This is a genomic window from Rouxiella sp. WC2420, from assembly GCF_041200025.1.
Classification (GTDB): domain Bacteria; phylum Pseudomonadota; class Gammaproteobacteria; order Enterobacterales; family Enterobacteriaceae; genus Rouxiella.
Genome location: NZ_CP165628.1, coordinates 2,991,284 through 3,048,954, shown reverse-complemented (window position 1 = coordinate 3,048,954; position 57,671 = coordinate 2,991,284). Strand labels below are relative to the sequence as shown.

49 protein-coding genes and 1 pseudogene (2 of these 50 running past the window's edge) are annotated in these 57,671 nt (G+C 48.9%); 27 read left to right on the top strand and 23 right to left on the bottom strand.

Translation table 11 applies throughout. The annotated features are described in order from the left end of the window. The 6 genes and pseudogenes from AB3G37_RS13890 to fimA form a co-directional block, all read right to left on the bottom strand. Positions 1–364, bottom strand: the 5' portion of a protein-coding gene (locus AB3G37_RS13890; RefSeq protein WP_369788160.1) for a GNAT family N-acetyltransferase. It extends 227 nt beyond the left edge of the window; only the first 364 of its 591 coding nucleotides appear in the window; its start codon is at positions 362–364; its stop codon lies beyond the left edge, outside the window. Positions 365–1,298: 934 nt separating this feature from the next. Then, positions 1,299–1,826, bottom strand: a complete 528-nt coding sequence (locus AB3G37_RS13885) for a fimbrial protein (RefSeq protein WP_369788159.1) — start codon at positions 1,824–1,826, stop codon at positions 1,299–1,301. Between the two features lie 10 nt (positions 1,827–1,836). Next, positions 1,837–2,859 carry a fimbrial protein gene (locus AB3G37_RS13880; RefSeq protein ID WP_369788158.1) on the bottom strand — a complete coding sequence of 341 codons (1,023 nt, stop codon included), beginning with the start codon at positions 2,857–2,859 and terminating at the stop codon, positions 1,837–1,839. A gap of 44 nt (positions 2,860–2,903) precedes the next feature. Then, positions 2,904–5,519, bottom strand: a pseudogene (fimD, locus tag AB3G37_RS13875) (outer membrane usher protein FimD). 21 nt (positions 5,520–5,540) lie between these two features. After that, positions 5,541–6,227 (bottom strand): fimbria/pilus periplasmic chaperone, encoded by a 687-nt coding sequence (locus AB3G37_RS13870; RefSeq protein WP_369788157.1) that lies wholly within the window; start codon positions 6,225–6,227, stop codon positions 5,541–5,543. Between the two features lie 98 nt (positions 6,228–6,325). Then, positions 6,326–6,895, bottom strand: a complete 570-nt coding sequence (fimA, locus tag AB3G37_RS13865) for a type 1 fimbrial major subunit FimA (RefSeq protein WP_009635458.1) — start codon at positions 6,893–6,895, stop codon at positions 6,326–6,328. 991 nt (positions 6,896–7,886) lie between these two features. Between fimA and AB3G37_RS13860 the strand changes: the two genes are divergently transcribed. Together AB3G37_RS13860 and AB3G37_RS13855 are read left to right on the top strand one after the other, a co-directional pair. Then, entirely contained in the window at positions 7,887–8,525 is a 639-nt protein-coding gene (locus AB3G37_RS13860) for an NAD(P)H-dependent oxidoreductase (RefSeq protein WP_009635459.1), read from the top strand. Positions 8,526–8,623: 98 nt separating this feature from the next. Then, positions 8,624–9,076, top strand: coding sequence for a GNAT family N-acetyltransferase (locus AB3G37_RS13855; protein WP_369788156.1), 453 nt, complete (start codon positions 8,624–8,626; stop codon positions 9,074–9,076). Between the two features lie 13 nt (positions 9,077–9,089). Here the strand turns inward: AB3G37_RS13855 and AB3G37_RS13850 are convergent, their stop codons facing one another. Then, on the bottom strand, positions 9,090–9,956 hold the full coding sequence (locus AB3G37_RS13850; RefSeq protein ID WP_369788155.1) for an NmrA family NAD(P)-binding protein: 867 nt from the start codon (positions 9,954–9,956) through the stop codon (positions 9,090–9,092). Between the two features lie 164 nt (positions 9,957–10,120). Here AB3G37_RS13850 and AB3G37_RS13845 point away from each other — a divergent pair, with 164 nt between their 5' ends. Further along, on the top strand, positions 10,121–11,065 hold the full coding sequence (locus tag AB3G37_RS13845) for a LysR family transcriptional regulator (RefSeq protein WP_369788154.1): 945 nt from the start codon (positions 10,121–10,123) through the stop codon (positions 11,063–11,065). A 138-nt stretch (positions 11,066–11,203) separates the two neighbouring features. On the opposite strand, the gene AB3G37_RS13840 is transcribed toward AB3G37_RS13845, so the two are convergent. Then, positions 11,204–11,890, bottom strand: coding sequence for a S24 family peptidase (locus tag AB3G37_RS13840; RefSeq protein WP_009635463.1), 687 nt, complete (start codon positions 11,888–11,890; stop codon positions 11,204–11,206). A gap of 468 nt (positions 11,891–12,358) precedes the next feature. Continuing rightward, positions 12,359–12,661 carry a hypothetical protein gene (locus AB3G37_RS13835; RefSeq protein ID WP_369788153.1) on the bottom strand — a complete coding sequence of 101 codons (303 nt, stop codon included), beginning with the start codon at positions 12,659–12,661 and terminating at the stop codon, positions 12,359–12,361. A 366-nt stretch (positions 12,662–13,027) separates the two neighbouring features. On the opposite strand from AB3G37_RS13835, the gene AB3G37_RS13830 reads away from it, so the two are divergent. The 3 genes from AB3G37_RS13830 (at position 13,028) to treY (ending at position 17,877) form a co-directional block, all read left to right on the top strand. Further along, complete coding sequence (locus tag AB3G37_RS13830; protein WP_369788152.1) at positions 13,028–13,246, top strand: hypothetical protein; 219 nt, start codon at positions 13,028–13,030, stop codon at positions 13,244–13,246. 312 nt (positions 13,247–13,558) lie between these two features. Next, positions 13,559–15,346, top strand: a complete 1,788-nt coding sequence (treZ, locus tag AB3G37_RS13825) for a malto-oligosyltrehalose trehalohydrolase (RefSeq protein ID WP_369788151.1) — start codon at positions 13,559–13,561, stop codon at positions 15,344–15,346. Next, positions 15,343–17,877 (top strand): malto-oligosyltrehalose synthase, encoded by a 2,535-nt coding sequence (gene treY / locus AB3G37_RS13820; RefSeq protein ID WP_369788150.1) that lies wholly within the window; start codon positions 15,343–15,345, stop codon positions 17,875–17,877. Before treZ ends, treY begins: the two co-directional genes overlap by 4 nt. A 6-nt stretch (positions 17,878–17,883) precedes the next feature. Here treY and AB3G37_RS13815 read toward each other — a convergent pair whose 3' ends face one another. The 9 genes from AB3G37_RS13815 to AB3G37_RS13775 all read right to left on the bottom strand — a co-directional run bounded on the left by AB3G37_RS13815 (position 17,884) and on the right by AB3G37_RS13775 (position 29,437). Further along, on the bottom strand, positions 17,884–20,955 hold the full coding sequence (locus AB3G37_RS13815; RefSeq protein ID WP_369788149.1) for an efflux RND transporter permease subunit: 3,072 nt from the start codon (positions 20,953–20,955) through the stop codon (positions 17,884–17,886). After that, a complete protein-coding gene (locus AB3G37_RS13810; RefSeq protein WP_369788148.1) occupies positions 20,952–22,103 on the bottom strand; it encodes an efflux RND transporter periplasmic adaptor subunit in 1,152 nt (383 codons plus the stop codon). The genes AB3G37_RS13815 and AB3G37_RS13810 overlap by 4 nt, the downstream gene beginning before the upstream one ends. A 3-nt stretch (positions 22,104–22,106) precedes the next feature. Then, a complete protein-coding gene (locus AB3G37_RS13805; RefSeq protein ID WP_369788147.1) occupies positions 22,107–23,537 on the bottom strand; it encodes an efflux transporter outer membrane subunit in 1,431 nt (476 codons plus the stop codon). A gap of 352 nt (positions 23,538–23,889) precedes the next feature. After that, on the bottom strand, positions 23,890–24,138 hold the full coding sequence (locus tag AB3G37_RS13800; RefSeq protein ID WP_009635471.1) for a YqjD family protein: 249 nt from the start codon (positions 24,136–24,138) through the stop codon (positions 23,890–23,892). A gap of 93 nt (positions 24,139–24,231) precedes the next feature. Further along, entirely contained in the window at positions 24,232–25,662 is a 1,431-nt protein-coding gene (locus AB3G37_RS13795) for a PhoPQ-activated protein PqaA family protein (RefSeq protein WP_369790960.1), read from the bottom strand. A gap of 446 nt (positions 25,663–26,108) precedes the next feature. Beyond that, a complete protein-coding gene (gene cmoB / locus AB3G37_RS13790; protein WP_369788146.1) occupies positions 26,109–27,080 on the bottom strand; it encodes a tRNA 5-methoxyuridine(34)/uridine 5-oxyacetic acid(34) synthase CmoB in 972 nt (323 codons plus the stop codon). Next, entirely contained in the window at positions 27,073–27,831 is a 759-nt protein-coding gene (cmoA, locus tag AB3G37_RS13785) for a carboxy-S-adenosyl-L-methionine synthase CmoA (RefSeq protein ID WP_369788145.1), read from the bottom strand. Before cmoA ends, cmoB begins: the two co-directional genes overlap by 8 nt. 138 nt (positions 27,832–27,969) lie before the next feature. After that, on the bottom strand, positions 27,970–28,788 hold the full coding sequence (locus AB3G37_RS13780) for a DUF72 domain-containing protein (RefSeq protein ID WP_009635475.1): 819 nt from the start codon (positions 28,786–28,788) through the stop codon (positions 27,970–27,972). 73 nt (positions 28,789–28,861) lie between these two features. Beyond that, a complete protein-coding gene (locus AB3G37_RS13775) occupies positions 28,862–29,437 on the bottom strand; it encodes a hydrolase (RefSeq protein ID WP_369788144.1) in 576 nt (191 codons plus the stop codon). 288 nt (positions 29,438–29,725) lie between these two features. Here AB3G37_RS13775 and aspS point away from each other — a divergent pair, with 288 nt between their 5' ends. From aspS to lpxM, 9 genes are all read left to right on the top strand, one after another. Next, positions 29,726–31,525 carry an aspartate--tRNA ligase gene (gene aspS, locus AB3G37_RS13770; protein ID WP_369788143.1) on the top strand — a complete coding sequence of 600 codons (1,800 nt, stop codon included), beginning with the start codon at positions 29,726–29,728 and terminating at the stop codon, positions 31,523–31,525. Continuing rightward, the gene (gene nudB / locus AB3G37_RS13765; RefSeq protein WP_369788142.1) at positions 31,525–31,965 is read left to right on the top strand and encodes a dihydroneopterin triphosphate diphosphatase; all 441 of its coding nucleotides are present in this window, start codon (positions 31,525–31,527) and stop codon (positions 31,963–31,965) included. Before aspS ends, nudB begins: the two co-directional genes overlap by 1 nt. A gap of 42 nt (positions 31,966–32,007) precedes the next feature. Continuing rightward, complete coding sequence (locus AB3G37_RS13760) at positions 32,008–32,751, top strand: YebC/PmpR family DNA-binding transcriptional regulator (protein WP_009635479.1); 744 nt, start codon at positions 32,008–32,010, stop codon at positions 32,749–32,751. A 187-nt stretch (positions 32,752–32,938) separates the two neighbouring features. Beyond that, entirely contained in the window at positions 32,939–33,460 is a 522-nt protein-coding gene (gene ruvC / locus AB3G37_RS13755) for a crossover junction endodeoxyribonuclease RuvC (RefSeq protein ID WP_009635480.1), read from the top strand. 105 nt (positions 33,461–33,565) lie between these two features. Beyond that, complete coding sequence (ruvA, locus tag AB3G37_RS13750; protein WP_369788141.1) at positions 33,566–34,180, top strand: Holliday junction branch migration protein RuvA; 615 nt, start codon at positions 33,566–33,568, stop codon at positions 34,178–34,180. A gap of 8 nt (positions 34,181–34,188) precedes the next feature. Further along, positions 34,189–35,193, top strand: coding sequence for a Holliday junction branch migration DNA helicase RuvB (ruvB, locus tag AB3G37_RS13745; protein WP_009635482.1), 1,005 nt, complete (start codon positions 34,189–34,191; stop codon positions 35,191–35,193). Between the two features lie 175 nt (positions 35,194–35,368). Then, the gene (gene znuA / locus AB3G37_RS13740) at positions 35,369–36,301 is read left to right on the top strand and encodes a zinc ABC transporter substrate-binding protein ZnuA (protein WP_369790959.1); all 933 of its coding nucleotides are present in this window, start codon (positions 35,369–35,371) and stop codon (positions 36,299–36,301) included. Positions 36,302–36,320: 19 nt separating this feature from the next. Further along, entirely contained in the window at positions 36,321–37,652 is a 1,332-nt protein-coding gene (mepM, locus tag AB3G37_RS13735) for a murein DD-endopeptidase MepM (protein WP_009635484.1), read from the top strand. Positions 37,653–37,781: 129 nt separating this feature from the next. Beyond that, positions 37,782–38,759, top strand: coding sequence for a lauroyl-Kdo(2)-lipid IV(A) myristoyltransferase (gene lpxM / locus AB3G37_RS13730; RefSeq protein ID WP_009635486.1), 978 nt, complete (start codon positions 37,782–37,784; stop codon positions 38,757–38,759). Positions 38,760–38,870: 111 nt separating this feature from the next. Here the strand turns inward: lpxM and pyk are convergent, their stop codons facing one another. Both pyk and AB3G37_RS13720 read right to left on the bottom strand, forming a co-directional pair. After that, a complete protein-coding gene (gene pyk, locus AB3G37_RS13725) occupies positions 38,871–40,313 on the bottom strand; it encodes a pyruvate kinase (protein ID WP_009635487.1) in 1,443 nt (480 codons plus the stop codon). Between the two features lie 249 nt (positions 40,314–40,562). Further along, positions 40,563–41,432, bottom strand: coding sequence for a MurR/RpiR family transcriptional regulator (locus AB3G37_RS13720; RefSeq protein WP_009635488.1), 870 nt, complete (start codon positions 41,430–41,432; stop codon positions 40,563–40,565). Positions 41,433–41,488: 56 nt separating this feature from the next. Here AB3G37_RS13720 and AB3G37_RS13715 point away from each other — a divergent pair, with 56 nt between their 5' ends. From AB3G37_RS13715 to AB3G37_RS13695, 5 genes are all read left to right on the top strand, one after another. Beyond that, a complete protein-coding gene (locus AB3G37_RS13715) occupies positions 41,489–41,830 on the top strand; it encodes a hypothetical protein (RefSeq protein ID WP_369788140.1) in 342 nt (113 codons plus the stop codon). Further along, positions 41,821–43,296, top strand: a complete 1,476-nt coding sequence (gene zwf / locus AB3G37_RS13710) for a glucose-6-phosphate dehydrogenase (RefSeq protein WP_009635490.1) — start codon at positions 41,821–41,823, stop codon at positions 43,294–43,296. Before AB3G37_RS13715 ends, zwf begins: the two co-directional genes overlap by 10 nt. A 42-nt stretch (positions 43,297–43,338) precedes the next feature. Continuing rightward, complete coding sequence (gene pgl, locus AB3G37_RS13705) at positions 43,339–44,031, top strand: 6-phosphogluconolactonase (protein ID WP_369788139.1); 693 nt, start codon at positions 43,339–43,341, stop codon at positions 44,029–44,031. 21 nt (positions 44,032–44,052) lie between these two features. Further along, entirely contained in the window at positions 44,053–44,694 is a 642-nt protein-coding gene (locus AB3G37_RS13700; protein ID WP_009635492.1) for a bifunctional 4-hydroxy-2-oxoglutarate aldolase/2-dehydro-3-deoxy-phosphogluconate aldolase, read from the top strand. A 989-nt stretch (positions 44,695–45,683) separates the two neighbouring features. After that, positions 45,684–46,721 carry a hypothetical protein gene (locus AB3G37_RS13695; protein ID WP_369788138.1) on the top strand — a complete coding sequence of 346 codons (1,038 nt, stop codon included), beginning with the start codon at positions 45,684–45,686 and terminating at the stop codon, positions 46,719–46,721. 112 nt (positions 46,722–46,833) lie between these two features. Here AB3G37_RS13695 and AB3G37_RS13690 read toward each other — a convergent pair whose 3' ends face one another. Then, positions 46,834–47,178, bottom strand: a complete 345-nt coding sequence (locus AB3G37_RS13690) for a RidA family protein (protein ID WP_369788137.1) — start codon at positions 47,176–47,178, stop codon at positions 46,834–46,836. A 143-nt stretch (positions 47,179–47,321) separates the two neighbouring features. On the opposite strand from AB3G37_RS13690, the gene AB3G37_RS13685 reads away from it, so the two are divergent. From AB3G37_RS13685 to AB3G37_RS13665, 5 genes are all read left to right on the top strand, one after another. Next, on the top strand, positions 47,322–49,223 hold the full coding sequence (locus tag AB3G37_RS13685) for an ATP-dependent DNA helicase (protein WP_369788136.1): 1,902 nt from the start codon (positions 47,322–47,324) through the stop codon (positions 49,221–49,223). Between the two features lie 62 nt (positions 49,224–49,285). Further along, positions 49,286–50,002, top strand: a complete 717-nt coding sequence (gene tsaB / locus AB3G37_RS13680; protein ID WP_369788135.1) for a tRNA (adenosine(37)-N6)-threonylcarbamoyltransferase complex dimerization subunit type 1 TsaB — start codon at positions 49,286–49,288, stop codon at positions 50,000–50,002. 61 nt (positions 50,003–50,063) lie between these two features. Beyond that, a complete protein-coding gene (locus AB3G37_RS13675) occupies positions 50,064–50,957 on the top strand; it encodes a Slp family lipoprotein (protein WP_369788134.1) in 894 nt (297 codons plus the stop codon). Positions 50,958–51,150: 193 nt separating this feature from the next. Continuing rightward, complete coding sequence (locus tag AB3G37_RS13670; RefSeq protein WP_009635497.1) at positions 51,151–51,744, top strand: Slp family lipoprotein; 594 nt, start codon at positions 51,151–51,153, stop codon at positions 51,742–51,744. 217 nt (positions 51,745–51,961) lie between these two features. Next, positions 51,962–52,231: a hypothetical protein gene (locus tag AB3G37_RS13665; protein ID WP_369788133.1), complete on the top strand. Its 270-nt coding sequence runs from the start codon at positions 51,962–51,964 to the stop codon at positions 52,229–52,231. 308 nt (positions 52,232–52,539) lie between these two features. Here the strand turns inward: AB3G37_RS13665 and AB3G37_RS13660 are convergent, their stop codons facing one another. Continuing rightward, positions 52,540–52,626, bottom strand: a complete 87-nt coding sequence (locus AB3G37_RS13660) for a Hok/Gef family protein (RefSeq protein ID WP_369790958.1) — start codon at positions 52,624–52,626, stop codon at positions 52,540–52,542. Between the two features lie 770 nt (positions 52,627–53,396). Between AB3G37_RS13660 and fadD the strand changes: the two genes are divergently transcribed. Beyond that, complete coding sequence (gene fadD / locus AB3G37_RS13655; RefSeq protein WP_369788132.1) at positions 53,397–55,094, top strand: long-chain-fatty-acid--CoA ligase FadD; 1,698 nt, start codon at positions 53,397–53,399, stop codon at positions 55,092–55,094. A 172-nt stretch (positions 55,095–55,266) separates the two neighbouring features. Next, positions 55,267–56,388 carry a ribonuclease D gene (gene rnd / locus AB3G37_RS13650; RefSeq protein WP_369788131.1) on the top strand — a complete coding sequence of 374 codons (1,122 nt, stop codon included), beginning with the start codon at positions 55,267–55,269 and terminating at the stop codon, positions 56,386–56,388. 123 nt (positions 56,389–56,511) lie between these two features. Here the strand turns inward: rnd and AB3G37_RS13645 are convergent, their stop codons facing one another. Continuing rightward, positions 56,512–57,671: the 3' portion of a hydantoinase B/oxoprolinase family protein gene (locus AB3G37_RS13645; RefSeq protein WP_369788130.1), read on the bottom strand. Its footprint extends 853 nt past the window's final position; only the last 1,160 of its 2,013 coding nucleotides appear in the window; the start codon falls outside the window, past its right edge — the gene reads right to left on this strand; it ends in the stop codon at positions 56,512–56,514.

The window sequence follows — 57,671 nt, the reverse complement described above, 5'->3', positions numbered from 1 at the left end:
CCAATTTTAAAACATCAAAGGCATAAGTTAATGCAAGATGACCGGCAATAAAGGGCCAGGGAGTTCCCCACCAAGGTTCGTCATAACGCATTCCAAAGTTGATGCCGTGTTCTTTTTTTTCAAATCCAGCAAAGCCGATAAAACGTTTATCTTCGCCAAGAGTGGCGGCCCAGCGAGAATAACCATACTGTTCCTGAGAGGCTCTAAAACGGGCAATCTCTTTCTCAACGACATCTTTAGGACGTGACTGACCTGATGAGATAAACTTCATGACTTGTTGGTTCGCCGCCATTGCCGAATAGCCTTCAACATCTTCAGGCTCCCACATTCTCAATGTAACATTATAGGCTTGGATAATGTCCATGCGCACTCCTTAATTGTGGTGACTTCAAGTAACAGTAACTTCAAGTAATAATAAGTTTATTAATTAAAGTGTATTTCCGACTAATAACAAATCTATCTAAAGAGTGACGTTATCAGATCTGGAGTGTGACGATTCCGTGTCAACTTTTTCCAGAACTCTGGAGAAGACAGTGACTACGCTATTTATTAATATAAATTTTTTCCGTTAAGCAATATTCCATCAAAGAATAGATTGATTTCGGAATAACAAAAAAGAGTAGCTGGTAAATGGCTCGGAATGAGCTCATCAGCGTTTAATTCAAACTCAGCGTGTTCTTTAACCTGGGTGGCCAGAGTTTAATGCGAGTTAGTTTCAGCGCTTGGTATCCAGTTGATCATTCTTGTGACCCTAATCGTTTAATTTTCAATCAAAATCACTTTCATACTCCGTAGCAATGACCCTTTCTACGACGACCTAGCACCACTTGGATCTGAGAACTAGTTTAGTGTTACATAAGCTCCGTTAAACCAATACTAGATGATATGGAGTTTTTTTTCACATACTCAATTGTGTTACCAAAGAGATTCACTTGTAATTTTATGTAAGCCCTATCACTAAAAACTATAAAAAACATTGATTTAAATCAAGTAAATTTTTTTTATTTTTTTACAAAAGTGTTTGTATGCAAATTATGACTGCTTAATATTGTTCCATTTAGCTATGGATTTTTAATATAAAACTGCGTTTTTTCTAAATCACTTCATTTTTATTAATGTTTTATTAAATCCTCTGCAGAAAAGCTTTAGATCAGGATTAAATTCTGAAGATCAGTATGTCGAGTCTTAAAGTTCATCCAGTGCGGTGAGCATTGGCTATGTATCTTATTGTTTTATAATGAGTGTATTTAATGAGCGTATCGTCACGCTTTTGATTTTATGCGTTTTAAATCAACCTGTTAGCGATAATTAATGACAAAGGTAGCCTGAGCATCGGCAGTGCCTGCCTGAACAGCTTTTGCGGTGGTTATGTAGCGGGCATAAAAACCAAGAGTTGCGTTTCCAGAGCTGCCAACAATCACGGCATGCGATTCTTTATTTAAAGGCAGCTCGGTTTTGTCACTGTCCAGAAGCTCAATGGCTACGTTTTCGACTGTTGAGGTTGAATCAAGAGCCAGATATTGGTCATTGGTAGGGTCACTCTTACCACTAAAGGTGGTGGTGACTGATGAATTAGCACAGTTATTAAGAGAGATTGAAAAATAGGTAGGGATTGTAGTTATTCCAGAGGATTTATAGGAGCGGGTATTCCATTGCCCTAGATTGACAGTAATGTTTTGGCTTGCAGAGCTGATGGTGCAGCTCCAGGTCACTATGTTGGCCGAGAATCGAACATTGCTCATTCCTAAGCTGTCTGCCTGGCAGTCGAAGCTAAGGCTGGAAGTTAAAGCAATGATTATTAAGCTAAATAATGCTGGCCTGTTCATTGTCCCCTCTCTATTGGAAATCAATACGCAAGTAACCGATTGCCGTAACAGGCCCTGCGGCAGGCTGATTGCCCGTCACGCTTATTGGCCAGGATTCAAGCGAGATATTGGCTCGACTGTTGTCATCTAAACGGAAAGGAATAACGCTGTGGGTATTATTCGGCGTGAGTGGCGTACCCGCAGAATTTGCCAAAATAAAGCCAACATCAGGATTATTAGACACTACCGCGTTGCCGCTGACATTACTGGCCTCGAGCCGTAAAGTCATCGTAGTTTGTGCCGATATATCATTGCAGGCGATACCAATACTTTTCTCCAGTGTATTAGCATTACTGGGCTTTTGGCCCGCTCCGGCAACTGCAAAAGACTGGGCGCTTATATTACCGAAATTAAACTCAACAACTGTTCCAGCATTAATCGTGCAACTTTGGGGTACGGTCATTGTGGCATTTAAATTAATCTGTGCCAGCGGTTGGCCTGGGCCTAATCCGGGACCGCCTTGATTGCCATATACATAGGCGATAGGCTCGTTGACAATAAAACTTGGCCCAACAAACTTTTTCTTGATTCTCAGCTTTATATTCACTCTCGATCCAGATGAGGTAATTGAAGACCAGGGGCAAAATTGGCTGCAATTATCTGAAACATCTATGAAAGGGACATTGTTGAATGGATTTGAGCCGCTGAATCTATTGAAAACTCCAATTTGCACTGCTACCTGAAGATAATCATTATCTGCCAGGTTGTACCAGTTCGTGCCGTCACCTTCTCTGGATGATAAAGTCATGGAGCCTGAAGGAAGCCCTGAATAATAGGTGGTCTGGTTCGTACAACCTCCGGCCAGTCTATATCTTCCACCAGAATAATGAGTGATCCACGGTGTGCTAAAACCTATTGTATTCGCTGAGGACATAATTGAAGTGGTATAGTCATAAATATAAGTTCCAACATCAGCAGTACAGTGCATAGCAAATGCGTTCATAGAAAATAGTGTTGAAATTAAAAAAATAATATTGTGCAAGAAGTTTTTCATCTGGTCTCTCAGTAACAGAGGTCTTTTTGCCAATGAATATAAAATTAACGGCAAAGCTCGGTAAGGTTATAAATTGGAGTTTTTTTACTTAGTTGGGGAATATCATAGCTTGCAGTACAGCTCTCATTATCTGTTGGTCCCCACTGCACCTTTAATTTTCCGCTTTGCGGCATCCCGCTTATATATGCCTGCCCATCATCTCCAACAATACTTGATGAGTCAGAACCGACTTCCTGAACCGAGGCTCCGAAGGGAATGGGATGATTATTATGATTCAGGGTAATTAATGCGCGCACCCCGATATGAGTGTCAAAGCTGGACAACACCAATGCTCCTCGGGTTGGTACCACATTTTTTACATTGTCTGTGATATCGGTCTGCGAATTCATGGTATCGGTATCCAACGCGATACGATTCAGGCGGTAAATGTCAGCGTAAGGAACAACGGTATAACCACGAAAATCCGTAGCGACGCCAGTTTTATTCTCCACGCTGACTCCGGCTGCGCCAGGAGCTTTGACAAGAATATTGGTTTCGCCCAGTGGTTGGCTGAGAGTAATGCCATTCTGGTGTGCAACCATTCCGCCAGAAAGCTGCAAGGTGTAATCATGTGTACCTGGCGCATAGCTGTATCCCAAAGCTCCAGTGCCATAGGCACCTTGAAGCTGGGCGTTGGCATTGCCAGATTCGCCATTAGTGGAGCTTTGTCCCTGCATCAGGCTGTAACTTAAATTGCTGTCCCGAAGCAGGGTTCCGCTAACGCCTGACTGTAAGGAATCGGTACCATCTGAATTATGCGAAGCATTGCTGGTGATGTACATTCTGTCCGCGACGCGGGTGCTGCCTGAATATTGATGTCCCAGAAGAGCACTGACAGGAATCGACAAATTAACCGAAGCAACATGATCGGTATCAGATATCCCCACCGATTCGGTAGAAGACAGGCTCAAAGTATAATTAATACTGTGCCAGGAATTGGAATAACCAAGTTGGTAGGTTTTGTTTTCCGCGCTCATTCCCCAGTAGCTCTGTTCACTAATTGAGGCATACATTGAGCCATACTGACCAAGGCTCTGGTTAATATTAATCTGTAGACGGTTTTTTTTCGCATAACCTAGATTGTGGTAAGAGGTGGCGGTATAGACCTCGTTGCCGTAGCCATCATCTTTTAAGCCGTATTGATAGCCTTCGGTATCTTTATAAGCCACATCGTCAAGGGTATAAAAACCTTGGTTAGAATAGCGATAGCCTGCAAACTGAAAAGTCGTGCCTGACTAGATATGTGACTTGGCGTAGGCAACATGCGCGGACTGACCGCGATAATGACTGCCGTCTGACAAGGTGCTTGCTGCCTGGGTTACGTCCAGTGAAATCGCGCCAAGATCCCCCAAGTTTTTACCGACTCCACCGGTAAATGCCTGATATTTTGCAGCCAGCTGTGTTCCGCCATAAACTGTCATTCCTTGACCAAGGCCATAAATAGCCGTGCCTTGAGCAAAAAACGGATCGTTCTGATCGTCGCTGCCGCTGCGAAAATTACCGACAATTAAGTCGTATTTTATGCGGCCGGTGCGCTGTAGCACAGGAAGGGTGGAATAAGGAATAACAAAAGTCTGAGAGGAGCCGTTGGTTCCCTGTACCGAAACGGTGAGATCGCCACTGGAAGATGTCGGGTTCAGGTCATTAATGGTAAAAGGGCCTGATGAGACATAGGTTTGATAAATAACATAGCCGTTTTGCCTGATGACAACTTTTGAACGGCTATTGGCAATGCCATGTATTGTTGGCGCAAATCCTTGAAGACTATCTGGATACATGGATTCGTCACTGTATAAACGAATGCCTTGAAAACCGACGCTGTCATAAATATCGTTACTGGTATTGCTTTCACCTAACACCAGCTCACTTTTCAAAGCAATGACTGCCCGCTCCAGATAAGTATCAATATTTGACCATTGATTACTGGTGTAACCTTTGTAACTGTCATAGGTCCAGGAGCTATTATTACGCAAACGCCAGGCTCCAAGATTTAAACCGCTGCCCAACGAAAGAAAATTACTTTGACCTGTAGTGCCTTTATCTGCCGATAAGCTGTAATTGATCAGCAATGCAGGGATCCCGTTATCCCACTGAGAAGGTGGAATGTATCCACGGGCGCGATTAGCCAACCATGCTTGCGGAAAACTCAGCTTTAGTTTTTGATCAGCAAAATCGTAATCAATGTTAGTCGCAGGGATGAGCTTTTGCACTGGCAAACACTCTCCAGTTGAATATTTATTCAGCTGTGGGATTGCCGAGGTATTAACTCCCAAGGTGTTAAGCCAATCTTTATCGAGACAGGGAGTTAAACCTCCTGCCTGTCCTGACGATTCAGTCGAATCACTCCCCGCATCTATAAACTTCATATTCTTGGTGGCTACAAACTGGTTATTTACCGAGATGTCTACCTGATAAATCCCCGCTTGCTGTTTTCCTTGTTCAAATCGTGCCAGGTCGGCAACCGAGGCGGAGTCAGCTGATAGGAAAGCAGGGTTAAAATAGCTATCGGCATAAGCCGAGCGTATACAAAGTAATAAGCAGGCAATATGACTTAAGGCGAAAAAATACCCGGGATATATTTTCCTTATTCGGCAATACTTGGTTTTATTTGAAACGTGCATAGCTTCCCGACCTGACTTTTGCTATTTAATCACGCGAGTTTGCGGCGGTGTTAATGCGCCATAGTCATTAATTGACTGAAAAGTAATCTGGCCTCCAGCAATATCCAGGTTTGCTGAGTTCATTGGCGCGACCATCACGTTTTGAGGTTTTTTACCGACAGAAGTGATATTCACCAAGGTAATGTAATACGGGGTAGGGTTAGAGATCTGAACCGAATTTCCCGTGCGGTTAAACTTTAGCTTTTGTGGTGCGTCAGTGGGCTGCGTTGGCAGATTATCCGGACGGACAAACAGCTTGATACGTGACAGGATGGCAAGTTGCAGAATGTTTTTCCCTGCGGTCTCATTTTTGTCCAGTGACGGAATCGCTTTTACATTCAAATAAAACAAAGTTTCTCTATCTTTGGGCAGCGCGGCCCCTGCATAGATGATACGCAATGTATTTTCGGTTTTCGCTTCCGAGACAAATAGCGGCGGCGTAACAACAAAATTGCTATCTTTTTTACCGTTTGCATTTTCTATCCAGCTGTTGATAAGGAAGCGCTGTGTTGTGCTGCTGTTGGAAATGGGTAATGAAGTCTGAGATGCGCCCTGAGGGTAGATAACTCGCGTTGCGCCCAAGGCAATGCCGCCGTCGGCGAACGATTGTAAAGGGGCTAATAAGAGTCCGACAGCCAGAAGGAGGGCTGATTTAAATCTGTTGTGCATTGGAATACCCAATTAACTTTTGATGCATTGGCCTAGTGGGAAATAGGCCTCTTCCCTGAGGCCGTCATAGTCCATTATTTATTATTTGTGCTTATAAACTACTGATATTGAATCACGAAGGTCGCATCGGCATCTGCCTGACCCGCAGTCACTGTCGCTGCTGTGGATTTGTAGCGTGCGGTGAACGGGATGGTGTTGTCGCCATCGGTCAGCGTTTTGGCAACAGAGTAAGTGGTGCCATCAGGCGGCAAATCGTTTGAGGCGCTGTCTAACAGCTGTATACCCACGCCAGATGCTGCAGTGGAATTGGTTCCACCGGCATTTACAGCAAACAGCGTTGAGTTGTCTTCATCCGGAGTGCCGGTGAATGCGATTGAAGCAGCAGTTGCTACGGTAGTATCACAGTTAACCAATTTGATGTTAAAAGGAATATTGGTAGTAGTTTGGCCCGCTGCGGTAATCGAGGCAGTTCTGTATTGCCCTAAATTGATGGTTTGATCTGCGGTATCGGTACTCACGGCACAGGCTGCGTTAACAAACTGACCTGTGAAATGGACAGTACCACCGTTAACGGTATTTGTTGTTGTAGTGCCTGCTGTCGCGTTTGCACAAACTGCAACCAGACTAAGGGAAGCAACAACAGAAAGTGCAATAGTTTTGTATTTCATCTTAAAGAATCCTAGCTGTGATATATACAAATTGACCTGGTCTATCCCTTACCTAGTCATATAAACGAAAAAGATCACCGGAGATAGTTGGGCATCCAGGCTTATTATTTTCCGGAAATTTTCTTCCCAAAATTACGCATGTTGCCGAATCAGACTCTGCAACAAAATAATTAAAAATCTTACGATGAATGCTCGATGGCTATTGATCATAAGCGGGAAAGAAATCTTAAAAAAATGAAAATTATAGTAATCGCTAGCACTATGACTAGCCGATAATTTGTAGTGCTTACCTAGCAATATTTAATGACGCGACAGCAACAAAAATTCTCTGTGAGGACTCAGTTTTATTTCATCACTGTTTAGCGGATTTCAGCTTCAAAATATGACAATTTAACTTAGTTACGGGTCTATCAAAAAGCAGGCGGCAATTTAATATAAAACTGATCATTTTAATAACAATCTTTGGAATAAAAGCACAAATTGTCAAAGATCGTCAGTTTACTAAAATAATTAATTTCGGATACTAACAGGTCAGCTGTATTATAAATAATCACGATTGATTGAATTTTGATCGATTTAATTTCGCGGCAAAATAGTAAATCAGGTTATAGTTTTTACTTATGTAGCAGTTAAAATAAATCAGCCTTCATGCTAGGTAATATTTAACAAGCGGTAATATTAGAGGTCATTAATAATTGGTTACTAATAGGGCTGGGGGCATTATTTATCATGCTGAAAATAATGAGGGTAATAAACGTAAAGAGTGTCGCCTTGGAAACTTCAATTTAACCTGCATGGATATGCATAAATATTAAATTATTATACCTGTGGCTTCACTATTTTAGCACCATTTTGCCCCCTCAAAGCAGTAATTGCTAAATCACAAATGCTACAAACAATGCTGGCGAGGTTACTATAGGTCGGGGTGATATGGCCTAAGCCAACATTGCACCCGACAAAACTTCTTTATTTTGCAATATGGAAACAAATAATGACCCAAATTATCGATTTGCTTAACTGGCGTTATGCCACCAAAAAGTACAATTCATCCAGGAAAGTGCCAGTGGATAAGTTGGAACGCATTCTTGAGGCTGTGCGCCTGACGGCCACAACCAGTGGTTTACAGCCGTTTGAATTGCTGGTGGTCACCAACGACGAAATTCGCGAAAAGATGAAAGCGGTAAGTTGGAATCAGGCGCAAATCACTGATTGTTCGCACTTGTTAGTGTTTGCCGCCTGGGACAATATTACTCCAGAACGCGTCAATATGATGTTTGATCTCACTAACGAGGTGCGCGGTACTGTCAATGAAGGTTGGGAAAACTATCGCAAAATGCTGCTCGGCATCGTAGCCGAACGTGGTCAGGAAGCTAACTATCAGGCCTCTGCACGACAGGCCTATATCGGCCTCGGTTCGGCAATGATTGCTGCTGCGGCGGAAGGGGTGGATGCCACGCCGATGGAAGGTTTTGACCCCGCTGCAATCGATGAAATCCTGGGTCTTTCAGCGAAAAACTTGCGTAGCGTAATTATATTACCGCTGGGCTATCGCTCAGAAGAGGGGGACTGGCTGGTTAATCTGAAGAAGGTGCGCCGCGCACGCGAAAACTTTATTACTGAAATCAAATAATCGGTTAATAAATTCGCTATCCCCTTAAAATAATGGCAATACTCCTCTCAGATGAGTTCTCTAGAGGGAGTATTGCCTTACTAAATCAGGATATTGATATGCAAATCCGCAGCGTTGAAAAACATGACTTACCCCAGTTGATGGCGCTATATCGCCATCTTAATCCCAACGATGCAGACACCGAACTGCATGATGCTGAATTAAAATTGGAACGGCTGCGAGCTTATCCAGGTAGTGACATTTTCATCGGCTGTCTGGATAAAGAGATCGTTGCGTCCTGTACGCTGGTGGTTATTCCTAATCTTACTCGCGGCGGCGCTCCTTACGCTTTGATCGAGAACGTGGTGACTCAGGCTAATTACCGTAACCGTGGGTATGGTAAGTTGCTTCTGAGCGCTGCGGTTGAGGCAGCATGGCGTGCAGATTGCTATAAAGTCATGCTACTGACAGGATCGCAGTCTGAATCGGTACATAATTTTTATCTTGCCGCTGGGTTCGAGCAAAACAAAACGGGTTTCCAAATCAGAAACTATTCCCGGTTAGATAACTAGCAGGCCGCTTCCATTAATGCTGTGGGTTAACTATTTCACTTAAAACGGTTATCAATGCGACTTCGCCAATAATTCTTTCTGCCGGTGCGCCTTGATAGGTTATCCATTCCTCATTGAAGCCATCAATCATTCGCATGCGCGGCTGAGGATTTTTTGCTCCTTGCGAACGAAATAAAGACTCCCAATTCTCCCTCGGCACTGCCTCGGCAATAACTGTTCGCCCGAGAATTTTGCTGAAAGCATTGGCAAGATTGTGTGGGGAAATTCGCTCTGGCCCTTCGAGTTCGACAATACGTTTTCCCGTCCACTTTTCCTGTAACAAATTAGCCGCGACGCGGCCAACATCCGCAGTGGCCACCATTGGAACGGTTTTATCCAACGGTTGCAGGAAGCTGTGGATCACGCCATTACTGCGCGCGGAATCGAGGTCAAAGGCTGAATTTTCGATAAACCAGCCCGGGCGCAGGAACGCAATCGGCAGATCCAGGGCGGATAAAGCTTGTTCCATGAGAGTGCGTTGAGTCAGCAAATTGCTCTGCGTAGCCTGTGCCCCAATGGTTGACAGGCATACGACCTTTTGCGGCCTCGCGGCTTTGAGGGCATCACAAACGGCAAGGATAACTTTTGTGGCCTCTGGGAAATCGGGTTCAGGGTCAAAATCTGAAGGTGGGAGAATAAACACGGCGGTTGCTCCCAGGAAAGCCGCCTCTAGCGCTTTTGCATCAGCCATATCCGCCAAGGCAATCTCACATCCAAGCTTTTGCCAGAATGGCGCTTTTGTAGCATCGCGGATCACCGCACGAACGGGTTTGCCTGCTTTAAGCAATTGACGCGCAACTACGCCGCCGACTTTCCCGGTAATACCAGTTATTACATACATTTATTTCTTCCTTACTTTCTAATATTAGAATGGATAGGGTGTAAAGCTGTTGCTTTCTGTAAGCCGTGATGGGAAGTATAAAGAGGATCATTAGTTGACAGAATGCACATCGGGTCATAACTTTAATGACGTTTACGCATCAATACCTTTTACAGGAATAAATCATGAGCTTTGACGGGCGACTGCTTTCTAACATCAATGTATTAGCCGCGATAGTCCACAGCGGGAGCTTTGCACGCGCGGCCGAAGCACTAAGCCTGTCGCCTTCCGGAGTAAGTCGAGCAGTGAGTCGTCTTGAGTCGAGCATCGGTATTCGGCTGTTCGACCGCACCACGCGGGCTGTGACCTTAACGGACGAAGGCAGGAGGCTGTATGAAGAAATTAGTCCATTATTGGCGGGGATTAGCGACGCGGTAAGTCTGGCATCGGGGGCATCGACCGCGGTGCATGGCCGGCTGCGTGTCAACGTCGATCCTTATTTTTCGCGGCGAATACTGGCTCCGCACCTTAACGAGTTTCTGAATAAATACCCGGGCATCTCATTAGAGATAATGGTGCGAGATCAATTAGGTGACATCGTTGCGGAAGGTTTTGATATCGCGGTGCGATTTGGGCAGCCACCATCTTCTTCACTGATTGCCCGCAAACTATTTGAAACTCAAACGGTTACCGTGGCGTCCGCCGACTATGTTCGGCGGCATGGTGCTCCACAAAGCCCGGCCGATTTAATTCACCATGCTTGTATACAGATGCGGAGTTCAATGACCGGCATGCCGCTGGAATGGGTCTATTCAGCTAAAGGTGACAATGTAACGGCTGATATTTCAAGTCGATTATTGGTCAATGAATCTGAAACTCTGCTGGCGGCCTGCCTTGCGGGTGCCGGGATTGCCAGGATGAAGGCCGAAGGAGTGAAAGAGTTACTGGCGCAAGGAGATTTGGTCGAGCTGATGACCGATTGGACGGGGGAGAAGTTTCAACTTTTCGCCCTGTATCCGTCACGACACCTGCCCGCGGCAAAAGTACGGGCGTTTATAGATTTCATCATCGGGTTGCTGGTGGCCAAACCTGATAAATTGATTGTATTTCAACCTGTTGAACAGCAGTAAGACCTGAGGTCAACACTCAGGCCGAATCAAAAGTAAACAGAGCTTTATGCCAGAAACCAGTGCCCGTTGTTAGAGTACTGAATGCTTTGATATCACGTGCTAATCATCAAAGCGTAGTGCAACAGCAGCGGCAAATACTCAAACCAGTCGAAGTTTGGTCTCTACGGCGACACCAATAATTTCATAGTCATCCTTGATGACAAACATCGGCCAGGCAGGGTTTAAGCCTTTCAAGTATTTTTCCCCGGCATCCACAACATACTTTTTAAACGTTGCTTCGTTTGCGCCGCTTAACTTTGCAATCACCAGGTCACCGCTCACTGCTTCGCGGCAAGTGTCAAACAGTGCATAGGTTCCTTCAGGAATGCTGAGCCCCAGAGGTGCCGTCATCGAGTCATTATTCACACGAGTCCAGAATCCGTCGCCAAGCAGCGGAGCATCAGACTCAAACCATAAATCAATGTTTTTCAATGCGTTAACATCCAGAGGCTTTTCAAGATTTGCAGCCTGAGCATGAGTTAACACCGGATATCTGATGCACAGCGTATTCGGTTGAATTTCTGAATCAACCTTATCAAAATCAATACCATACATTAAATGTGTTGGAGAACAGTTCAAGGCAAAACTCAGCGAGATAAGGTTGCCTCCTTTGGGCTCGCTTTCCGAATTTTCCCACTGAGATATGGTGACATGAGAAACACGTAGCAGCTTAGCAAGATCCCTTTGGGTGAGTTGAAGCTCTTTCCTTAGTGCTTGAATACGATCGCCAATTGACCCGTCAATAATAAAACGCCCCGCCATAATGTCTCGTTGTTTCTTATCCATCTTCCAATCTCACGTAGTTTAACTATTCTGAAAACCATTTTAGTCTTGCGGCAATAAAAATAATAAGACGAAATATAGTTATATCAAATTTACTTAGCAAAAAGTGAGTTTGAAAATCTTTTTTTCACTAATGTAAAATTTCTTGAAGAATAGCTTAGCAACATTGCTGAATGTGAGAGGTGCAAGAGGCATGCAATCCTACAGTTAAAGATAAAATGTTAATTATTTCAATCAGATAGTTAATTTCTGCGTCCATTTTATAACTTGTTGGCATCATAAATTTTAATTAACTGATCCTTTTTTTTAACATTATTCCGAATGTGTTCTATCCATAAGCAAGCTTAGGTGTTCTCGTTCCAGGAACAATAAGTTTTTAAATTAAAGTCAGCAAAAAAACAATTCGCTTAATGGTCTAGTCAACACTGAAATAGCGTACCCTAATCAACAAGTCATCATTCTAATAGGTCATTAGTCGTCTAGGCTAGAAACTGAATGTATTGGGGGCAAACTATTACTCTCCCCATTTTCGGCAAGCGCACTTTCAAGCCAGTTAGATTTATCTATTGAAAAGGTTTCCTTGCTAAAGTAACTCATTAGCCAGCTACGAACCTCATTAATCATTAGTCGTTTATCTAACCCCGCTTCTTTTTCAGCCATGAATTCTAACTGAATTAAAAGTGTGTTAAGAGTCACTTCTTCCCTGTTGAAGATAAGGTTGATCGTGGCTTCACCAATCAAGCTATTACCCTTCACTTCATCAGAAATTATCAATGTTGCCTCCAAATCATTTCTGGTTTCTACGCTATAACCACGGCTTCATTATAGTATGGAATTCTTGTGCAATTACAGTCTTATGCAATCAGAAACGAGTAAAATCTGAGTAATATAATATTTCAGAAGAAGCGTGTAATGAATAATATCAATAAAATCATTGATTTATAGTTTATTTTTGATTCCCCATTTAATTTTTACTGAATAAATTTCCTGCCAGGAGATTCTTGTTAACTTAAGTTAACGAGGTGGTGATTAAATCATCATAATTATTCATGTCGTGGATTAATCGTAGGCATCTAATTAATGGCTATCTGTTGTTTGCACTAATAAAGAGTTAAACTAAAGTTGAAACAAAGGATAGGAGTGGAGGGAAAACAATTGAACGAGGAAAGAACAGCAAGTTCAGAGGATGTCCAGGCTGTTATAGGTCGTGTAGTGTCGTCTTTGATTATAGCGGGCAAGCCGATATACCTACAAGAAATTGCTGCCATGCTGATGCATCAGGCAAATGAAGCCACTGATCCCGGTTTAAAGAAACATTGCCTCGAGGCTTTACGACTGATCGCCGATAAAATGAACTGACTCTTGAACTCGCCCCGCCTGGTATTATCACAGGTTGTCGTCCGGTGGGGATAAAGGGATTAATTCAAAAAATAATTATCAAATTCTGCATTACCTTTTTGTTAACTTTACTTTGTCTTGTCTCGTTCCCCCTGCCAAATTCTACTCTTTCTTAGTACATTGCCCAACCTCCGTAGTCCATCAATGCCTTGATCATAGACTATGATTATTTTCTATATCCTAAATTTCACCCTTTAGAAGCAGCTTACCTTGGCGAGGGAGTTATCACGAGAAGCTGCCTATTGTTCACTTTTGGCTTAATGAGGCAATTGAATGGGTTCCAAGTCATTTCTTAAAAGTTGGGGTGCGGAATACGTCAACGCCGACACCGTGAGATTTCGAGTTTGGGCGAATGGGCAGGAAAGGGTTTCACTTAGACTGGGGCATCTGGATGCTGAGATGAAGCCGACCGGTGATGGCTGGTTCGAGCAAGAGGTTGCCAACGTTAAACCCGGAACGGCCTATAACTTTCTGCTTGCCGATGGAACGCTGCTCCCGGATCCTGCCTCTCGCGCCCAGCAGGAGGAGGTATTCGGCCCTTCGCTGGTGGTCGATCCTAACCGCTATCAATGGCAGCATGCACAATGGCAAGGTCGTCCCTGGGATGAAACAGTCGTTTACGAGATGCATATTGGTACCTTTACGCCAGAAGGCACCTTTAAAGCAGCAATCGAGAAACTGCCTTATCTTGCCGAGCTGGGTATTACCATGCTGGAGATTCTGCCGGTTTCCCAATTTGGCGGTAACCGAGGTTGGGGGTATGACGGTGTGCTGCTTTATGCTCCACATTCAGCCTACGGCACACCGGATGATTTCAAGGCTTTAATCGACAGCGCACACGGTTTGGGCCTGTCGGTAGTGCTGGATATTGTGCTCAACCACTTCGGCCCCGAGGGTAATTATTTGCCATTGCTGTCGCCCGAATTCTTCCATCAGGAACGGCTGACGCCTTGGGGGGCAGGCATTGCTTACGACGTAGATGCCGCCAGGCGTTATATTGTCGAAGCGCCGCTTTACTGGTTGCAGGAGTTTTATCTCGACGGCCTGCGCTTTGATGCTATCGATCAGATTGAAGATCTTTCTGAAAAACACGTGTTGATCGAGATTGCCGAGAGGATCCGTTCAGAAATTACTGACCGGCCAATTCATCTGACCACTGAAGACAGCCGCAACGTGACTTTTTTGCATCCGCGTCGTGAAGATGGTTCAGTGCCGCTGTTTACCGGCGAATGGAATGATGATTTCCACAATGCCGTTCACGTTTTTGCCACCGGTGAGACTCAAGCTTATTATCAGGATTTCGCCAGACAGCCTGAAAACCTGGTTGCCCGCACGTTGGCAGAAGGGTTTGCTTATCAGGGGGAAGTCTCGCCGCAGACGGGAGAGAAACGTGGCGTCAGTAGCGCCAGCCAGTCGCCGCTGTTTTTTGTAGATTTCATTCAAAATCATGATCAAATTGGTAACCGTGCTCACGGTGATAGACTGATTGAACTGGCGGGAGCCGCGCGAACTCAGGTCCTGCTTGCCACTGTGCTTTTATCACCGCATATCCCGCTGCTGTTTATGGGCGAAGAGTACGGCGAGACAAATCCTTTCCTGTTCTTTACCGATTTTCACGGCGATCTTGCCAAGGCGGTGCGTGAGGGCCGTGCGAAAGAATTCCAGGGCCATAGCGGATTTGAAGGTGAAACGGTGCCCGACCCCAATGCCAGAAAAACCTTTGAAATGTCCAGACTTGACTGGCAAAAAACGGACTCCCCCGACGGTAAGCAATGGCTTGCTCTGACTCGCGAGCTGCTCACCCTGCGGCGCAGATATATCGTCCCGCTGCTTTCTAGCGCCGCTGGCAACGCGGGTAGAGTGGTGAAAACGGCAGAGGGGTTCCTCGCCGTAAGCTGGACTTTCCCTAAAGGCACGCTGGCTATTGCGTTGAACATCGGCGAAAATACGCAACCATTGGTGGATTTTCCCGGCGAAACCATTTTTGCCTTACCCACTGCGGGCAGTACGTTGCCGCAGAATTCAATTATTGTCCGGCTGGTTCAGGAAACTGAAAAATGAGCATTCCAACGTCAACTTATCGTATTCAGTTTCGCAACGGTATGACCTTTGACCGCGCGGCTGCTTTGGTGCCTTATCTCAAGCGTCTTGGGATCAGCCATCTGTATGCTTCTCCGATTTTCACCGCGACCTCGGACTCGACGCACGGCTACGATGTCACCGATGCCAACGAAATTGAGCCCGCAATTGGCGGTAGAGCCGGTTTTGACCGCTTGGTAAAGGCATTGAAAAGTGCGGGTCTTGGCCTGATCCTTGATATTGTGCCAAATCACATGGCAGCTTCGCTGGAGAATGCCTGGTGGCGGGATGTTATCGAGCATGGGGAAAACAGCCGTTATGCTGGCCATTTTGATATCGACTGGTCGCGCCGTCTGACACTGCCATTTCTTGGCGATACCTTTGAGGCCGCGCTGGAAAACGGTGAAATATCCATTAAGGCTGATCCGGAAACAGGAAAACCTACGCTGGCCTATTTCGAAAGTTTTTATCCACTGACTCCTGAAAGTTGGCGAGGCCGCGAACAGCAAGTTCTGCAACTTAGCGATAAGACCGCCATTGCCGAATTGCACCAACGGCAGCCGTGGCGACTGATGTGCTGGCGCGACGCCCCTCGCGAGCTGTCTTACCGGCGATTTTTCGAGATAACGGGTTTAGTGGGCATTCGTGTCGAAGAGCGAGCAGTTTTTGATGATACCCATCGGTTAATCCTCGAACTGGTACATTCTGGCGCGGTGGATGGCTTGCGGATTGACCACGTTGACGGGCTTGCCGACCCGAAAGGTTATCTTGAGCTGCTTCGCCAGCAAGCAGGAGAAGATTGCTATCTAACTATTGAAAAGATCCTTGGTGACGGTGAGCACATTCCAGCAGATTGGCCTGTTTCGGGCACCACTGGCTATGAATTCATTGCCTCGCTTTCTGACGTATTGGTCGATGGCAATCAAATTAAGGCCCTCAGCGCGGCGTACGATCGCGTGGTCGGCAAACCAGTAAATATGGAAGCTGAACTGCGGTCGGCCAAGCTTTTGATGGTCGATAGAAATTTTGAGGGCGAATTTACTACGCTTTTACGGCTTGCCTGGTTGATTGCTGAAAATGAACAGCGAAAGTTCAGCGAGCAAGCTATTCGCCTCGGCCTGCGAGAACTGTTGACGGCTTTCCCGGTTTATCGCACCTATGGCACGGACAGCGGGTTGCCCGTCGAGGGCCAGCAGCTGTTGCAAAAACTGGCATCAGAACTAAAAGAAGGTCCCCATGCTGTCGACAGCGAATCGCTGGACTTTTTGATCCGCGTTTTGAATGGCACAGTCGCGGATAAAGCCTCCCGCGAAGCGAACGTTTTCCGCACTCGCTTCCAGCAGCTTACCGGGCCGCTGATGGCTAAGTCAGTAGAAGATACGCTGTTCTTCCGTCATCACATGGCGCTGGCGCTGAACGAAGTTGGTGCCGAACCGTTACCGCGTCACTTCTCTGTGGAACGCTTTCATGAGGATATGAAGATCCGACTGCAACAGCAGCCTGATGCGATTTCCAGCACCTCGACCCATGATACCAAACGCGGTGAAGATGCCCGTGCGCGGCTTTATTCGCTGACTGAAGCTCCTGAGCTTTGGGCCGAATGCGTTACGCGTTGGCGTAAAATGAATCAGTCGGAAGTCTCGGTGCTTGAAGATGGTCCAGCTCCAAAACCGGCGGGTGCGTGGATGCTGTATCAGGCATTGACCGGCGTTTGGCCAACCACGCTGCAACTAGACGACGATAAAGGGCTTGAGGAACTTGAACAGCGATTTCTGGCTTTTGTAGAAAAGGCGGTTCGCGAAGCCAAGCTGCGTACCAACTGGAGCGACAGCAACGAAATCTTCGAAGAAGCAGTGAATGACTACATTCGTCATCTGTTCGCGCTGGATAATCGGGCCTTTTTAGCCGACTTTACCGCCTCGATACAACCGTTCGTTCTCGCGGGTTTGGTGAACAGTTTAAGTCAAACTGTTATCAAGCTGACGGCACCAGGCGTCCCGGATATTTATCAGGGCAGCGAGGCGCTGAACTTTAGCCTTGTCGATCCTGATAACCGGCGTGAACCTGACTTCGCAGCCATGGCAAGGCTGTTGGAAAGCGGAGAGGATTCGGTTTTCGACTCGCAACAGAGTTGGCTAACCGGGCAGGTTAAGCAACAGGCGATCGCCAGGGGGTTGCATTTACGCCTTGAAAAACCGGCTCTGTTTCGCCACGGCGACTATTTGCCGCTGCTTGCCAGCGGAGAGAATGCGGGTAAGTGGGTTGCCTTTGCTCGCCACCACGCCGCCGATGCGTTAATTGTTATCGCACCGCGTTTAGTCTTCGACCCGCAGCTGACCGACCTTGCCCACCCGCCCATGCAAAGCGGGACAATGACTGAGATCGTCTTGCCAACACAGCTCGCCAATCGCCATTATCGCGATATTTTGAGTGGCAGCAGGTTTTCCCTGACCCATCGCATCAAAATGGAAAACCTGAATAGCTATATACCGCGAATACTCATCGCTGAATAAAGCAAATTACGGGTGCCGCGGCGGATTAACAGAGGTTAAGCGGCTAAACCACAGGTAGACCACTGGCGTAGTGAACAGCGTCAGCGCCTGAGAAACGATCAGCCCGCCGACAATCGCAACCCCCAGCGGTTGGCGAAGTTCTGCCCCGGCACCGGTGCCTAAAGCCAGCGGCACCGCCCCCAATAGCGCCGCCATGGTGGTCATCATTATCGGTCGAAAGCGTAATAAGCAGCCTTGTCGAATGGCTTCGAGCGGCGACATACCCGCGTTTTTTTCGGCCGCCAGCGCAAAATCGACCATCATAATCGCATTCTTTTTCACGATCCCAACCAGCAGCAGAATACCTATCATGCCCATGATAGACAGATCCTGACCGGTGAGCATCAGCGCGGCCAAAGCTCCGATACCGGCCGAGGGCAGGGTAGAAATGATAGTTAACGGGTGAATCGCATTTTCATACAACACCCCTAGCAGAATATAGACCGCCAGAATCGCGGAGAGAATCAGCCACGGCTGTGATTTGAGTGAACTCTGGAACGACTGGGCCGCGCCCTGGAAGCTGGCGGTGATGTCATCAGGTAGACCGGACAGTAATGTTGCATTCTGAATGGCGGTGACGGCATTGCCAAGAGACTGGCCCGGTGCCAGGTTAAACGATAGCGTCACAGCAGGGAATGGCCCCTGATGGTTGACGGTAATCGGCGCCAGACTATGGGTAAAATGCCCGAGCACGCTCATTGAAACCAGATTCGAGTGCAGGCTCGAACGCACGTATAGATGTTTAAGGCTGTCGGCATTTTCCTGCCAATGCGGGTCTAGCTCGAGGATCACGTGATCCTGATCGATTTGCGTATACATAGTGGCAATCTGGCGCTGACCGAAAGAGTCGTAAAGTACGTTATCGATATCCTGCGCGCTGACTCCGAGACGCGAGGCAATTTGTCTATCGATAACCAGCGTGGTTTGCGGCGCCAATGACTGTTGATCGGAAGTGACATCGGTCAACTGCGGCAGCTGTTTGAGTTTGGCCAGCAAAATGCCTGACCAGTGACTCAGCTCGGTGCTGTCGGCGGATTGCAGTGTGTACTGATATTGCGTTTTGCTGACGCGCGCACCGATCTGAATATCCTGCTGGGCTTGCATATAAAGCACGATGCCTGGCACGCTTTTGGTCTGTTTATTGAGTCTGGCAATCACCGTGGCGGCATTATCATGGCGCAGAGAGAAAGGCTTGAGGCTGATGATAACGTGCCCCTGACTCAACGTGGGATTGGCGCCGACCCAATAACGAACATTTTGTACTGCCGGATCTGCCTCGGCGATGCGAGCCAGCTGGCCGACCTGATAACGCATCTGGTCAAAGCCGACGTCGGGTGCCGCCTGTGCCACACCGGTAATGATGCCGGTATCTTGTGAAGGGAAAAATCCTTTTGGAATAGTGATATACAGTACTGCGGTGAGCACTACGGTCATTAACGTCACCGCTAAAGTAATCCGCTGATGACCCAGCACCCAATCCAGCCCGCGGCGATAACTCGATTGACAATGGTCGAACATTCTTTCAGTGAATGTGAAAAAGCGGCCGTGATGTTCTGAGGAGTGTGGTTTCAGCACGCGTGCGCTGAGCATTGGGATAACCGTCAACGCAACCACCCCAGACATCAGTACGGCAATGCTTATGGTGACGGCAAATTCGCGGAACAACCTGCCGACTATCCCGCCCATGAGAAGGATCGGCACGAACACGGTAATCAGCGACAGGGTCATTGAGACAATGGTAAAGCCAACCTCGCGCACGCCATCAATTGAAGCCTGGAAAGGCGATTTGCCCATTTCCATATGACGATAGATATTTTCCATTACCACCACGGCGTCATCGACTACGAATCCCACCGCGATGGACAGCGCCATTACTGACAGATTATCGAGGCTATAACCCAGCAGATACATCACGGCAAAAGTGGCCAGTAAAGACAGCGGAATGGTAATCGATGGGATCAGCGTGGCGGTAATATTGCGCAGGAAAATGAAAATCACCATCACCACCAGCACAATCGACAACAGCAAAGTCAACTGCACGTCTTTGATTGATGCATTAATGGTTTGCGTTCGATCGCCGACAACATTAACGGTCACATCTTTTGGCAGTGACGAGGTCAGGCGCGGCAGGCTGGCCTTGATGGCGTTGACTGTCTCCACCACGTTAAAACCTGCCTGTTTGTGCACATCGAGGATTACCGAAGGCTGATTCTCATAATAGGCTGCTTCATGGGTATCTTCCGAAGAGTCAATAACTTTGCCCAGATCGCCAAGGCGAATTGGCATGCCATTTTTATAGGCCACTACCAGATTATTATATTGCGAAGTTTTCAGCAGCTGATCGGTACTATTAAGTACCATGTTGCGATCGGGTCCGCTGATATTACCCTTGGGCATATCGACCGTGCTGATACCGACAATACTGCGCACGTCCTCGAGGGTCATGCCGTGTGCCGCCAGAGCGTCCGGGTCAATCTGGATACGCACCGCCGGATGCTGTTGACCATGAAAGTCTACCAGCCCGACGCCGGGCATTTGCGAAATCTGCTGCCCCAGATAATGCTCTGCGTATTCATCCAACTGCGGAAGGGTATGCTCCTGGGAAGTCAGCGCCAGCGAGATAAGCGTTGCTTCCGCCGGATTGACTTTACGCAGAGTCGGCGGATTTGGCATATCTTTCGGCAATGAACCGTTGGCGGCAGTCATCGCCGTTTGCACATCCTGCACCGCTGCGTTGATATCGCGGTCGAGATCCATTTGCAGCGCAATCTGTGTGACGCCGAGTGAACTGGAAGAGGTCATTGAGGTAACGTCAGGAACGGCGGCCAGCGCCTTTTCCAGCGGCGTTGCCACCGAAGTCGCCATGGTCTCGGCGCTGGCGCCCGGCAGGTTGGCAGAGACCTGAATGGTCGGGAAATCCACCTGTGGCAGCGGTGCCACCGGCAGCATAAAATAGGCCACGATACCTAGCAGCATGACGCCTATCGCGACCAGAGTCGTGCCTATATGGCGGCGGATAAACAGCTCAAACAGATTCATGGCCTTGCTCCTGTAACCGGCGGCAGGGCGCTGACTTTATCGCCGCTGGCCAGTCGGAATTGTCCGCTGGTCGCCACTCGCTGGCCGGGCTGTAATCCCTCGACAATCTGTTGTCTGTTATCGACGGTCTCACCGGTTTTAACCCACTGCACGGCAACCGTGTTATCGGCTTTAACCGCGTAAACATAATTGCCTTGCTGGCCCTGCTGCACCGCTGAAACCGGGACCACCAGAGCATGCGGAATTTCACCTTCAATGAGTTTGACGCTGATTAACTGCCCTGGCCACAGGGCATTGTTATCATTGGTAAAGTTGGCTTTTAATTGAATCTGTCCGCTGTCGGTAGCGACCTGACTGTCAATAAATGACAATCTGCCATGGGCGATTTGCTGAGTAGCATCACGAGTCAGGGCGATTACCGTTAATGGCGCATTGGCGTTGGCCTTGAGAATGGCGGGCAGTTCGCCCTGCGGCACGGAAAATGCTACCGAAATTGGGTTCATCTGCGTCAGTGTGACCAGCCCGTTGGCATCGGAACCGTGCACAATTGAACCCGCATCAATCTGCCGCTGGCCAGCATGGCCGGAGATTGGCGCGGTGATCCGCGTGTAGCCCAGCTGCAACTGGGCGATATCCAAATTAGCCTTGTCGCCATCAATTGCTGCTTTCAGGGCTGCAACCTGAGCCTTGAGCGTATCTACGTTTTGCGTCGGGCCTGCCCCCGCCGCGGCCAGTTTGCGGGCACGTGTGTAATCCACCATGGTGCTGGCCAACTGAGCCTGATCTTTCTCCATGGTGGCCTTCGACAGTAAAACCTGCGCTTGATAAACCTTGGGATCGACCTGTGCCAGTAAATCTCCGGCGTGAACCCATTGTCCTTCCTTGAAATAAACCTGCTGCAATTCCCCATCGGCCCGCACTTTGACATTCACCGTATTCAGCGCCTGCACGTTGCCTATTTCGGAGATAGATATCGGCAGGTTTTGTACCTGCACGCTTTGTATGCCGATTGGGATCGGTGAATTTTTAGTGACTTTCGCAGAGGCGGTGCGCGTCTGGCTTAAATAAAGGGCGGCAGCAATAGCGACTACCACGGCGGCCAACGCTACGTAGCCACGACGCCTGGATTTACCGTAAGTTTTAGACACGATTTATCCTACCTGTGAATTTGTTTGGGGAGAGGAAGAGGGGGTTACGTAGTCACCACCCAAAGCGCGGAACAGGCCAACCGAAGCTTGCAACCGCTGTAATTTAACCTGCAGACTGCTGTCTTCGCTCTGATACAGCGTGCGTTCGACGGTCAGCAATGTTTGATAATCGATGCTGCCAAGTTTGTACTGGACAAGCGCCAGTCGATTGGCCTCCTGAGCCGACACCACTGCTTCGGCGTTGAGTTTGTCGGCCTGGGTAAACTGATTCACCGCGCTAATCTGTGTCTCCACATCCTGAAAAGCAGTCAATAGGGTCTGCTTGTAGTTGGCCGCCATTTCCTGCGAATGAGCCTTGTCGAAATGCAGCTGGCCGCTCAGCGAACCGCCCGAGAAGATAGGCTGTGTCAGGGTGCCAATCAGGCTCCAGACCGAGGTGCCGGCAAGGGTGTTGATACCGGCAAGCGGCGTTACCACAATGTCCGGCAGGAAACTGGCCCGTGCCGCGCCCACGTCATAGTTTGTAGAAATCAGACGCGCCTCGGCCGCCTGAATGTCGGGTCGGCGACGTAACAGGTTGGCTGGAAAACTCAGCTGCGGGGCCGGGTCAGTGACGTGATTCAAATTTTTGCTGACGATAGTGAAACTTTCAGGACTTTGCCCAACCAGCACCGCAAGGGCGAAGCGAGTCTGATTGCGCTGCTGCTGAAGGGAAAACACGGTGGCCTGATAGGTCTGTAATACGTTGCGCTGTTGCTCGACTTCGAGATTTGAACCCGCGCCAAGGTTGGCCTGAGTTTGCACCAGGTCCAGAATATGTTGTTCATCTCCTGAAATTTTTTGCGCCAGCAAGATTCGCTCATCCAGCGATAGCAGCTGAAAATAAGTATTGGCGATATTGGCTGCCAAAGTCATCTTCACCGTTTCAGCATCATATTCTGCGGCAGTGGCTAACTGCTGTGCCGAGTGATATTTATCCTGATTTTTACCCCAAAAGTCGGTTTCGTAGCTGGCCTGACCATAAACGCTGGTTTTGCTGGTGGTGGAGAAGTTATTTTGTCTGGTGTATAAGCCGCCAAGGGCGAGGGTTGGATAACGAGGTGCACCGTCAAGCTCCGCAGTGCCGCGGGATTCTTCGATACGTTGATAGGCTGCCTGTAATGAATAGTTCTCCATCAGCCCGGCTTTCATCAGCCCGTTAAGCTCGCTGCTGCTGAAATCTTGCCACCAGGGGCCGCTGACCGGCATGGCGGTTTTATTGGCCGTCTCCAAAGGTGAGGACCATTTGCTGGCAATCGGCACGGCAGGTCGATGGTAATCAGGTACAAACATCGAGCAGCCGCTGACGATCAGGCCTATCAATAGTAATGGAACCGGTTTCAGTCGGTTTCCGAGCCGGGTAAAGGCTACATATCGGGACCCATCGGCCATCATCACTTTTCTCCCGAACATAAGTTAATTCAGTGCAGCTTAAATAATTCTTATTAAGAGAGGCTTAAGGCGAAGTATTTATCTGTACTATTAACGCTTAAACGTATGCGGGGGTGAGAGGTAAACATCGACATTATCAATCATTGGTGTTGCAGCAGAGGGTACTGTAAGAGGGATAGGCACGGGCATAAAAAAAGCCATCAACCTAGGTTGATGGCTCAATAAAATGTACTTCTAATCGATTTTATGGACTTGCTGTGTGTAAATTTTATGCGGGCGAAATAATAAACCTATTCAAGATGACGTCAATAGGCGTGAAGAAATTTCACACAGCCGTCCATAAGATATAAGCAAACTACTTGCGGCCCAGCAGGTAACCAATCACGATACCTATCGCACCGGCCACCGCGACACCCGCAAACGGGTTTTCTTTTACCTGCTCTACCGCGGTAGAAACGGCATCTTTAGCTGCGTAGCTTGCCTGAGAAGCGTATTTTCTGGCGGCACCTTTTGCCTGATGCTCTGGCGAATCAGTCACATCACCAAAAGCTTCCTGAGCAGCACCGGCAACTTCTTTAACTTTATCTTCAGTTTGATTAAACATACGCGATCTCCTTATTAGTTGTTAAATAAGGTTAGCAGAGAAAAAAAAGTTTGCGGCATTGGCCCTAAAAACACGCCGTTTATCAGACAGATCCTATAAGCCTCGCCCAGGTAATGTCTGGCAGCCAGCCTTATCTCCCGGTGGTGCAACTGTCGGATATTTATCATCAGGAGTGATATACACCTGAGAGGTCGCAATATAGCCATCGTCAAAAGTCGCTTCAACAAAACTAGCCTGCCATCCAGGGCCGTTGTAGACCAAAGGCATTTCGACGCTGTTTGTTGAACTCAATTCCAGCGGAGTGGCAGCATATTTGATACCGCAGGCAAAACGGAAGTCACGAGCCACAGGATTCGTTGCCGTCCAGCGTACCACTTTAACCGGTTTCTCCGAGAAGCGGACATCCAGCTGGTTTGAGTTTTCCTGGCGATAGGGGGCGGTGATAACCTGTGGCAGCGGGCGATCGTCCTGAATACGGTTAACAAACGGTACCAGCGATTGATCAATAAAACCCATGATGCCCATATGTCCGGTATTTGGCGCCATTCGCAGCGATTTTATTCCTGGCAGTTTATCGTAATAATATCTTGTATTATCAGGAACAAAGAAATCATCACCGCTGGCATTGACAATATATTTGGGGATAGCCAATCGTGCTTGATAAGCAGTGCCCATATATTGCAGCGGATCTTCGATTTTCATTAACTTGCCGAAATTGGCTGTGCGGGTAGCTTGGTCAATTCCCTGATTATAATAAGGAGCAAAGGCGATTGGCCAATTACCGCCATAGGAATGGTACATATTTGCCATTATCTTTCCAGTGTCGAGCACGTCAATGACGAATGGAACAATAGCATCAACGTCAGGATCGGAAATTCCCGATAACCAGGTTGCCCAGGCACGCTTGGACGCACCGGTCACAATAAATTTATTAATATCCCATTTGATCAGTTCTTTTTTAGCTAATCGGATGGTTTGAGAGATTGAGGCCGCCATTGGAACGTGCAGGGGCAGTTGTTCTCGGTCAACAGGGTCTGCCATATAAAGCTTCCAGGTGCGAGCAATACTGTCGTCTTCCTCCAGCGGTTTATTATCATTCTGATAAACCAAATCTTTACTGGGAATAGTTTGCAGTGAAATAACAATGGTGCTGGTTCTTTTCGCTACATCTAAAAGCGTGGCATCCGGGATATCAACGGCAATCAGAGCACGAACAGATTTAGGATGCGGTGGAATGGCAATAGTGACATTCTCCTTCCATGCCGCAGGCGACACAAGTCCTGCCGGAGACCATGACTGAGAAATCATCTGATACCGGTTAACCTCTACGCCATCATAGCTTTGGTTACTCATAAACCAGTAATTTAATGGCTGAGCTGCCAGTTGTTGCCGGTAGCAGGAAATAACATTCGAAGCATCATTGGCACTCTCACCTTTACAAGCGGCATCACTGGTGTTGGTTTGTGCAAAAGTTTCGGTGGAAATAAATAACAGCGAAATAATCATTACGTAAATTTTTTTCATCATTCATCCTCGATTAATGAATGGGGATTTTATTATTATAATTAACGTTAAATCGCCTCTTCCCTGTACTGCAGCCGTCAATTGTCTATTATGTTCTCAGTATATTACTCGATTTACAGACATTAATTGTCAATGAGCAGTAAATCAGATTATTACCATATGTTTAATAAGACTGATGCGAAACGGTAAATTCTGATTTTTAGACTTTGTATTAAAATCAGATTAATTCGAAATAAAAAGCTGGCCGTAAGATATGAAAATTAATTTTACGCTTCTCTCCTCAATAAATTAAAAAATAACGATACAAAAAAATAAACTCTACGAAGTTTACATTAAGCGATAATTCCCCTCGGCCGCAATGAATGAATTGCAACCGATTGTACAAGATGTTTTATCAATGGTTTTGGAGGGGGTAGCTCCCAGGCTGGAGGCCGGGAGCTAAACAATCAAGGTTTGTTGGCAATAAGCAGTGCGCGGCGTGGCGCTGGATAGCCCTCAACAGTTTTGCTGTTATCCTGTGGGTCAAGGAATTCAGCCAGAGATTCGCTGGTCATCCAGGAAGTGCGATGCTGTTCTTCTGTTGTGGTCAGGCTGACATCGGCAATGCGTACATCGACAAATCCGCATTTGATCAACCAACCTTTGAGCGCCTCGGCGGAAGGAATAAAGTAAATATTGTTCATCTGCGCATAGCGATCGCCCGGCACCAGTACCTGATTGCCATCGCCCTCAATGACAATCGTTTCCAGCACCAGTTCACCCCCGCTGACCAGCTGACTTTTCAACTGCAACAGGTGATCGAGTGGAGATCGTCGGTGATAAAGCACACCCATCGAAAACACCGTATCAAAGGCGTTCAGTTCAGGGAGTTGCTCAATGCCAAGAGGCAACAAATGTGCGCGCTGATCGCCGCTAAGCAGTTTTCTCACCGCTTCAAACTGACACAGGAACAGCTGCATCGGATCGATACCGACGGCAAAATGTGCTCCCGCACCAATCATGCGCCACATGTGATAACCGCTACCGCAGCCGACGTCAAGAACGGTGCGCCCGGCCAGAGAAGAGATATGCGGCAGCACGCGATCCCATTTCCAGTCGGACCGCCACTCGGTTTCAATCTCGATGTCATACAGCGAAAACGGGCCTTTACGCCACGGCATCAGGTTGCGCAGCAGGTTTTCCATGCCTTCACGCTGGCCTTTGGGCAGCGGCTCTAAAGTATTGGCTGTAACACTGTGCAGTAAATCCAGGCGATCCGGCTCTATCAACGGCAGGCGGTCAACCGCGTTGAACCACATTTTGAATTTGCCGTGCAGCGACTCTTTTTGCCACGCAGTCAGCTGCGAGGGCAGGGTATTCAGCCACGGGCTAAGCGGGCCTTTGGCTATCGCGCGATAAAAATCTCCAAACTCAATCACGCGCGTCTCCTGCCGTATTTTCAGCCTTGATGGCAATTAATGAACCAAAATTAAAACACTGGAACCAAACTTCTGCATGTTCAAAACCGGCCTGATGCAGACGCTGTTTGTGAGTTTCGACAGAATCAGTCAACATCACATTTTCCAGCATGCTGCGTTTCTGGCTGATTTCCAGCTCGCTGTAACCATTTGCTCGCTTGAAATCGTGGTGCATGTTAAACAACAGTTCTCCGACATCGGCATCCTTGAAGCTGAACTTCTCGGATAACACCAGCGCCGCGCCCGGGCGCATCCCCTGATAAACCTGATTCAGCAAGCGTTGACGATCCGCCGGTTCCAGAAACTGTAGCGTAAAGTTCAGTACCACCATGGATGCATCTTTCAGTTCGATATCGAGAATATCGGCTTCAATCACGGTGACCGGTGTTTCGGCGCGGAAGGCGTCAATGTGGCGGCGGCAGCGTTCAACCATCGCCGATGAGTTATCCACGGCGATGATTTCACAGCCTGAAACTTTGATATTGCGACGCATAGACAAGGTAGCGGCGCCCAGCGAGCAGCCGAGATCGTAGACCTTGCTATCCGGCTTGACGAAACGTTCCGCCAGCATGCCAATCATAGAAATAATATTGGAATAGCCGGGGACCGAGCGCTGGATCATATCCGGAAAAACTTCGGCGACGCGTTCGTCAAAGGTCCAGTCGCCGAGTTTTTCGATCGGCGCTGAAAAAAGCTTGTCTTGGTTAGTCATAGTGCTGAATCAGACCAAAAATAGTAAATAGGGGAGCAAAAGAGCTGCTGTTTGCTGTAATGGGGGCGAAGTTTATCAGATTCTCCCCGCGGGATACTCGAAAAAATGTGCTTAATGACCTGATGGCGACGTAATGTCTCAGAACAGCGAGTCTTGCTCGGGCCAATCCGGTTCCGGGCCAACCGCCGGGAGATGCTGGCGCAACGTTCGCCACAGCGCCTGCGCCTGCTGCGGAGCATCGCTACAGTCAGGTGAATGAATAAACAGGTATGGGGCATGGCCCTGCTGCTGCCAGTCCACCAGTTTTGGAACCCACTGGCTGAACCAGCGCTGGTTGACTGCCAAGTCATCGCCACCGATAAAGCGAACTATCGGGCGACTCGCCGTCATCACTGCATGCACCGGCAGCTTGGGCTTTTTCCGTTTGGCTTCTCGCACGGCTTCGGTATCGCTGGTGGCATGATGCACCGGGCGACTATCCAATACAGTACGGCTGACACCGCGTTGGTGCAGCCCGCGATTCAGCGCCCGCTCTTCTTCGCCTTTGGCAAAAAACTGTTCGTGCCTGACTTCGACGCCGTAATCAAATCCTTTAGGCAACGCATCGAGAAAGGTCCACAGCCGGTCAAGATGCTGCGGCGCAAAGGTTGAAGGCAGCTGCAACCACAGCTGGCCGAGGCGATTCTCCAGCGGAGCCAGGCACTGATAAAAGGCGTCGATGTCCTGCCGACAGTTTTGCAGCGCGGCTTTATGACTGATAGTAGAGGGAAATTTAAAACAGAAACGGAAATCGTCGTGAGTCATATCACGCCAGCGCATGACCACTTCGGCCTTGGGCAGGGCATAGAACGTCGTATTCCCTTCAACGCAGTTAAAATAGCGCGCGTAATCGGCCAGATCGTGAAGGCCGATACTGTTCCAGGCATTGTGATGCCATTGCGGAAGTCCAATGTACATGCCGTTTCCCTGTCCGGTTTTAAAAATGAAAACGCCGCCCGAAGGCGGCGTTGGCGTTCATCTAAGGGTAACTTTACTGCGCAACGGCAGCAAGCACCTCTTCTGTGGGGCGAACGCGGCCAATGCGCGGGAAAATAAACTTCACGCTGGAGCCATGATGTTCTTCGTTGTGCGCACTGCATGCATCTTCGGCAAACACCAGCTCGAAGCCCAGTTCCCAGGCGTTACGCGCAGTTGATTCAACCCCGATGTTGGTAGAAATACCCGCCAGCACGATGGTTTTAATACCACGACGGCGCAGTTGCAGCTCAAGATCGGTACCGTAGAAAGCACCCCATTGGCGTTTAACGACCAACAGGTCTTTATCAGTAACGTTAAGTTGCTCTGGGAATTCCCACCAGTCTTCTGGCAGGCTGCCACCACCGGCAGAAATATCGGTAGGCTGTTTCAGCGCTTCATCAAAAGTGGCTGACCAACCAACGCGCACCATGAACACTGGCGCACCCAGAGTGTTGAAACGGGTCTTCAGTTCAGTGGCTTTATCCAGCACCTGTTGAGCAGTGTGCGGACCACCAGCGAAGGGCAGAATGCCTTTTTGTAAGTCGATTAACACCAGCGCTGTGGTTTTAGGATCAAGTTTCAGAGACATAAAAAAGCCCACCAGTAATAAGATGAATGAACCCCCGGCACTTGCTCGGCGTCCCGGCGTGGGCAGTTACTTAGGGTACTAAGAGTGTCGGAGCATTTTATGCTAACCAGCGTGGGGTTTGATGATAATTTTGTTAAATTATGTGTGAGAAGGGTTACGGAATAATTTCTGGCGCTTCTCGTGCGAGTTCGCACTTATCCTGTGAACGAAATTCCTTTATAATGACCGCCTTTTTTCGACCCATATTAATCCGATGCTCACAGGCAGTGAGATCAAAGGGATACCGTTATGCGTACTGAATATTGTGGCAAGCTTAATTCGTCCAACGTTGGCCAGGAAGTGACTTTGTGCGGTTGGATTAACCGCCGTCGCGATCTGGGTGGTTTGATCTTCATCGATTTGCGCGACCGTGCAGGCATCGTGCAGGTATTTTTCGATCCGGATCAGAGCGCGGCATACGAATTGGCATCAGAACTGCGTAATGAGTTTTGCGTGCAGTTGACCGGTACCGTTCGTGCGCGTCCTGAAAGCCAGTTTAACAAAGACATGGCGACCGGTGAGGTTGAAGTGTTTGCCAGCTCGCTGAATATCATTAACCGTTCAGAACCCCTGCCGCTGGATTCCAACCACAACAACACCGAAGAAGCGCGTCTGAAATACCGTTATCTCGATCTGCGTCGCCCTGAAATGGCCAACCGCCTGAAAACCCGTGCGCGCATCACCAGCTTTGTTCGCCGCTTCATGGACAGCCACGACTTCCTCGACATCGAAACCCCGATGCTGACCAAGGCGACCCCGGAAGGCGCGCGTGACTATTTAGTGCCAAGCCGCGTGCATAAAGGCAAGTTCTACGCGCTGCCGCAGTCTCCACAGCTGTTCAAACAGTTGCTGATGATGTCAGGTTTCGATCGTTACTATCAGATCGTCAAATGTTTCCGCGATGAAGACTTGCGCGCCGACCGTCAGCCAGAATTTACCCAGATCGACGTGGAAACCTCGTTCATGACCGCCGAGCAGGTTCGTGAAGTCATGGAGAAACTCGCGCGTGAACTGTGGCTGGATGTGAAAGGCGTTGATCTGGGCGATTTCCCCATCATGACCTATGCCGATGCCATGCGTCGCTATGGTTCTGACAAACCTGACCTGCGTAACCCGCTGGAACTGGTTGACGTCGCCGATTTGTTCAAAAATATCGAATTTAAAGTTTTCGCCGATCCTGCCAACGATCCGAAAGGCCGCGTTGCTGCACTGCGCGTGCCGGGCGGGTCCCAGCTGAGCCGTAAACAAATCGACGAATACGCCAAGTTTATCGAGATTTATGGTGCCAAAGGTTTGGCTTACATCAAAGTCAATGAGGTAGCTAAAGGTCTGGAAGGTATTCAGAGCCCGGTAGCTAAATTCCTGAGCGCCGGGCTGTTAAGTGCTCTGTTTGAACGCCTGCAGGCGCAAGACGGCGACATCATCTTCTTTGGCGCGGCAAGTGCTAAAATTGTTACTGATGCTATCGGTGCGCTGCGCCTGAAAATTGGTCGCGACCTGCAAATCACCGACGAAAAAGCCTGGGCGCCTCTGTGGGTGGTTGACTTCCCAATGTTTGAAGACACTGACGAAGGCGGCCTGACCGCGATGCACCATCCGTTTACCGCGCCGAAAGAAATGACTGCGCAGGAGCTGGCGTCTAATCCAACTTCTGCTATCGCCAACGCTTACGACATGGTAATCAACGGCTATGAAGTCGGTGGCGGTTCAGTGCGTATTCACCGCGGTGAAATGCAGCAGGCGGTATTCAGCATTCTGGGTATTACCGAGCACGAGCAGCGCGAGAAGTTTGGCTTCCTGCTCGATGCGCTGAAATACGGCGCACCACCGCACGCGGGCCTGGCTTTTGGTCTTGACCGTTTGGTGATGCTGTTGACCGGCACCGATAACATCCGTGACGTTATCGCGTTCCCTAAAACTACCGCAGCGGCTTGTCTGATGACTGAAGCGCCAAACTTCGCCAACCCGGCATCGCTGGTTGAGCTGGGAATTAGCGTAATTGCCAAAAAAGCGGCGACCGATACCGACATAAATTTAGAGAATGAGTAATGAGCTATAAGCGTCCTGAGTCGATACTGGTCGTAATCTACGCCAGCAACACCGGCAGGGTGCTAATGCTTCAGCGGCGTGACGATACCCAGTTTTGGCAGTCGGTTACCGGCAGTCTTGAAGACGGTGAGTCACCCGCACAAACCGCGCAGCGTGAAGTGATGGAGGAGGTCGGCATTGATATTGCCGCTGAAAACCTCTATTTGCAGGACTGCGATCGCTGCGTCGAGTTTGAACTGTTTGCGCACCTGCGCTATCGCTATGCGCCCGGCGTAAGCTGGAATAAAGAGCACTGGTTTTGCCTGGCGTTGCCCGAAGAGCGAGAGATTCCATTGACGGAGCATCTCGCCTATCGATGGTTGGACAAGGCGGCCGCGGCGGCTTTTACCAAATCACCGAGCAATCAGCAGGCGATTGAAGAATTTGTTATTTTTGATTAACTAAATTGAGTTCAGCCTGAAAAAGGCTAATGGAGATCTTTTATGGCAGGTCACAGTAAATGGGCCAACACCAAGCACCGCAAAGCAGCGCAAGACTCTAAACGCGGTAAAATTTTCACCAAGATTATTCGCGAGCTGGTTACTGCGGCGAAACTGGGTGGCGGCGATCCGGGTGCCAACCCGCGCTTGCGTGCAGCGATTGACAAAGCACTGTCCAACAACATGACGCGTGACACCCTTAACCGTGCCATCGCGCGCGGTGTGGGTGGCGATGATGATTCCAACATGGAAACTATCATCTATGAAGGTTACGGCCCTGGCGGCACCGCCGTAATGGTTGAGTGCCTGAGTGACAACCGCAACCGTACCGTTGCCGAAGTTCGCCATGCCTTCACAAAAACCGGCGGTAACCTGGGAACTGACGGTTCCGTGGCCTACCTGTTTACCAAAACCGGCGTGATCACTTTTGCTCCGGGTGTGGACGAAGATGCGATCATGGAAGCGGCGCTGGAAGCTGGTGCCGATGACGTGCAAACCTTCGACGACGGCGCTATCGACGTTTATACCGCATGGGAAAGCGTGGGCGATGTGAAAGACGCGTTGGAAGCGGCGGGTTTTAAAGCCGATCAGGCCGAAGTCACCATGATCCCATCGACCAAAGCCGATATGGATGCCGACACAGCGCCTAAACTGCTGCGTCTGATTGACATGCTCGAAGACTGTGACGATGTGCAGGAGGTTTACCACAACGGTGAAATCTCCGATGAGATTGCAGAAACCCTGTAATCTTCCTCTCAGCCGGAAGCGCGACAGGCTCGTGTCTTCCGGCTGGCTTTACGGACTTCCTCAGTCCGGTTTGTTTTTTTATTCAATTCAAGACAAACTTGCCGAAGAAAACGTTCAACAATTAACAACGACCAAGAATGCGAAACGGCAGGTCCAGCGTTATCACAAGATAAGGTATCGATAAGCTATGGCTATCATTCTGGGGATTGACCCAGGCTCGCGCGTTACCGGCTATGGCATTATTCGCCAACAGGGCAGGCAGCTCAGTTATCTGGGCAGCGGCTGCATTCGCACGGTGGTTGATGACATGCCAGGGCGTTTAAAGCTGATTTATGCCGGCGTCACGGAAATTATTACTCAATTTCAACCGGACTTTTTCGCCATCGAATCGGTGTTTATGGCGAAAAACCCAGATTCGGCCTTGAAGCTCGGTCAAGCGCGCGGCGCGGCGATTGTGGCCGCTGTCAACCAGGATTTGCCGGTCTTCGAATACGCGGCTCGGCAGGTTAAACAGACGGTGGTCGGCACTGGCGCGGCGGAAAAAAGTCAGGTGCAGCACATGGTGCGCTCATTGCTTAAGCTGCCAGCCAATCCGCAATCGGATGCTGCCGATGCGTTGGCCATTGCCATCACTCACTGTCATGTCAGTCAGAATTCAATCCGTTTGGGCACTGAAAAATTGCAGTTGACGCGCGGGCGAATGCGTTAATTAAGGCTGGATATCTATCCAGCTCTTTTTTATGATATAAACGATAAAATTTATAATCACTCCGTCTGCCAGGCCGACGGGGTTAATCCGCAAAGGAAGGTCAAAGTGATAGGTCGTCTCAGAGGCGTTATTCTGGAAAAACAGCCCCCGTTAGTATTGCTGGAAACCAACGGTGTAGGTTATGAAGTTCATATGCCGATGACCTGTTTTTACGAACTGCCGGAATTAGGGCAGGAAGCGATTGTATTTACTCAGTTTATCGTGCGCGAAGACGCTCAGTTGCTGTATGGTTTCAATGACAGGCAGGAGCGCGCACTGTTTCGCGAACTGATTAAAGTTAATGGCGTGGGGCCAAAACTGGCGTTGGCAATCCTTTCAGGCATGTCGGCACAACAGTTTGTCAGCGCGGTTGAAAAAGAAGAAATTACTTCGCTTATCAAGCTGCCGGGCGTTGGCAAAAAAACCGCCGAACGTCTGGTGGTCGAAATGAAGGACCGCTTTAAAGGCCTTAACGGTGACTTGTTCAACAGTCCCACGGATATTTCCCTGCCTGCGGCGGCGTCCAGGGCAAAAGAATCTGATGCAGAAGGCGAGGCGGTGGCTGCGCTTATTTCTCTTGGCTATAAGCCACCAGAGGCGAGCAGGATGATAAGCAAAGTTGCCAAACCGGGTGCAGAGTGCGAAACATTGATTAGAGAAGCGCTGCGCGCGGCTCTGTGAGGTAACAGATGATAGAAGCTGACCGTCTTATTTCTGCTGAAGTGTTCAGCGAAGAAGAAGTTATCGACAGAGCGATCCGTCCAAAACGATTGTCCGACTATGTTGGGCAACCGCACGTGCGATCGCAGATGGAGATCTTCATTCAGGCGGCAAAACAGCGTGGCGATGCGCTGGATCACCTGCTGATTTTCGGTCCGCCGGGGCTGGGTAAAACCACGTTGGCAAATATTGTCGCCAATGAAATGGGCGTTAATCTGCGCACGACTTCCGGCCCGGTGCTGGAAAAAGCCGGTGATTTGGCAGCGATGCTGACCAACCTCGAACCGCATGACGTCCTGTTTATCGACGAAATCCACCGCCTTTCACCGGTAGTGGAAGAGGTGCTTTATCCGGCGATGGAGGATTATCAGCTGGATATCATGATTGGCGAGGGTCCGGCGGCACGTTCGATTAAGCTTGATTTACCTCCCTTTACGCTGGTGGGTGCAACGACGCGCGCGGGGTCACTGACTTCTCCACTGCGTGACCGTTTTGGTATCGTGCAACGTTTGGAGTTCTATCAGGTCGCCGATTTGCAGCATATTGTAGGCCGCAGTGCCACTTGTCTGGGGCTGGAGCTTTCAGAAGAGGGCGCGCATCAAATTGCTCGCCGCTCGCGCGGTACGCCACGTATTGCCAACCGCCTGCTACGCCGTGTGCGAGACTTCGCCGAAGTGAAAGGTGATGGCACCATAAACGGCGACGTCGCCAACGGCGCGCTGGATATGCTCGACGTCGACGCTGAAGGTTTTGATTATATGGACCGCAAACTGTTGCTGGCAATTATCGACAAGTTTACCGGCGGACCGGTTGGACTTGATAACCTTGCGGCAGCGATTGGGGAAGAGCGCGAAACCATTGAAGACGTGATCGAACCGTTCCTGATCCAGCAGGGATTCATTCAACGCACGCCGCGAGGCAGAATGGCAACCAATCACGCCTATAAGCATTTTGGAATGATCAGACCAGAATAAAGTGCAAAAAGTATGTCTCCAAGGAGAGCTGCGTATTACGCCGCTCTCCTTTTTTTTCAAAATAACTATGAATTTGCTCTAAAAACTTTATTTTATTACCCGAAGAATACGTAGTCTGAATCCAGGCTTGAGAACGATAAAAATGAATAAGCCCATGATTCCGAGATTAATAATGATGAAAATTAGTAAATCTTTTGTAGTCCGTACCCTGATTGCCGTTTCAATGCTAGGTGCTGGCACACTCGCTCAGGTTCAGGCAGCCGTACTGGCCTCCGTGCGCCCGCTAGGCTTTATCGCCGCCGCAATCGCCGATGGAGTGACGCCAACCGAGGTTTTACTGCCCGCTGGCGCCTCTCCAGGAAACTATTCCCTGCGTCCCGCCGATCTCCAGCACATGCGTAGTGCCGATTTACTGGTTTGGGTGGGTCCTGGCATGGAACGCTTTATGAGCAAATCTGTTGCACAGCTGCCACCAAATCGGGTGGTGAATATTTCGGCGCTACCAGGTGTCCAGCCGCTGCTTTTAGCTGAAAGGGACCCACAGCAACAGGGTATTCGCAAGCATAAAGATCCTGGGAAAGGGCATCAAGGTGATGAATATAACATGCGTCTATGGCTCTCACCCGAAGTGGCAAAATTAGCCGCTGTGGAAATTCACGCAAAATTATTGGAACTAATGCCGCAAAAGAAAGACCAACTAGACGCCAACCTGCGTCAGTTTGAAGACAGATTGACACAAACTGACATAAAGCTTGGTAAGATGCTGCAACCTGTTCAGGGGAAGGGATATTTTGTTTTTCGAGACGCGAATAGCTACTTTGAAAAGCACTACGGGTTGGCCCCAATCGGCCATTTGACCGTCAATCCTGAAATTCCGCCTGCATCACAGCAATTACATCAAATTCGAACTCAGCTGGTTGAGCAGAAAGCGGAATGCGTTTTTGCTGAACCACAGTTCAGGCCGGCCGTAATTAATGCCGTTGCCCAGGGAGCAAAAGTGCGTGTGGGCACATTGGACTTGCTAGGGAACGGCATCGCACTGACCAAGGACAGCTATGTGAACTTCCTGTCACATCTGACTTCTCAGTACGTGAGCTGCCTGAAGTAAGCCATAAGGACTGTTACAAGTGCAGCTATTAGCCCGATCGATTGCTCTGGCATTCAACAATCTTCCTCGACCTCATCGCCTCATGCTGGGGTCTTTGACCATCGTTACTCTTGCTGTTGCCGTCTGGAAACCCGTTGTTTATGAATTGGATCAAGATGGATATCAGGGGAAACCTCTAGCAAAGCAAATTATGCTCGACAGCCAGCAGATGCGATCTCTGCTGCCTGAAGCCAGCGAACCCATTGACGAAGACACGCCAGCCACTACCGATATCCCGCAAGACGAGCTCGATGATAAAACCGAGAACGAGAAGGGTGTTCACGAATACGTGGTCTCTACCGGTGATACCCTCAGCAGCATTCTGAATCAGTACGGCATTGATATGTCGGACATCACGGCGCTGGCATCCAGCAACAGCGATTTGCGCAATCTGAAGATAGGCCAGCAGCTGTCATGGACCTTGAATGACGACGGCGATCTCCAGCGCGTAACCTGGGAGAAGTCGCGTCGTGAAACGGTGACTTTCGATCGCAGCGGAACGGGTTTTAAAGCCTCGACAGAAACGCTGAAAGGCGAGTGGCAGGACCAGGTCCTTAAAGGCACGCTCGACGGTAGCTTTGTCAGCAGCGCCAAAGAGGCCGGGCTTACCAATGCCGAAATTGGCGCTGTGGTAAAGGCCCTGCAATGGCAGATGGATTTCAGAAAACTGCGCGCAGGCGATCAGTTCTCGGTTTTAATGTCGCGCGAAATGCTCGATGGCAAGAGCCAGCAGAGCGAACTTTCGGGCGTGCATTTGCGCACGGGCGGTAAAGATTATTACGCCATTCGTGCTGAAGACGGCAAGTTCTACGACCGCTCGGGTAGCGGCCTCGCACGCGGCTTCCTGCGCTTCCCGACCCTCAAGCAGTATCGCGTTTCTTCAAACTTTAACCCGCGTCGTCTAAACCCGGTCACCGGGCGTATCGCCCCACATCGCGGTGTAGATTTTGCGGTACCCATTGGTACGCCGGTACTGGCCGTCGGCGACGGTGAAGTAATGGTAGTGAAAGGAGGGGGAGCAGCCGGTAACTATGTGGCCATTCGCCACGGGCGTCAATATATGACCCGCTATATGCACCTGCGCAGGGCGTTGGTCAAACCGGGGCAGAAAGTGAAGCGTGGCGATCGCATTGGTTTATCGGGCAATACCGGTCGTTCCACCGGGCCTCATCTGCATTTTGAAGTATGGATCAATAATATTGCCGTTAACCCGCTTACCGCCAAGCTGCCGCGTTCAGAAGGCTTGAGCGGTAAAGACCTTAAAGACTATCTGGCAACCGTGCGTGAGGTCATGCCTCAGCTAAAAATCTGAACCTTTTCCTTTGGTTGAATACTGTCGCCCGTAAATTCGGGCGATAACATTCATTGCAAATTAATTCTTGGCACTTATCATTGGAAGATTGGATTTTATAATTAGTATAAAAAGCTTATGAGTTAACGGATGCAATCAGAAAAAAAATCAACTGTGGAATTTATTCCACAGTTTCAAAAAGCCTTCTTTCATCCGCGCTATTGGGGCATTTGGCTGGGTGTCGGCGTAATGGCAGGATTGGCGTGCCTTCCCGCCTCTTTTCGTGACCCGCTATTGGGCGGACTAGGCCGTTTGGTGGGCAAATATGCCAAGGGTGCCAGACGTCGGGCGCAGATCAACCTGTTTTATTGTCTGCCAGAGCTATCTGAAGCGCGTCGTGAAGAGATCATTGATGATATGTTCGCCGCAGCTCCGCAGTCGATGGTGATGATGGCCGAGTTGGCGATTCGTGGTAAGACCAAAAGTATTCAGCAACGGGTGCACTGGCACGACCGCGAGATCATCGAAAAGCTTAAGGCCGAAGGGAAGAACATTATTTTTCTGGTCCCGCACGGCTGGGCAGTGGATGTCCCGGCGATGCTGCTGGCCGCAGAGGGTCAGCCGATGGCTGCGATGTTCCATAATCAAAGGAATCCGCTCACTGACTATTTGTGGAACGCGGTGCGACGCCGTTTCGGTGGGCGCATGCATGCCCGTAATGACGGCATCAAGCCGTTTATCAGCTCGGTGCGTCAGGGATATTGGGGCTATTATCTTCCCGATCAGGACCACGGTGCCGAACACAGTGAGTTTGTCGATTTCTTTGCCACTTACAAAGCTACGTTACCGGCAGTGGGTCGCTTGATGAAAGTCTGCCGTGCCGAAATCGTGCCGCTGTTCCCGGTTTACAATGGCAGCGAGCATCGGCTGGATATTTTTGTGCGTCCGCCGATGTACGATTTAGCCACCGCCGACGATGTTACTATCGCCCGTCGTATGAACGAAGAGGTTGAGGTGTTGGTGGGGCCAAATCCAGAGCAATATACCTGGATCCTCAAGCTGCTGAAGACCCGTAAAGATGATTTGAAAGAGCCTTACGATCGCGACGAACTTTATCCCTATAAGTGATTTTCAGAAGCTAGCATCGGAAAGAAAACGCTGCGGATTTTCATTTAGCGTTGTAAAAACAAAAAACCGGCCTTGGCCGGTTTTTTGTTGTCGGCAATCCGAGAGTGTAAATTAGTCGACAGTCAGTACGCGGGTGGTGTTGGTCGTGCCGGTAGTGCTCATCACATCACCCTGAGTGACGATAACAATGTCGCCGGACAGCAAGTAGCCTTTATCACGCAGCAGATTAACGGCGTCAACGGCGGCAACAACACCGTCGTTGTGGCTGTCGAAAAACACTGGCGTCACGCCGCGATACATCGCAGTGAGGTTCAGCGTGTGTTCATGCCGTGACATGGCAAAAATAGGCAGCCCCGAGCTGATTCGTGACATGATAAGCGGCGTTCTACCTGACTCGGTGAGAGAGATAATTGCAGTAACGCCTTTTTGATGGTTTGCCGCATACATTGCCGACATCGCAATCGTTTCTTCAATATTGTCAAATTCAATGTCAAGACGGTGCTTGGAAACATTGATACTTGGAATTTTCTCGGCGCCAAGGCAAACGCGTGCCATCGCGGCCACGGTTTCTGCCGGATATTGCCCTGCCGCCGTTTCTGCTGACAGCATTACTGCATCCGTTCCGTCCAGCACGGCGTTGGCAACGTCCATCACTTCCGCACGGGTTGGCATCGGGTTGGTAATCATTGACTCCATCATCTGCGTGGCGGTTATCACGGCGCGGTTGAGCGTGCGAGCGCGGCGGATCAGCTTCTTCTGAATACCCACCAGCTCAGGATCGCCGATTTCAACCCCCAGATCACCACGAGCCACCATCACTACGTCAGAGGCCAAGATAATGTCATCCATGGCTGCGTCCGAGGCCACGGCTTCTGCACGTTCAACTTTAGAAACGATCTTGGCGTGACAGCCTGCATCGCGCGCCAGACGGCGAGCGTAGTTAAGGTCTTCACCCGTGCGCGGGAAAGACACGGCCAGGAAATCAACGCCAATTTTTGCAGCAGTGATAATATCGGCTTTGTCTTTTTCGGTCAGCGCTTCGGCTGAAAGGCCGCCGCCCAGCTTGTTGATGCCTTTATTGTTAGACAGAGGGCCGCCCACCGTGACTTCGGTAAACACTTTAACACCCTGAACTTCCAATACTTTTAATTGCACACGGCCGTCATCGAGCAGCAAAATATCGCCGGGCACGACGTCTGCGGGCAGCCCTTTATAATCGATACCGACTTTTTCTTTATCGCCTTCACCTTTGCCCATATTGGCATCAAGCAGGAACTTATCGCCAATATTGAGAAAGACTTTGCCTTCTTTGAAGGTGGAAACTCGAATCTTTGGACCTTGCAGGTCGCCAAGAATAGCGACATGACGACCAAGTCTGGCGGCGATTTCGCGCACTTTATCAGCACGAAGCTGGTGATCTTCCGGAGTGCCGTGAGAGAAGTTGAGGCGAACAACGTTGGCACCGGCGGCAATCACTTTTTCAAGATTATTGTCGCGGTCCGTTGCCGGGCCGAGGGTGGTGACGATTTTGGTTCTTCTGAGCCTTCTGGACATGCATTACTCCGTTGACTTGTTAGGCATTGGTATTGCTAAAATCCGGTTATCAACATAAAGGGTGATGATTGTAATTTTAATACAAAATTATGACACCCTTCGCATGACTAAAGCCGTTGATATCCCGTCAATTTTGTCTGGTTCTTGGCAGCTGTAGTAATAAAGTACCCACTCATCTGGACCAGACCCTGGTATTTAACAACATTGTAACAAAGGTATTCAGATAAAAACATCAGCAACCTCACGCAATTATTCTGAGCGAGGGGGAGCCGATACCCCTTTATCAAAGCGCGAATCTCGCAGGGATTCTTTGACCCGCTTCAGGTTATCCCTGAATTTAGCGCCTCGGCGCAGAATAAATCCGGTCGCCAGTACATCAATCAGTGTTAGCTGGGCCAGGCGTGAAACCATTGGCATATATACGTCTGTGTCTTCCGGCACGTCAAGCAGCAGCGAGAGTGTCGCCTCATAGGCCAGAGGGGTATCACGGGAAGTGATAGCAATCACCGTGGCGTCGTTTTCACGGGCAAGATGAGCAAGCTCCACTAAGTTTTTCGTGCGGCCGGTATGAGAAATCAGCACTACAACGTCGCCATCGCCCGAATTCATACAGCTCATTCGTTGCATTACGATATCATCAAAATATATTACCGGAATGTTAAAACGGAAAAACTTGTTCATTGCATCATGTGCCACAGCAGCCGAAGCGCCAAGCCCGAAGAACGAAATTTTCTTCGCCTGAGTCAGTAAATCGACTGCCCGGTTAACCGCTGTGATGTCCAATGTGTTTTTGACCTGCTCAAGACTGGCCATGGCAGATTCAAAAATTTTGGCACTGTAGGCTTCGACGCTGTCAGTTTCTTCGACATTGCGGTTTACGTATGGCGTTCCGTTAGCCAGACTTTGGGCTAACTGAAGTTTGAAGTCAGGGAATCCTTTGGTTTCGAGACGGCGGCAAAAGCGGTTAACGGTGGGTTCACTTACATCCGCCATTTTTGCCAGCGTGGCGATACTTGAATGGATGGCAGTTTGGGGGTCAGCAAGGATAACTTCGGCAACCTTTCTTTCAGATTTGCTGAGGATATCCAAAAAGCTGAGTATTTTTTCCAGCGTATTCATGGGCGACCACTCGATAGGTTTCATCGATTTCAACGAAAAGGAGAAATCATGTCAGTTTGATGAAAATATACTACGACGGTGAAGGTGGTGGCAGACACAATCTGGTGAAATCCAAGCTTTTTTTTCCAGACTATGAGCTAGATCTAAGTTTCAATATGGTAATTAATGTTCAAATTTGTCATAAAATTACAGCAACCCTTGCTTACAGGTTAGCCGATTTTACAACCATGACAAATTATGTGGATTTTTATTCATTTATTAATGCCTTAGATCTTGGTTTACTGCCTCTGCCCGATCAGAGTACATTGTTGCTGAAACGCAAATCGGTTGAAATAAAATTACAATCTACCCAAAAGCAAAGGGTATATCCTGCTCTAAGGAGAAGAACATGGCGGTAAACCAACCTGCCCAGGCGTGTGACCTGGTAATATTCGGTGCTAAAGGCGATCTGGCTCGCCGTAAGCTGTTGCCTTCCCTGTATCAGCTGGAAAAGGCTGGGCACATTCATGACGACACCAAAATCATTGGTGTAGGCCGTGCCGAATGGGATAAAGCAGCTTATACCGAAGTGGTAAAAGAAGCGCTGACCACCTTTATGAAAGAGAAGCTGGACCCTGAACTGTGGGAAAAACTTTCCGCGCGTTTAGAGTTCTGTAATCTCGACGTCAACGATCAAAAGCATTTCAACCGTCTCGGTAAAATGCTTGATACCAGCAAGCGCACCACCATCAACTATTTCGCTATGCCGCCAAGCACCTTTGCCGCTATCTGTAAAGGTTTGGGTGAAGCAGGTCTGAACAAAGAGCCTGCGCGCGTGGTTATGGAAAAACCGCTGGGTACCGATCTTAAATCCTCTCAGGAAATCAACGACGGCGTTGCCGAGTATTTCAACGAGACCCAGGTTTATCGTATCGACCACTATTTGGGTAAAGAGACCGTTCTTAACCTGCTGGCGCTGCGTTTTGCCAATAACCTGTTTGCTTCCAACTGGGATAACCGCACCATCGATCATGTGCAGATTACTGTGGCGGAAGAAGTCGGTATCGAAGGCCGTTGGGGTTACTTCGATAAAGCCGGGCAGATGCGTGACATGATTCAGAACCACTTGCTGCAGATCCTGACCATGATTGCCATGTCACCTCCGGCGGACCTGAGCACTGACAGTATCCGTAACGAAAAAGTTAAGGTGCTGCGTTCACTGCGCCGTATCGACCAGTCCAACGTGCGTGAAACCACCGTTCGTGGTCAGTACACTGCGGGCTTCGTACAGGGCAAAAAAGTACCTGGCTACCTCGAAGAAGAGGGCGCAATTAAAAATAGCAACACTGAGAGCTTTGTCGCCATTCGTGTTGATATCGACAACTGGCAGTGGGCGGGCGTGCCGTTCTACCTGCGCACCGGTAAGCGTTTACCTGCGAAATGCTCAGAAGTTGTGGTCTATTTCAAGACTCCGGCCCTGAACCTGTTCAGCGACTCTTATCAGCAGCTGCCGCAGAATAAACTGACGATTCGTCTTCAGCCGGACGAAGGTATCGAAATCGAAGTACTGAACAAAGTGCCGGGTCTGGAGCATAAACATCGCCTGCAAACCACTAAACTGGATCTCAGTTTCTCGGAAACCTTCCACGAAGAGCACATTGCCGATGCTTACGAGCGTTTGCTGCTGGAGACCATGCGCGGTATCCAGGCGCTGTTTGTACGCCGCGACGAAGTTGAAGAAGCCTGGAAATGGGTCGACGGCATCGTCAACGCATGGTCGGCAGAGAACGAAGCACCTAAGCCTTATCAGGCGGGTACTTGGGGACCTGTTGCCTCAGTGGCAATGATTACCCGAGATGGTCGTTCATGGAACGAGTTCGGCTAATCCTCCGTATTTTAACGCTACGTCAGGACTATGAGGCACCACATGGCCAATTTCGTCGAAATTTCCGGTGCGACTGCGTTAAAGAATCTGGCCGGTAAAATGGCTGACGCATTGAGGCAGGGCATTGCTGAACGAGGTCAGGCCACGCTGATAGTTTCAGGCGGCAGAACGCCGCTTGAACTTTTTCGGCAGCTTTCCCGTCAGGAGCTTGACTGGGGAAGGGTGACTATCACCTTGGCCGATGAGCGTTGGGTTGCCAGCGATAACGGTTCCAGCAATGAAAAGATGGTGCGCAATAGTCTGTTGCAAAGCGAGGTGGCGAAAGCCACCTTTATTGCATTAAAAAACGACGCCTTGACTGCGCTGGAGGGGGAAGCTCGTGCTGAACAGGCGCTGACGGCTTTACAGTTGCCTGCAGACGTCACACTTCTGGGCATGGGCGTTGACGGGCATATTGCCTCCCTGTTTCCCGGCAGTGCCAGTCTGCCCAGAGCGCTGGATTTGCAGTCGACTAAACGTTGCATCGCGATTACCCCGATAACCGCGCCCATTGAGCGCATGACGCTGACGTTACCCGTGCTTCTCAACAGTCGTCGAATCTATTTACTGTTGGCCGGTGAATCCAAACGCGAGGCTTACGAGCGCGCCGATAAGGGCACCGATCAAAATGAAATGCCCGTGAGGGCACTGCTGCATCAACAACAGACGCCGGTAGAGGTCTATTGGACCCCATAGCGGACATAAATGGAGAAAATGATGAAGAACTGGAAAACAAGCGCAGAACAGATCCTGACCTCGGGACCGGTCGTGCCGGTTATCGTGATTAACAAGCTCGAACACGCGGTACCGCTGGCGAAAGCGCTGGTTGCCGGTGGCGTTCGCGTGCTGGAAGTGACTCTGCGCACGGCTTGTGCTATCGAGGCTATCAGGGCGATTGCGAAAGAAGTGCCAGATGCAATCCTTGGCGCTGGCACGGTGCTTAACCCGGCACAGTTAGCCGAAGTGACCGCTGCCGGAGCACAGTTTGCTATCAGCCCAGGTCTGACGGATGCGCTGCTGAAAGCTGCAAATGAAGGGTCTATTCCCCTGATTCCGGGTATCAGTACGGTATCAGAACTCATGCTGGGTCTCGATGCGGGTTTGCGTGAATTCAAGTTCTTCCCGGCCGAAGCCAACGGCGGCGTGAAAGCGCTGCAGGCCATCGCCGGGCCATTTCCTCAGGTACGTTTCTGCCCCACTGGCGGCATTACACCGGGCAACTACCGCGACTATCTGGCATTGAAAAGCGTGCTTTGTATTGGCGGATCCTGGTTGGTTCCTGCCGATGCATTGGAAAGCGGTGATTACGATCGTATCACTCAGCTGGCGCGTGAAGCCGTAGCGGGCGCAAAAGCTTAAAGATTGTCTGATGTCTTTTGATGAAAAAAAGCCTCCACCTCAAAAAAACGCCAGTTAGTTAACACTGAATGGCGTTTTTTCGTAAGACATTTTGACGGTCTTTCCTTCGTTATTCTCGAATAACTTCTTTCTCGTCTTGATGCCAGTAAAACTATTTTCTTTAGGCACTCAAGATCTCGCAGCAGTTCGGGTATGTGTCTTGGCGAACCAACAGGTATCCACCCAGCATATTTGTTGCCATTGACGTCGATTGAAACGCCGTTTTGATGGCTATCAGCCAGTCCTAACGATTTGGTGTAGGGAATATTACTGCTCAAGCGCCATACCGAAAATCCACTACACCTAATGTCCATCGGAAGGCGTCGTTTACGAAAGGTTACGTTCCTGTTTCGGCCAAAAACTGAATGATAAGCTCCAGGTCAAGAACATCGCCGAGGGCAGGAAGAGCATTGTTAGTTGTAGTGAAGGGGGAGATGAGGTCAAGCGATTGATAAATAAAACATATGAAAACAGAGCCTATTGCGGATTTTTTCGTAGTGAAGGGATCGTTCAACCGGCCTTTAACTGATCGTCATTACTTCATATCATGAGGCTTTCTGTAATGCTTACAGGAGTATTTTTTAGAATACTAACCGCTGTAGGGGCAAGTTTTTAATTCTGTTTATGTTTGATAATAAGTGTTGAGCTGACCTTTTAGGCTATAAATCGATCGATATACCTATACAATAAAAAAACGATATGAATCTTTGAGTTTCTTATAAATATTATGTATCAAAATCAATGATCTAATATTTTCTCTTCCAATTTAAATTTCAAACATTAAGATAATTTTCTAATGTTGTAAAATAAGCCAGAGCAAGATTTATAACTAATATTTCACTAAAGTTTGAGGGCCAGTAAATGAACTTTAATATTTACTACGACATGCGGGGAAACATAAACAATCGATTTCCTGTAATTTTTAATTAAATAATTTTAGTGAGAAAATTATGTCCGAATCAAAAGAAATTATTTTTCCTGATGTACTTGTTGCAGTCGATAATCAAGCACCCTACATTATGAGACCCATGGTAGATAAAAGTGGAAAAACTACTACGAGTATTGTTTGGCAGCCACGTGATGGAGATGCCAGTCTTAAAAGTTCATATACAGATGCAAAAAGAGTAAATATAAATGGAGTTGATACTGTTCTCGTTACACGAACGCGAAAAGCCCCTCATTTACTTGCAATTAATTATAAGACAGGGTTGACTTATTGGAATGAAATTGGCAAATCATTAAGTGATTTAACGGGAGGGATTCATTCGGCAACCTATGTAGATAGCCCTACAGGAAAAGGCAGTATTATGGTGACTGCTCCCTCGGATAAAAAAGATGAAAAGAACGTGAGTATGTTATATATTGGTATGCAGGCTAAACAGGAAGAAAAATATATAAAATGTAATTTTATTGCTAGCCACGCATGTATGTGGATCGATCAGGGAGATGGCCCTGGAGGCGGTTTTCTGTGGGTTGTGGGGCGTGATACACCTCAGGTTGGTGACGATGCCAAAAGTGGAAAGTGTTTATTAAAAAAATACTTTCCTTCGGAAGATGGCGATATTAATCATCACCCTGCTGAAGATATTATCCTAGTAGATAGTCCAGACAATCTGGAGTATATGGATCAGCCTGAATATTGGGAAGGACCACATGATATTGCTCGGCCAGACAAAAATACTTTATGGATTACTACAGAATCGCAGGTGTTAGCCTTTGACCTTAGGAAGAATGGGAAAGTAACTACCGTATCAAATCATAAGTTAATGGCAGAAAATGAGAAAAAAACACCGAAGAATAATAAAATACCGAGTGCAGAACATGGTTCTGCAACGAATCTCAAGTGTCTAAGCTGTAAGGATGGACTTATTCTTTATACCCAAACGACGAGCGATCACACTAGTACTAATACATTTTGCATTGTTAAAGATGGTGTTAGATATGACTTTGACGCTGGCGGGCAAGTGTATAAAGCTCGATGGGCCTGATCGCCGAAAATATTTAATACTCTGCATTTAATGATTTAAAAAATAATTTCCCAATCTATATAGTTAATATTTAAGGCATAGTGCTATTTAACTATGCCTTAAATGTTATAGCTTAAATCGCCGCAATAACTTTGATTTCAACTTTATATTTCGGATTCATCAGCTTCGCCTGCACGGTGCAGCGCACTGGCGCATTGCCCGGTGAAACCCATGCATCCCAGGCTTCGTTCATGGCGGCAAAATCATTACCGTCGACCAGGAAAATGGTTGCATCAAGAATTTTACTTTTGTGTGAGCCCACTTCGACTAAAGCGGCATCAATAATTGCCAAAGTCTCGGCGGTTTGATCTTTAGCGTTGGCATCCAGATTTTCCGGCACGCTGGTGTAATAAACGATACCGTTATGGACGACGATATCTGACATGCGGGGTTCGGGTCTAATGCGTTGAATTGACATGAAGAGTACTCCTGAAAGTCGCTGTTTTATTGATGGGCAATAGAGTAGCACATCATTGGACGGCAATGGACTTACAGATGGTGGTGGTACAGGAGGTCAAGGATTGGCATAATCAGCGCTGATTTAACTACTGTAGGTTTAGCGTGATAGACGATTTCGCAACAGACGGCGCACTGGCGCAGAAAATTGAGGGTTTCAAACCCCGTGAACCACAGCGTCTGATGGCGAACGCCGTTGCTCTGGCGATTCAAAACAAGCAAGGTCTGGTGGTCGAAGCGGGAACGGGAACGGGCAAAACCTATGCCTATCTCGCACCCGCGCTGCGATCCGGTAAAAAAGTGATCATTTCGACCGGCTCCAAGGCCCTGCAGGATCAGCTGTATTCCCGTGACTTGCCAAAAGTAGCCAGCGCATTGAAATTCAAGGGTAAGTTGGCATTGCTGAAAGGCCGCTCCAACTATCTGTGTCTAGAACGTCTCGATCAGCAGTCAATGGCCGGCGGGGAACTGGCTAGCCAATCACTGAGTGACCTCGCACATTTACGCAGTTGGTCGGCTAAAACGGAAGAAGGTGATATCAGCACCTGCAACGTCGTGGCTGAAGACAGCTATGTCTGGCCGCTGGTCACCAGCACCAACGACAACTGTCTGGGCAGCGATTGCCCGATGTATAAAGAGTGTTTTGTGGTGAAGGCCCGTCGCAAAGCGATGGACGCCGACGTCGTGGTGGTTAATCATCACCTGTTTATGGCCGATATGGTGGTCAAGGAAAGCGGCTTTGGTGAGTTAATCCCAACGGCTGACGTGATGATTTTCGATGAAGCGCATCAGATCCCCGATATCGCCAGCCAATATTTCGGGCAGCAGCTGTCCAGTCGCCAATTGCTGGACCTGTCGAAAGACATCACCATTGCCTACCGCACAGAAGTTCGTGATTCCGCTCAGTTGCAAAAGAGCGCTGACCGCCTGAGCCAAAGCGCACAGGATTTTCGTCTGGCTTTGGGAGAACCGGGTTACCGTGGCAATCTTCGTGACGTGCTGGCTGATAGCAGCATTCAACGCGCGCTGCTGTTGCTTGATGATGCGCTGGAGCTTTGTTACGACGTCATGAAACTTTCGCTGGGCCGCTCCGCGCTGCTCGATGCGGCGTTTGAACGAGCCACGCTTTACCGCAATCGCCTAAAACGCCTCAAAGATGTCAACGTGCCGGGCTACAGCTACTGGTATGAATGCAATTCACGGCATTTCGTTCTGGCGCTGACGCCGCTGTCGGTGACGGATAAATTCCGCGAGCTGATGCAAGACAAACCCGGCGCCTGGGTGTTTACCTCGGCAACGTTGTCTGTAAATGAAAAACTCGAGCATTTTACTCTTCGTTTAGGCCTGGACGGTGCGAAAACGCTGCTGCTGGCGAGTCCGTTTGACTATGCCAATCAGGCGCTGCTTTGCGTGCCACGCTATTTGCCTTCACCTAATGAACGGGGTGGCTCACGGCAATTGGCGCGCATGTTGCGCCCGCTGATTGAAGCTAACAAGGGGCGCTGTTTCTTCCTTTGTACCTCACATCAGATGATGCGCGAACTGGCCGAAGAGTTTCGAGCCAGCATGACTCTGCCGGTGCTGGTGCAGGGTGAGACCAGCAAAGGCCAGCTGCTTAGCCAGTTTGTCGAGGCCGGTAATGCGCTGTTGGTCGCGACCAGCAGTTTCTGGGAAGGGGTCGACGTTCGCGGGGAGGCGCTGTCGCTGGTTATCATCGATAAACTGCCGTTTACCTCCCCTGATGACCCGCTGCTTAAGGCTCGAATTGAAGACTGCCGTCTGCGCGGCGGCGATCCGTTCAATGAGGTGCAACTTCCCGACGCAGTGATTACCCTGAAACAGGGCGTTGGCCGCTTAATCCGTGATACCGACGATCGCGGTGTGATGGTTATCTGTGATAACCGGCTGGTGATGCGTCCCTACGGGGAGTTATTTATCAATAGCTTACCGCCGACACCGCGCACGCGCTCGCTCGATCAGGCAATTCAGTTTTTACAAAAGAACTAATTGCTTATGCTATCATCGCCCTATAAACACAATTTCTATTTTTATCCCGCCTGAGGTTTGGCATGTCCACGCGAATTTTAGCAATTGATACGGCGACAGAAGCCTGTTCGGTTGCGCTATACAACACTGCTTCATCGGATAAAGCTGGTGAGACGCTGGCTTATTTTGAGCTCTGCGCTCGTGAGCACACACAACGCATTCTTCCTATGGTCGAGCAAATTCTGGCGCAAGCTGGCTTGGCGCTTAATCAGCTTGATGCGCTGGCGTTTGGTCGCGGTCCGGGCAGCTTTACTGGCGTGCGTATCGGCATTGGTATTGCACAAGGTCTGGCTTTTGGTGCCGAACTACCATTGCTGCCTATTTCTACTCTGCAAACCATGGCGCAGGGAGCTTATCGCGAGACCGGTGCCGAGCGTGTTTTAGCCGCTATCGATGCCCGTATGGGTGAGGTCTACTGGGGCCAATTTACCCGCGAGTCAGAAGGTGTCTGGGCCGGAGAAGCTACTGAGGTAGTCATTAAACCTGAGCAGTTAGTCGAGCGAGAAGCCACTTATGAAGGTCGTTGGGCCACTGTGGGCACAGGTTGGCAAACCTATCCACAGTTATTAGGTTCAACGGCTGCTGAACTTGTGTCGGGTAATATCTTGTTGCCGCATGCCGAAGATATGCTGCCTCTTGCATTGGCTGCCTGGGAGCGTGGCGTTAGGGTTCGGGCCGAGCAGGCCGAGCCGACCTACTTGCGTAATGAAGTTACCTGGAAAAAACTTCCTGGTCGTTAAGCCTTTGTGACTTAACGCTCCTCTGGTTGCTAAAAGAAATACTATATTCAAGGTAATGAGCATGCCTAAGGTCTCCAAAACAAAATCAGGACTCGCTTTAGCTGCAGGTTTTTGCGTGTTGCTGCTTTCAGGATGCGTTATGCCGCAATCGATTCGCGGCACTACGCCGAATCCACAGCAAAACTTTGCGCTGGTTGAACGTAATCCACAAGTATATCAAGGGCAAGAGGTCCGTTTTGGCGGCCTTGTAGAGTCTGCGGTTTATGATGCCAAGAGTAATACAACTCAGCTTCTGTTAGCCGTATCTCCGCTTGATGGTCTAGGTCAGCCTGATCTGAATGCTCATTATCAGGGAATAGTGCTCGCGTACTGCGCGGGTTTTCTAAATCCCGAGGCTTATAAAGGTGCCGCTGTCACCGTAATCGGACCGGTTATTGGTTATCAGGATGTGGTAAGAAACCAGACCACTTATCGCTATATTCAAGTCAGAGTTAACGGTTTAAAAAACTGGGGCCAGGCGACGATGGATAATGATACGGCCAGACAAGAGGTCTACGACGAGTCGCAAACCTTCATAGCCGAAGAGTTTAATGATTCCCCGGCGGCAAGAGGTTGGCATGGCGAAAGAGTGGTCCCGCAGCAGCGCGATTTAAAGCGCCCATTATGGATTAATTCATCGCATCCCGTTGCGCCGCCTGAGCACAATGGAGGCTGGCAGCACAGGGGACCGAACGCGCATGATGGCAACTGGCAGCATGGAACACTGCCAGTGCAAGGTGGAAAAACGCCCCATGATAATCCAGGTAGCAGGCCTACGCCGCGTGAGATGCCGCCGATGCACATTACTCCTGTGCCGCATGCAATGCCGCAAATGCACAGCAATCCTGCGCCACATGAAGCGCCACATATGCATAGTGCTCCTCCTCCGTATCGGCCGCCGACACTAAAGAAATAGCCGGCTCCTTGAATAGTATTTAACAGTGGGCGTTTCTGTCGCTGCTCACTGGATGTTCCAGAAATTGCGCCAGGTTTTGTACCTGAAGTTATTACACGATCAATGCCTTTAAAGTGTTTTGCAGCAGATTTATACCAGCAACTTGTGCATCAATTCGTTGTCGAAATAATTAATATATCCAGAGGTAATTACCATGCGTAAAATCTCTAAAGGTAAAAAGGGATGGGTATTAGCAACCAGTTTCTGTGCGTTGCTGCTTTCCGGCTGTGTCACTGTTCCAGATTCAATTCGTGGATCCACGGCAACGCCACAAATGAATTTGGCAGCGGTGCAGGGTGCTCCGCAAATTTATGTCGGACAGGAAGCGCGTTTCGGCGGTCGTGTCGTCTCTGTCATTAACGAGAATAATAAAACCCGACTTGAAATTGCCGCGATGACATTGGACTCGGGAGCTCGCCCTATTCTCGGCCAGCCAACTTTGGGTCGGTTTGCAGCTTATTACAATGGATTCCTGGACCCGATTGATTTTAAAAACCAGCTAATCACCGTGGTAGGGCCAATTACGGGTTCTGAAAACGGTGCCGTGGGTCAGGCTTCTTACCGTTATGTCACAGTGAATATGAATAGCTATAAACGCTGGCGAGAAGTTACTGAGGTGGCGATGCCTGTACAACCTGTAGGTCCTTGGGGTTGGGGGTACGGTGGTCCCTGGGGCCCGGGATTTGGCCCTGCATGGGGAGCCTATGACTTCGGGCCGGCACGCGTGCAGACCGTCGTGACAGAATAATTAACCACCGCTAAAATAATTGGCGAGTGTCGAAGTTTTTATCTGGCGGGATTTTTCCCGCCATTTCAAACGCAAATTAATTTGACCTCCATCAAGCTTTAATTAACAACCTATCAGTACTTGACGTTTCATGTGGATTTTCTGTAATACTGTGAGAGACCCTGCAACTCTGGATGTGAACGCAGGTTATTAACTCCCCAATCACAGGAACGTGAATATGAATAATTATCCAATCAAAGACATGATGCTGCCAACATCCTGGAGCACAGTAAGTATTACTCCAGACGATATAAAAAATAAAATGGACTATTTTTTTGGTCTTCACTTTGAGTATTGTCTGGAGGAAGGGGATACTCTCCCATCTGCAAAAGATATTATCGTGACGTTAGATATCAACACGGCAAGGATAATGATCGAAAATATCCAGTCGTGGGTGGATTATATTCAAAGCGATTCCTCTATTCCCTATGGTCTGGTGGGGCATTAACTGATCGGAGTTAACGGAATAACTAATAAACAGCACGGCATTTTCTCAAGTGGTTTTTAGACGTAATACACGCAACAAAATAATTGACGTTTCATTGATGCTAACTGGCGGCTCTGTGCCGCCTTTTTATTGATGTCTGGTTATTATTCACCAAATAAATATCATAAATTTTGTCATTTTAATTATTAATAAATAGTCAGTGATTTATAAAAAAAAGCCAGCGCTAAGGCTGGCTTAAGGAGTAAACGGGTGCTGTGGGATCTCTACCTGAAAACCTGGCGGCGAACTCATGTACGCCGCCAGTTGTATTACCTCGTGGTTTCACAGGCCATTAAAGCCACTACCTCCTTTATTCCGTCGCTGAAGCGAATTTCACACAGTGAATCTCTGGTCATCCATGTAAACGACAATAGCGTTACACAAATAACTATCAGACCGGCAATAAAAAGCATTAGTGAGTTCATAGCGTGTTTTCCCTTGCGTTTAAGCAAATGAGGCGCTACCTTTATGTTTCTGGGCATAAAGAGCGGCTCCTGGTTAAGATTATCTAATCAGGGGCTTTTCTCTTTTTATCCCTTGTATACTCTCCTTCAAATAAAAAATCCTAATCGAAAAAGATAACTCGGAATAAAAAGATCCGAGCACCCGAAAAGACTGTATCAGTAATTAAACTGTAATGCCCCAAATAATATTTTTGTTAAATAAATTAAAATTACACTGCAGTGTTTTTTCGACGGTGATTAATTTATTAGCTTTTCGATTAACTGATTTGGTTAAAGCTATTAAGTTATGAGTTAAAGTTTCAGGAAAATTACCCAAGTATAAACTTACTGGATATTTAACTGCCCGCAGAAGAGTTTTTCAGCATATAGCGTTAACAGCGAGTTTTGCTGATGCCACAGCCCCAATAATACCGCGGACACATGGAATCAATCACTCTTAGCCGCTATACTTGAGTAACCTAATGATTTATCGAACTTTGTCCCATTCGGATTAACGTGCTTTACTAATGAGTAAACAGGGTTGGGATTTAAAATTAGTGACGCGGCTCTCAACCTAAACATTGTTTGAATCTCGTCTGGTAAGATGAGTTAAAATATTGTTAATTGCATGGTAATAATGTGCCATTGAGAGCGCATTGGATAAAGATATCAGGAGTAATTCCTTGGAAAAGGTCTGGCTAAAACGTTACCCCGCAGATGTTCCCGAGAACATCGACCCTGATCGCTACAGCTCGCTGGTCGAGATGTTCGAAAACGCCACGCTGCGCTATGCTGATATCCCCGCCTTTATCAATATGGGTGAAGTGATGACCTATCGTCAGCTGGAGGAACGCAGCCGGGCTTTTGCTGCCTACCTACAGTCGGGACTTGGTTTGAAGAAGGGCGATCGCGTTGCGTTAATGATGCCCAATTTACTGCAGTACCCCATCGCACTGTTCGGGGTCCTTCGAGCCGGGATGGTCGTGGTAAATGTTAATCCACTCTATACTCCGCGTGAACTGGAGCATCAACTCAATGACAGTGGTGCGGCCGCTATCGTTATCGTCTCCAATTTTGCCCATACGCTGGAAAAAGTAGTTTTCAATACCCAGATTAAACATGTGATCCTCACTCAGATGGGCGATCAGCTTTCTCCGGCCAAGGGCACGCTAGTCAATTTCGTAGTCAAATATATCAAGCGGTTGGTGCCAAAATACGATCTTCCCAATGCCATTTCATTCCGCACGGTTATTCATCAAGGCCAGCGCATGCAATACAGCAAGCCTGAGGTGATTAACGACGATCTCGCCTTCCTGCAATATACCGGCGGCACGACGGGCGTAGCAAAGGGGGCGATGTTGACGCACCGCAATATGCAGGCCAATCTTGAGCAGGCCAAGGCGGCTTACGGACCTTTGCTGCGTCCCGGTCAGGAAGTGGTGGTCACCGCTTTGCCGCTATACCATATTTTTGCTTTAACTATTAACTGTATGTTCTTTATAGAATTAGGTGGGAAAAGTTTGCTGATCACCAATCCGCGAGATATTCAAGGGCTGGTAAAAGAATTGGCGCACTATCCGTTCACGGCAATAAGCGGGGTAAATACCTTGTTTAACGCCTTGCTTAATAATGACGATTTTAAAAAGCTCGACTTCTCGCATTTGCGACTCTCGGTCGGCGGCGGGGCAGCGGTACAGAAATCCGTTGCCGAACGCTGGCAGCAGCTTACCGGACTGCATTTGCTTGAAGGTTATGGCTTGACCGAATGCGCACCTTTGGTGACTGGCAATCCTTACGATCTCAAACGTTACAGCGGCAGCATTGGTTTACCGGTTCCTTCTACCGACGTTCGTTTAGTTGATGAAAACGGAGTTGATGTCGCCGACGGCGAGGCAGGGGAACTGCTGGTTAAAGGCCCCCAGGTTATGTTGGGTTACTGGCAGCGTCCCGAAGCCACCGATGAAGTATTAAAAGATGGCTGGCTCTCGACGGGGGATATCGCTACAGTGGACAACGACGGTTTCTTACACATCGTAGATCGAAAAAAAGATATGATTCTGGTCTCAGGATTCAACGTCTATCCCAATGAAATTGAAGAAGTTGTCTCGCAGCATCCGAAAGTGCTGGAAGTTGCAGCCATCGGTGTGCCAAGCCAGTCTACGGGCGAGAAGGTCAAAATTTGCGTGGTAAGGCGTGACCCGTCATTAACCGCCGAAGAGTTGCTTGACCACTGCCGACACAATCTTACGGGTTATAAGATGCCGAAAATTGTCGAGTTCCGCGACGAATTGCCGAAATCAAACGTTGGTAAAATTCTGCGCCGCGAACTTCGTGAAGAGGCAAGTAAACCGAAATCTGCCGATCGACAGAACGCCGCATAGTGTCTTAGTGCTGCTTTTTCCATCAGTCGAAGCTCTTGTTCATTCAACGCCGGATTAAGTCCGGCGTTTTCACGTTATAATGCAGGTAACGCGAAGCAGTAGTACTGTTTTCTAATGCCCGGCGGCAGGATGCAGGCCGAACCGGTTTCTAACAGCGAAAAGAGAAAAAGCTTTGAATTATCAGTTGATCGTTAGCAATGAAGAACTGGCAAAGGTTTGTCAGCAGGCGCAGCAGTTTAGTCAGGTTGCGCTAGATACCGAATTTGTCAGAACTCGTACTTACTATCCGCAGCTGGGTCTTATCCAGCTCTATGATGGTGAAAACCTTACGCTGATAGACCCTTTACCCATCACTGCCTGGCAGCCTTTTATTGATTTGTTGATCGATAAAAATGTGGTCAAATTTTTGCATGCCGGCAGTGAAGATCTCGAAGTTTTCATCAATGCCTTTGGCGTAATGCCAACGCCATTTATTGACAGCCAAATCTTGGCTGCCTTTAGCGGACGCCCTTTATCTTGCGGCTTTGCGCGTCTGGTTGCAGAAACAACGCAGATTGAACTGGATAAAAGCGAGTCGCGCACCGACTGGATGGCTCGCCCGTTAACGCAAAAGCAGTGTGATTACGCCGCCGCCGATGTGTTGTATCTGCTGCCACTGGCGCGCCAACTTGAGCAGGAAACCGTTGAAGCCGGCTGGATTGATGCGGCTCTCGACGAGTGTTTATCGCTGTGCCGCCGTCGTCAGGAAGTGTTGCAGCCAGAACTGGCCTATCTCGAAATTACCAATGCCTGGCAGCTGCGTCCGCGCCAGCTTGCCTGCCTGCAAAAGCTGGCGTCATGGCGTTTGACTCAGGCGCGTCAGCGCGATCTGGCGATTAATTTCGTCGTCCGTGAAGAAAATCTGTGGCAGGTTGCCCGCTATCAGCCGAAATCACTGGGCGAGCTGGAAGCTTTAGGCTTGAGCGGTCCTGAAATTCGTTATCATGGCCGTACCTTGCTGGCGCTGGTGGCTGAGGCTGAAACAGTCGAAGAATCTGCTTTGCCGGCCCCAATTTCAAATCTGATCGACAAGCCGGGCTACAAGAAAGTCTTCAAGGACATTAAAGCCCTGATCCAAACGGTGAGTGAGGAGACGGGGCTTAGCGTTGAGTTATTGGCTTCGCGTCGGCAGATTAATCAGCTACTGAACTGGCATTGGCAGCTGAAGACCAAAGAGCATGCGCCTGAGCTGGTCAGGGGCTGGCGTGGCAAACTATTGGCGGAAAGGCTAAGCGTTATTCTCGCAGAGTATTGATTGCCTAAAGTAATACTCAGCTCTGTTGTTATCAGACCTTAGGATTATTTATAAAGGCAGGGGAGCTGTTGTGAAAACTTCCCCATCATAATATTACTGATGGGGAAGGGATTGGTTCAGCGATTAGGCATGGCTGATTTCAGGAAGGGCGACTGATTGCAGTTCTGGATATTTTTGACGCAGTGAATCGAATAACGTACCAATAATCTGACTGCCTGCGGGTAATGTCCCCTGTTTTTCCAGAGACTCCATGGCATCAAAAAGTTTATGTTTAACAAAAAAACGCCAGACAATCGGTGTGCGAGACAAAATATCGGTCAGCACGTCATACCGCGCCTGCGTCCAGCGCAGTTCGAAATGCTCTCGATACGGGCCAAAACTAAAGTGCTCGGTTGTGAGTAACGGAGCTAATTGCTGACGTAAAAGCTGGGTGCGCTCTACGTCAATTTCGCCGTCATTTATCACTACCCCATAGCGCTGTTTTGCATTTTCCAATGAAACATAGCCACACTTCACATCATGCATCACGCTTTCAGGGTCTCGTTCAAACGGTGAGCCATAGCCGCCACCGCCTGCGCCCACTAGCCGAATAACGTCTCCTGCATTACAGGTCACGACGTCGGTATTGCCCAACACTTCGGCATCTTCTTGCTGTGGATTGCGGGTGAAAATTGCGTTCGCCCCTGATTGCCCCCCCAGCACGCCCCAGGATGCAAAATGGGTGCGGTCGCGGTTACGCGCAGTGACCGTGGTTCCCGGAGAGAAAATCTGAAACTCCATCATCAGGCCCAATCCACCGCGATACTTGCCCGCGCCGCCCGAGTCCGGTACCAGGCAATAACGATTGATGCGGATAGGCACCTCGGCTTCGTTGATTTCCACCGGAGTGTTACGCAAGAAGGCCACGTTGGCGCCTGAACCTTCCTCGCCGTCGCCAAACGGCATGCCGCCCGCGCCACCGCCTACCGGGCCGATAGATGCAATTACCGTGCGCCCGCTGCTGTCGATGGTTTTCACATTGAGGATAGCCAGCCCGCAGGCGGCACAGGCGGGAAGACGATCCGGCACGGCCTGCGAGAAAGCACCAAAGGTCAGCACGTGGGTCAGTTTACAGGTCAGGCTGCGCATGCCCACCGCCGCAGGTTGCACCGCATTCATCACTGTGCCTTCCGGCAGTACGCATTCGACGACGCGATCGAGACCGGCGTTGAGAAGAATATCCGGATTCAGGCTATACAAGACGTAGTGGAATCCCACCAGCGCCAGCGCGTGCCGCGTCATGC

Coding starts and splice junctions, on each gene's coding strand:
- AB3G37_RS13845 (WP_369788154.1), top strand. CDS start 10,121: ATGAGCTTTGACGGGCGACTGCTTTCTAACATCAATGTATTAGCCGCG.
- treY (WP_369788150.1), top strand. CDS start 15,343: ATGAGCATTCCAACGTCAACTTATCGTATTCAGTTTCGCAACGGTATG.
- AB3G37_RS13660 (WP_369790958.1), bottom strand. CDS start 52,626: ATGACCAGAGATTCACTGTGTGAAATTCGCTTCAGCGACGGAATAAAG.
- AB3G37_RS13780 (WP_009635475.1), bottom strand. CDS start 28,788: ATGTACATTGGACTTCCGCAATGGCATCACAATGCCTGGAACAGTATC.
- AB3G37_RS13815 (WP_369788149.1), bottom strand. CDS start 20,955: ATGAATCTGTTTGAGCTGTTTATCCGCCGCCATATAGGCACGACTCTG.
- fimA (WP_009635458.1), bottom strand. CDS start 6,895: ATGAAATACAAAACTATTGCACTTTCTGTTGTTGCTTCCCTTAGTCTG.
- pgl (WP_369788139.1), top strand. CDS start 43,339: ATGGCCAATTTCGTCGAAATTTCCGGTGCGACTGCGTTAAAGAATCTG.
- zwf (WP_009635490.1), top strand. CDS start 41,821: ATGGCGGTAAACCAACCTGCCCAGGCGTGTGACCTGGTAATATTCGGT.
- AB3G37_RS13855 (WP_369788156.1), top strand. CDS start 8,624: ATGCAAATCCGCAGCGTTGAAAAACATGACTTACCCCAGTTGATGGCG.
- AB3G37_RS13695 (WP_369788138.1), top strand. CDS start 45,684: ATGTCCGAATCAAAAGAAATTATTTTTCCTGATGTACTTGTTGCAGTC.
- AB3G37_RS13800 (WP_009635471.1), bottom strand. CDS start 24,138: ATGTTTAATCAAACTGAAGATAAAGTTAAAGAAGTTGCCGGTGCTGCT.
- cmoA (WP_369788145.1), bottom strand. CDS start 27,831: ATGACTAACCAAGACAAGCTTTTTTCAGCGCCGATCGAAAAACTCGGC.
- AB3G37_RS13720 (WP_009635488.1), bottom strand. CDS start 41,432: ATGAATACGCTGGAAAAAATACTCAGCTTTTTGGATATCCTCAGCAAA.
- AB3G37_RS13700 (WP_009635492.1), top strand. CDS start 44,053: ATGAAGAACTGGAAAACAAGCGCAGAACAGATCCTGACCTCGGGACCG.
- znuA (WP_369790959.1), top strand. CDS start 35,369: ATGAAAATTAGTAAATCTTTTGTAGTCCGTACCCTGATTGCCGTTTCA.
- AB3G37_RS13870 (WP_369788157.1), bottom strand. CDS start 6,227: ATGCACAACAGATTTAAATCAGCCCTCCTTCTGGCTGTCGGACTCTTA.
- lpxM (WP_009635486.1), top strand. CDS start 37,782: ATGCAATCAGAAAAAAAATCAACTGTGGAATTTATTCCACAGTTTCAA.
- AB3G37_RS13665 (WP_369788133.1), top strand. CDS start 51,962: ATGAATAATTATCCAATCAAAGACATGATGCTGCCAACATCCTGGAGC.
- treZ (WP_369788151.1), top strand. CDS start 13,559: ATGGGTTCCAAGTCATTTCTTAAAAGTTGGGGTGCGGAATACGTCAAC.
- ruvC (WP_009635480.1), top strand. CDS start 32,939: ATGGCTATCATTCTGGGGATTGACCCAGGCTCGCGCGTTACCGGCTAT.
- AB3G37_RS13885 (WP_369788159.1), bottom strand. CDS start 1,826: ATGAACAGGCCAGCATTATTTAGCTTAATAATCATTGCTTTAACTTCC.
- nudB (WP_369788142.1), top strand. CDS start 31,525: ATGAGCTATAAGCGTCCTGAGTCGATACTGGTCGTAATCTACGCCAGC.
- aspS (WP_369788143.1), top strand. CDS start 29,726: ATGCGTACTGAATATTGTGGCAAGCTTAATTCGTCCAACGTTGGCCAG.
- AB3G37_RS13840 (WP_009635463.1), bottom strand. CDS start 11,890: ATGGATAAGAAACAACGAGACATTATGGCGGGGCGTTTTATTATTGAC.
- ruvB (WP_009635482.1), top strand. CDS start 34,189: ATGATAGAAGCTGACCGTCTTATTTCTGCTGAAGTGTTCAGCGAAGAA.
- AB3G37_RS13760 (WP_009635479.1), top strand. CDS start 32,008: ATGGCAGGTCACAGTAAATGGGCCAACACCAAGCACCGCAAAGCAGCG.
- AB3G37_RS13690 (WP_369788137.1), bottom strand. CDS start 47,178: ATGTCAATTCAACGCATTAGACCCGAACCCCGCATGTCAGATATCGTC.
- AB3G37_RS13805 (WP_369788147.1), bottom strand. CDS start 23,537: ATGATGGCCGATGGGTCCCGATATGTAGCCTTTACCCGGCTCGGAAAC.
- AB3G37_RS13860 (WP_009635459.1), top strand. CDS start 7,887: ATGACCCAAATTATCGATTTGCTTAACTGGCGTTATGCCACCAAAAAG.
- AB3G37_RS13795 (WP_369790960.1), bottom strand. CDS start 25,662: ATGAAAAAAATTTACGTAATGATTATTTCGCTGTTATTTATTTCCACC.
- AB3G37_RS13775 (WP_369788144.1), bottom strand. CDS start 29,437: ATGTCTCTGAAACTTGATCCTAAAACCACAGCGCTGGTGTTAATCGAC.
- AB3G37_RS13850 (WP_369788155.1), bottom strand. CDS start 9,956: ATGTATGTAATAACTGGTATTACCGGGAAAGTCGGCGGCGTAGTTGCG.
- pyk (WP_009635487.1), bottom strand. CDS start 40,313: ATGTCCAGAAGGCTCAGAAGAACCAAAATCGTCACCACCCTCGGCCCG.
- AB3G37_RS13675 (WP_369788134.1), top strand. CDS start 50,064: ATGCCTAAGGTCTCCAAAACAAAATCAGGACTCGCTTTAGCTGCAGGT.
- AB3G37_RS13670 (WP_009635497.1), top strand. CDS start 51,151: ATGCGTAAAATCTCTAAAGGTAAAAAGGGATGGGTATTAGCAACCAGT.
- tsaB (WP_369788135.1), top strand. CDS start 49,286: ATGTCCACGCGAATTTTAGCAATTGATACGGCGACAGAAGCCTGTTCG.
- AB3G37_RS13880 (WP_369788158.1), bottom strand. CDS start 2,859: ATGAAAAACTTCTTGCACAATATTATTTTTTTAATTTCAACACTATTT.